The sequence below is a fragment of the Mycolicibacterium sp. XJ870 genome (assembly GCF_053483975.1).
On the sequence record NZ_JBEFTI010000001.1, the window covers coordinates 567921 to 624378 of the forward strand.

General features: G+C 66.1%; 57 protein-coding genes and 1 pseudogene (2 of these 58 only partly in view). 41 read left to right on the plus strand and 17 right to left on the minus strand.

What is annotated here, in order from left to right; translation table 11 throughout:
* The 15 genes from ABQF30_RS02815 to ABQF30_RS02885 all read left to right on the plus strand — a co-directional run.
* A protein-coding gene (locus ABQF30_RS02815; RefSeq protein ID WP_448460893.1) for a propanediol/glycerol family dehydratase large subunit crosses the window boundary here: on the plus strand, positions 1-204 show its end. The gene continues 1509 nt to the left of window position 1, outside the view; 204 of the gene's 1713 nt are visible here — the last part of the coding sequence; the start codon falls outside the window, past its left edge; the stop codon is at positions 202-204.
* Between the two features lies 1 nt (position 205).
* Positions 206-787 (plus strand): propanediol/glycerol family dehydratase medium subunit, encoded by a 582-nt coding sequence (locus ABQF30_RS02820; RefSeq protein WP_448460895.1) that lies wholly within the window; start codon positions 206-208, stop codon positions 785-787.
* The gene (locus ABQF30_RS02825; protein ID WP_448460896.1) at positions 787-2646 is read left to right on the plus strand and encodes a diol dehydratase reactivase subunit alpha; all 1860 of its coding nucleotides are present in this window, start codon (positions 787-789) and stop codon (positions 2644-2646) included. The genes ABQF30_RS02820 and ABQF30_RS02825 overlap by 1 nt, the downstream gene beginning before the upstream one ends.
* The gene (locus ABQF30_RS02830; protein WP_448460898.1) at positions 2612-3004 is read left to right on the plus strand and encodes a glycerol dehydratase reactivase beta/small subunit family protein; all 393 of its coding nucleotides are present in this window, start codon (positions 2612-2614) and stop codon (positions 3002-3004) included. Before ABQF30_RS02825 ends, ABQF30_RS02830 begins: the two co-directional genes overlap by 35 nt.
* A 159-nt stretch (positions 3005-3163) precedes the next feature.
* The gene (gene eat / locus ABQF30_RS02835) at positions 3164-4576 is read left to right on the plus strand and encodes an ethanolamine permease (RefSeq protein WP_448460900.1); all 1413 of its coding nucleotides are present in this window, start codon (positions 3164-3166) and stop codon (positions 4574-4576) included.
* Entirely contained in the window at positions 4573-5988 is a 1416-nt protein-coding gene (locus ABQF30_RS02840; protein WP_448460902.1) for an ethanolamine ammonia-lyase subunit EutB, read from the plus strand. The genes eat and ABQF30_RS02840 overlap by 4 nt, the downstream gene beginning before the upstream one ends.
* Positions 5985-6758: an ethanolamine ammonia-lyase subunit EutC gene (gene eutC / locus ABQF30_RS02845; RefSeq protein WP_448460903.1), complete on the plus strand. Its 774-nt coding sequence runs from the start codon at positions 5985-5987 to the stop codon at positions 6756-6758. Before ABQF30_RS02840 ends, eutC begins: the two co-directional genes overlap by 4 nt.
* 229 nt (positions 6759-6987) lie before the next feature.
* Positions 6988-7431: a 50S ribosomal protein L13 gene (rplM, locus tag ABQF30_RS02850; protein WP_448460904.1), complete on the plus strand. Its 444-nt coding sequence runs from the start codon at positions 6988-6990 to the stop codon at positions 7429-7431.
* On the plus strand, positions 7428-7940 hold the full coding sequence (rpsI, locus tag ABQF30_RS02855) for a 30S ribosomal protein S9 (RefSeq protein ID WP_448460906.1): 513 nt from the start codon (positions 7428-7430) through the stop codon (positions 7938-7940). The genes rplM and rpsI overlap by 4 nt, the downstream gene beginning before the upstream one ends.
* Before the next feature lie 345 nt (positions 7941-8285).
* Positions 8286-8714 (plus strand): hypothetical protein, encoded by a 429-nt coding sequence (locus ABQF30_RS02860; RefSeq protein ID WP_448460907.1) that lies wholly within the window; start codon positions 8286-8288, stop codon positions 8712-8714.
* Between the two features lie 144 nt (positions 8715-8858).
* A complete protein-coding gene (gene glmM, locus ABQF30_RS02865; protein ID WP_448460908.1) occupies positions 8859-10196 on the plus strand; it encodes a phosphoglucosamine mutase in 1338 nt (445 codons plus the stop codon).
* A gap of 42 nt (positions 10197-10238) precedes the next feature.
* Positions 10239-10535, plus strand: a complete 297-nt coding sequence (locus ABQF30_RS02870; RefSeq protein ID WP_448460910.1) for a type VII secretion target — start codon at positions 10239-10241, stop codon at positions 10533-10535.
* Between the two features lie 3 nt (positions 10536-10538).
* Positions 10539-11948 (plus strand): hypothetical protein, encoded by a 1410-nt coding sequence (locus ABQF30_RS02875; RefSeq protein ID WP_448460911.1) that lies wholly within the window; start codon positions 10539-10541, stop codon positions 11946-11948.
* Between the two features lie 44 nt (positions 11949-11992).
* On the plus strand, positions 11993-12223 hold the full coding sequence (locus ABQF30_RS02880) for a FitA-like ribbon-helix-helix domain-containing protein (protein ID WP_448463388.1): 231 nt from the start codon (positions 11993-11995) through the stop codon (positions 12221-12223).
* On the plus strand, positions 12159-12608 hold the full coding sequence (locus ABQF30_RS02885; RefSeq protein WP_448460913.1) for a type II toxin-antitoxin system VapC family toxin: 450 nt from the start codon (positions 12159-12161) through the stop codon (positions 12606-12608). Before ABQF30_RS02880 ends, ABQF30_RS02885 begins: the two co-directional genes overlap by 65 nt.
* Positions 12609-12638: 30 nt before the next feature.
* On the opposite strand, the gene ABQF30_RS02890 is transcribed toward ABQF30_RS02885, so the two are convergent.
* On the minus strand, positions 12639-13517 hold the full coding sequence (locus ABQF30_RS02890; protein ID WP_448460915.1) for a LysR family transcriptional regulator: 879 nt from the start codon (positions 13515-13517) through the stop codon (positions 12639-12641).
* A gap of 70 nt (positions 13518-13587) precedes the next feature.
* Between ABQF30_RS02890 and ABQF30_RS02895 the strand changes: the two genes are divergently transcribed.
* Both ABQF30_RS02895 and ABQF30_RS02900 read left to right on the plus strand, forming a co-directional pair.
* Positions 13588-14304, plus strand: a complete 717-nt coding sequence (locus ABQF30_RS02895; protein ID WP_448460916.1) for an SDR family oxidoreductase — start codon at positions 13588-13590, stop codon at positions 14302-14304.
* A gap of 133 nt (positions 14305-14437) precedes the next feature.
* Complete coding sequence (locus tag ABQF30_RS02900) at positions 14438-15109, plus strand: DUF3298 domain-containing protein (RefSeq protein ID WP_448460918.1); 672 nt, start codon at positions 14438-14440, stop codon at positions 15107-15109.
* Positions 15110-15121: 12 nt separating this feature from the next.
* On the opposite strand, the gene ABQF30_RS02905 is transcribed toward ABQF30_RS02900, so the two are convergent.
* From ABQF30_RS02905 to ABQF30_RS02960, 12 genes are read right to left on the minus strand one after another with little or no spacing between them, the layout of a single operon-like run.
* Positions 15122-16564 (minus strand): carotenoid oxygenase family protein, encoded by a 1443-nt coding sequence (locus ABQF30_RS02905; protein WP_448460920.1) that lies wholly within the window; start codon positions 16562-16564, stop codon positions 15122-15124.
* A 14-nt stretch (positions 16565-16578) separates the two neighbouring features.
* Positions 16579-17235 (minus strand): hypothetical protein, encoded by a 657-nt coding sequence (locus tag ABQF30_RS02910; RefSeq protein WP_448460922.1) that lies wholly within the window; start codon positions 17233-17235, stop codon positions 16579-16581.
* The gene (locus ABQF30_RS02915) at positions 17232-17873 is read right to left on the minus strand and encodes an Rv1363c family protein (RefSeq protein ID WP_448460924.1); all 642 of its coding nucleotides are present in this window, start codon (positions 17871-17873) and stop codon (positions 17232-17234) included. The genes ABQF30_RS02910 and ABQF30_RS02915 overlap by 4 nt, the downstream gene beginning before the upstream one ends.
* Positions 17874-17887: 14 nt before the next feature.
* Positions 17888-19177, minus strand: coding sequence for an MlaD family protein (locus ABQF30_RS02920; protein ID WP_448460926.1), 1290 nt, complete (start codon positions 19175-19177; stop codon positions 17888-17890).
* Complete coding sequence (locus tag ABQF30_RS02925) at positions 19174-20286, minus strand: MCE family protein (RefSeq protein ID WP_448460928.1); 1113 nt, start codon at positions 20284-20286, stop codon at positions 19174-19176. Before ABQF30_RS02925 ends, ABQF30_RS02920 begins: the two co-directional genes overlap by 4 nt.
* Positions 20283-21386 (minus strand): MCE family protein, encoded by a 1104-nt coding sequence (locus ABQF30_RS02930; RefSeq protein WP_448460930.1) that lies wholly within the window; start codon positions 21384-21386, stop codon positions 20283-20285. Before ABQF30_RS02930 ends, ABQF30_RS02925 begins: the two co-directional genes overlap by 4 nt.
* Positions 21383-22438 carry an MCE family protein gene (locus ABQF30_RS02935; RefSeq protein WP_448460932.1) on the minus strand — a complete coding sequence of 352 codons (1056 nt, stop codon included), beginning with the start codon at positions 22436-22438 and terminating at the stop codon, positions 21383-21385. Before ABQF30_RS02935 ends, ABQF30_RS02930 begins: the two co-directional genes overlap by 4 nt.
* Positions 22438-23490, minus strand: a complete 1053-nt coding sequence (locus tag ABQF30_RS02940) for an MlaD family protein (protein ID WP_448460933.1) — start codon at positions 23488-23490, stop codon at positions 22438-22440. The genes ABQF30_RS02935 and ABQF30_RS02940 overlap by 1 nt, the downstream gene beginning before the upstream one ends.
* Entirely contained in the window at positions 23487-24761 is a 1275-nt protein-coding gene (locus tag ABQF30_RS02945) for an MlaD family protein (RefSeq protein ID WP_448460935.1), read from the minus strand. Before ABQF30_RS02945 ends, ABQF30_RS02940 begins: the two co-directional genes overlap by 4 nt.
* Positions 24761-25615 (minus strand): ABC transporter permease, encoded by an 855-nt coding sequence (locus ABQF30_RS02950; RefSeq protein ID WP_448460936.1) that lies wholly within the window; start codon positions 25613-25615, stop codon positions 24761-24763. Before ABQF30_RS02950 ends, ABQF30_RS02945 begins: the two co-directional genes overlap by 1 nt.
* 2 nt (positions 25616-25617) lie before the next feature.
* Positions 25618-26478, minus strand: coding sequence for an MlaE family ABC transporter permease (locus ABQF30_RS02955; RefSeq protein ID WP_448460938.1), 861 nt, complete (start codon positions 26476-26478; stop codon positions 25618-25620).
* Positions 26475-27755 carry a cytochrome P450 gene (locus ABQF30_RS02960; RefSeq protein WP_448460940.1) on the minus strand — a complete coding sequence of 427 codons (1281 nt, stop codon included), beginning with the start codon at positions 27753-27755 and terminating at the stop codon, positions 26475-26477. Before ABQF30_RS02960 ends, ABQF30_RS02955 begins: the two co-directional genes overlap by 4 nt.
* A 106-nt stretch (positions 27756-27861) precedes the next feature.
* On the opposite strand from ABQF30_RS02960, the gene ABQF30_RS02965 reads away from it, so the two are divergent.
* From ABQF30_RS02965 to ABQF30_RS03040, 16 genes and pseudogenes are all read left to right on the plus strand, one after another.
* Positions 27862-28635: an SDR family NAD(P)-dependent oxidoreductase gene (locus ABQF30_RS02965; protein ID WP_448460941.1), complete on the plus strand. Its 774-nt coding sequence runs from the start codon at positions 27862-27864 to the stop codon at positions 28633-28635.
* A gap of 18 nt (positions 28636-28653) precedes the next feature.
* The gene (locus tag ABQF30_RS02970; RefSeq protein ID WP_448460943.1) at positions 28654-30087 is read left to right on the plus strand and encodes an aromatic ring-hydroxylating oxygenase subunit alpha; all 1434 of its coding nucleotides are present in this window, start codon (positions 28654-28656) and stop codon (positions 30085-30087) included.
* Positions 30088-30130: 43 nt separating this feature from the next.
* A complete protein-coding gene (locus ABQF30_RS02975; RefSeq protein ID WP_448460945.1) occupies positions 30131-30790 on the plus strand; it encodes a TetR/AcrR family transcriptional regulator in 660 nt (219 codons plus the stop codon).
* A 76-nt stretch (positions 30791-30866) separates the two neighbouring features.
* Positions 30867-32312 (plus strand): carotenoid oxygenase family protein, encoded by a 1446-nt coding sequence (locus ABQF30_RS02980; protein ID WP_448460947.1) that lies wholly within the window; start codon positions 30867-30869, stop codon positions 32310-32312.
* Entirely contained in the window at positions 32309-33838 is a 1530-nt protein-coding gene (locus ABQF30_RS02985) for an aldehyde dehydrogenase family protein (RefSeq protein WP_448460948.1), read from the plus strand. The genes ABQF30_RS02980 and ABQF30_RS02985 overlap by 4 nt, the downstream gene beginning before the upstream one ends.
* 59 nt (positions 33839-33897) lie before the next feature.
* Positions 33898-34902 carry a thiamine pyrophosphate-dependent dehydrogenase E1 component subunit alpha gene (locus tag ABQF30_RS02990; protein ID WP_448460950.1) on the plus strand — a complete coding sequence of 335 codons (1005 nt, stop codon included), beginning with the start codon at positions 33898-33900 and terminating at the stop codon, positions 34900-34902.
* On the plus strand, positions 34899-35936 hold the full coding sequence (locus ABQF30_RS02995; protein WP_448460951.1) for an alpha-ketoacid dehydrogenase subunit beta: 1038 nt from the start codon (positions 34899-34901) through the stop codon (positions 35934-35936). The genes ABQF30_RS02990 and ABQF30_RS02995 overlap by 4 nt, the downstream gene beginning before the upstream one ends.
* Before the next feature lie 4 nt (positions 35937-35940).
* On the plus strand, positions 35941-37482 hold the full coding sequence (locus ABQF30_RS03000) for an AMP-binding protein (protein ID WP_448460953.1): 1542 nt from the start codon (positions 35941-35943) through the stop codon (positions 37480-37482).
* Positions 37479-38543, plus strand: a complete 1065-nt coding sequence (locus ABQF30_RS03005) for an acyl-CoA dehydrogenase family protein (protein ID WP_448460955.1) — start codon at positions 37479-37481, stop codon at positions 38541-38543. The genes ABQF30_RS03000 and ABQF30_RS03005 overlap by 4 nt, the downstream gene beginning before the upstream one ends.
* Positions 38536-39504, plus strand: coding sequence for an acyl-CoA dehydrogenase family protein (locus tag ABQF30_RS03010; protein WP_448460957.1), 969 nt, complete (start codon positions 38536-38538; stop codon positions 39502-39504). The genes ABQF30_RS03005 and ABQF30_RS03010 overlap by 8 nt, the downstream gene beginning before the upstream one ends.
* A gap of 10 nt (positions 39505-39514) precedes the next feature.
* Positions 39515-39850, plus strand: a complete 336-nt coding sequence (locus tag ABQF30_RS03015) for a 2Fe-2S iron-sulfur cluster-binding protein (protein ID WP_448460958.1) — start codon at positions 39515-39517, stop codon at positions 39848-39850.
* A pseudogene (locus ABQF30_RS03020) lies at positions 39837-39965 on the plus strand (DNA-binding protein); the annotation flags it as partial. The gene ABQF30_RS03015 and the pseudogene ABQF30_RS03020, both read left to right, overlap by 14 nt.
* A gap of 21 nt (positions 39966-39986) precedes the next feature.
* Positions 39987-40262, plus strand: coding sequence for a Zn-ribbon domain-containing OB-fold protein (locus ABQF30_RS03025; RefSeq protein ID WP_448463390.1), 276 nt, complete (start codon positions 39987-39989; stop codon positions 40260-40262).
* Positions 40263-40266: 4 nt separating this feature from the next.
* Positions 40267-41409 (plus strand): thiolase family protein, encoded by a 1143-nt coding sequence (locus ABQF30_RS03030; RefSeq protein ID WP_448460960.1) that lies wholly within the window; start codon positions 40267-40269, stop codon positions 41407-41409.
* Complete coding sequence (locus tag ABQF30_RS03035) at positions 41406-41597, plus strand: ferredoxin (protein ID WP_448460962.1); 192 nt, start codon at positions 41406-41408, stop codon at positions 41595-41597. The genes ABQF30_RS03030 and ABQF30_RS03035 overlap by 4 nt, the downstream gene beginning before the upstream one ends.
* A gap of 15 nt (positions 41598-41612) precedes the next feature.
* Positions 41613-41843, plus strand: coding sequence for a lipoyl domain-containing protein (locus ABQF30_RS03040; RefSeq protein WP_448460963.1), 231 nt, complete (start codon positions 41613-41615; stop codon positions 41841-41843).
* A gap of 10 nt (positions 41844-41853) precedes the next feature.
* On the opposite strand, the gene ABQF30_RS03045 is transcribed toward ABQF30_RS03040, so the two are convergent.
* Both ABQF30_RS03045 and ABQF30_RS03050 read right to left on the minus strand, forming a co-directional pair.
* On the minus strand, positions 41854-42894 hold the full coding sequence (locus ABQF30_RS03045; protein WP_448460965.1) for an LLM class F420-dependent oxidoreductase: 1041 nt from the start codon (positions 42892-42894) through the stop codon (positions 41854-41856).
* Positions 42895-42930: 36 nt separating this feature from the next.
* Entirely contained in the window at positions 42931-43782 is an 852-nt protein-coding gene (locus ABQF30_RS03050) for a dienelactone hydrolase family protein (protein ID WP_448463392.1), read from the minus strand.
* Positions 43783-43849: 67 nt separating this feature from the next.
* On the opposite strand from ABQF30_RS03050, the gene glmS reads away from it, so the two are divergent.
* Both glmS and ABQF30_RS03060 read left to right on the plus strand, forming a co-directional pair.
* On the plus strand, positions 43850-45715 hold the full coding sequence (gene glmS, locus ABQF30_RS03055; protein ID WP_448460967.1) for a glutamine--fructose-6-phosphate transaminase (isomerizing): 1866 nt from the start codon (positions 43850-43852) through the stop codon (positions 45713-45715).
* A gap of 82 nt (positions 45716-45797) precedes the next feature.
* Positions 45798-46718, plus strand: a complete 921-nt coding sequence (locus tag ABQF30_RS03060; protein ID WP_448460969.1) for an alpha/beta fold hydrolase — start codon at positions 45798-45800, stop codon at positions 46716-46718.
* On the opposite strand, the gene ABQF30_RS03065 is transcribed toward ABQF30_RS03060, so the two are convergent.
* Entirely contained in the window at positions 46685-47620 is a 936-nt protein-coding gene (locus ABQF30_RS03065; protein WP_448460970.1) for a DMT family transporter, read from the minus strand. The two genes, ABQF30_RS03060 and ABQF30_RS03065, sit on opposite strands and share 34 nt — an antisense overlap.
* Positions 47621-47689: 69 nt before the next feature.
* On the opposite strand from ABQF30_RS03065, the gene pdxR reads away from it, so the two are divergent.
* From pdxR to ABQF30_RS03080, 3 genes are all read left to right on the plus strand, one after another.
* A complete protein-coding gene (gene pdxR / locus ABQF30_RS03070) occupies positions 47690-49096 on the plus strand; it encodes a MocR-like pyridoxine biosynthesis transcription factor PdxR (RefSeq protein WP_448460971.1) in 1407 nt (468 codons plus the stop codon).
* 73 nt (positions 49097-49169) lie between these two features.
* Positions 49170-50582, plus strand: a complete 1413-nt coding sequence (locus ABQF30_RS03075) for an NAD(P)H-hydrate dehydratase (RefSeq protein ID WP_448460973.1) — start codon at positions 49170-49172, stop codon at positions 50580-50582.
* Between the two features lie 13 nt (positions 50583-50595).
* On the plus strand, positions 50596-51978 hold the full coding sequence (locus ABQF30_RS03080) for a glutamate decarboxylase (RefSeq protein ID WP_448460975.1): 1383 nt from the start codon (positions 50596-50598) through the stop codon (positions 51976-51978).
* A gap of 12 nt (positions 51979-51990) precedes the next feature.
* Here the strand turns inward: ABQF30_RS03080 and ABQF30_RS03085 are convergent, their stop codons facing one another.
* A complete protein-coding gene (locus ABQF30_RS03085) occupies positions 51991-53355 on the minus strand; it encodes a DUF1254 domain-containing protein (protein ID WP_448460977.1) in 1365 nt (454 codons plus the stop codon).
* Positions 53356-53584: 229 nt separating this feature from the next.
* Here ABQF30_RS03085 and ABQF30_RS03090 point away from each other — a divergent pair, with 229 nt between their 5' ends.
* The 3 genes in view from ABQF30_RS03090 to ABQF30_RS03100 are tightly spaced (at most 7 nt apart) and all read left to right on the plus strand, a layout consistent with a single transcriptional unit that may run on beyond the window.
* The gene (locus ABQF30_RS03090; RefSeq protein ID WP_448463394.1) at positions 53585-54643 is read left to right on the plus strand and encodes an AraC family transcriptional regulator; all 1059 of its coding nucleotides are present in this window, start codon (positions 53585-53587) and stop codon (positions 54641-54643) included.
* Between the two features lie 7 nt (positions 54644-54650).
* Complete coding sequence (alr, locus tag ABQF30_RS03095; protein ID WP_448463396.1) at positions 54651-55820, plus strand: alanine racemase; 1170 nt, start codon at positions 54651-54653, stop codon at positions 55818-55820.
* On the plus strand, positions 55817-56458 hold the 5' portion of the coding sequence (locus tag ABQF30_RS03100; protein ID WP_448460979.1) for an alpha/beta fold hydrolase. The gene runs 447 nt beyond the window's last position; the window shows 642 of its 1089 coding nt (coding positions 1-642); it begins with the start codon at positions 55817-55819; the stop codon falls past the right edge of the window. The genes alr and ABQF30_RS03100 overlap by 4 nt, the downstream gene beginning before the upstream one ends.

Here is a 56458-nt window from a genome sequence, read left to right on the forward strand (position 1 = left end):
GTGCTGCGGCAACGAGTTTCGGGCGATCTGCTGCACACGTCGGCCATCATGACCCGTGATCTCAAGCCGTTGTCGGCCGTCAATGACCGCAACGACTACGCGGGCCCCGGCACCGGTTACCGACCATCCGGCGCACGCTGGGAGGAAATGAAACGGCTGCGCCACGTCACGAGTGCCGAGAACCCGGAACAGGAGGTGGAGTGAAATGTCTGACAGAACAATCACTTTCACCGGTGAACAGCCTGCCGAGCCGGGGAAGCGCTCCGACGAGGTGGTACTGGCGATCTCGCCGGCATTCGCGGACTTCTTCAGCCAGACGATCATCGGTCTGTCGCATGCCGACGTGATTCGCGAGATCCTGGCCGGTATCGAGGAGCAGGAGGTCACGGCCCGCTGTGTCCGCGTCCGGCACAGCAGTGACCTGGCAGTGGTGGCGCACACGGCGGCCAAGCTGTCCGGGTCGGGCATCGGCATCGGCATCTTGTCCCGGGGTACGTCGATGATCCATCAGCGTGACCTGCCGAGGCTGTCCAGCCTGGAGCTGTTCCCGCAGAGCCCGTTGATGACGCTGGAGACCTACCGCAGCATCGGGTCGAACGCCGCGCAGTACGCGAAAGGCGAGTCGCCAGAACCGGTTCCGACGCTCAACGACCAGATGGCCCGGCCGCGCTGGCAGGCCAAGGCGGCGCTGCTGCACCTCAAGGAGACCGAGCAGATCCGCAAGCAGGCCCGGCCCGTCGAGGTGGTGCCGCAGTTCGCGGAGGTCTCCGGGGCCTTGGGCACCTGATGACCCGGACCGTTGTCGGTGTCGACATCGGTAACTCGACGACGGAGGCCAGTGCCGCAACGATCCGATCCGACGGATCGGTGCGGTTTCTCGGCTCTGCCCTGACATCCACAACCGGCATCAAGGGCACGCCGCGCAATGTCGACGGCGTGGCGGCGGTAGTGGCGCGGGCACTCGACGTGGCCGGTCTTGAACTGGCCGACCTCGATGTGGTCCTGCTCAACGAGGCCACCCCGGTGATCAGTGGGCTGGCGATGGAAACCATCACCGAAACCATCATCACCGAGTCGACCATGATCGGGCATGATCCGCGCACGCCCGGTGGTCGCGGGCTCGGTGTCGGTATCACTGTCGCGTTCGACGCCCTGCCGGAAACCCATTCTGGTTCAGAGACAATCGTCGTCGTCCCGAAAGGCGTCGACTTCGAGGTCACTGCCCGTGCCATCAATGCCGCCACCCAACGCGGCGTCCCCGTGACGGCGGCGATCCTGGGTAACGACGACGCTGTCCTGGTGGTCAACCGGCTCGACACGGTGATCCCGGTGATCGACGAGGTGTCGCGGATCGAGGCGGTGCCGCTGGGCATGCTCGCGGCGGTGGAGGTCGCAGGCCCCGGCCAGTCGGTCCGCACACTGTCGAATGCCTATGGCCTGGCGACGATATTCGATCTCGATGCGGCCGCCACACGAGTGGTGTCACCGGTGGCGCGGGCGCTGACCGGAAACCGCTCGGCGGTCGTGGTCCGGACACCCGCGGGTGACGTCGCCGATCGCGCCATCCCGGCGGGAGCCCTTGAGCTGACCGGTGAGCGCAGACGAGCGACGGTCGACGTGTCCCGCGGCGCTGTCGAGATCATGGCCGCCGTCGAGCGGGTCAGCCCGCTGGTCGATGTTGCCGGTGAAGCGGGCACCAACACCGGCGGCATGATCGCCAACGTGCGGCAGAGCATGGCCGACCTGTCCAAACATGCACTCTCCGACGTACACATCCAGGATCTGCTTGCGGTGGACACCTTTGTGCCGCAGGAGGTTCGGGGCGGTGTCGCCGGTGAGGTGGCGCTGGAGAACGCCGTGGCCCTGGCGGCGATGGTGCGCACTAAAGAGAGCGGTATGCGCGCCGTCGCCGATGAGGTGCGACACCGGCTACAGGCCGCCGGTGCGAACGCGGTCGAGGTCGTCGTCGGCGGGGTCGAAGCCGAGATGGCAGTGCTCGGCGCGCTCACCACGCCGGGTACCGACAGGCCGCTCGTGGTGCTCGATCTCGGTGGCGGGTCCACCGATGCGGCACTGATCGAGGTCGACGGCGACATCGACGCAGTGCATCTGGCCGGCGCGGGCGATCTGGTCACCAAGCTCATCGACGCTGAACTGGGGCTGGGGAATCTCGAATTGGCCGAGGACATCAAGCGCTGCCCGCTCGGCAAGGCGGAGAGCTTCTTTCACGTCAGGCTGGAGGACGGGACCGCACAATTCTTCGACAAGCCGTTGCCCGCAACGGCATTCGCCAGGGTGGTGACCCTGGCCGAGCACGGCATGCACCCGATACCCACCCGGCATTCGATCGACCGGATCAGGGTGGTTCGACGCGCCGCCAAGGAACGGGTCTTCGTGGTCAATGCCTTGCGGGCGTTACGCGCCGTCGCGCCCGGCGGTGACCTGCGCCAGATCGGATTCGTGGTGCTGCTCGGTGGCTGCGCACTCGACTTCGAGATCCCCGAACTGATCGCCGACGCCGTCGCTCCATACGGCATCGTTTGCGGCACAGGAAACGTCCGGGGAACCGAGGGCCCGCGCAATGCAGTGGCTTCCGGCCTGGTGGCATCGCATGCACAGTTGGTTGGGGCGGGCATTGGTACGTGAGGGTGGCCAGCCCGCGCGGCCGGTGATCGTGGTGCTGAGTGTGGCTGGTGGTGAAGTCGAACGCGAGGTGCTGGCAGGCATCGAGGAGGAGGGCGTTCCGTACTCGGTGCAGCCGGGAGATCCCGACGGCGCCGCAGCCCATCTGGCGCGTCAGGCGGCGCTGCGGTCACCACTGCGGGTGGGAGTGGGTATCGACGCTCGCGGCGATGTCTGCGTACACCACGATCAGCTGGCAGATCCGCTGCCGGAGTTGGATTCTCGTACCGCAGATGCCCACACCGCGCGGACCCTCGGCCACAACGCGGCCCGGATCGTCATCGGCCTTCCACTGAAGCCGGACACCCGCTTCAACCAATAACCGCCATTGGGGTGGACACAGCAGGCGTCGGGGGCGATACTCATCTATCAAAGGTCGAGTTTCAGACCTTTAGGCTCGCTTTGGGGATTGAGGGCCGCACGTATCGGCTCGACACAGCAGTTATCGGACGCAAAAGCTTTGCGAAACAAGGGAGTTGACATGGCGGGTGTGGAAGAACACCTGGAGAGCGCAGATTATCTGCAGAAGCGACAGCTCAAATCGGGCACAGCGGGCTGGATCCTGCTGGCCGGTCTGGGTGTCAGCTATGTGATATCTGGCGACTACTCCGGGTGGAACTTCGGACTGGCAGAGGGTGGTTTCGGCGGCCTCGCCATCGCCGCGGTCATCATCGCCGGCATGTACCTGGCGCTGGTGCTGGGGATGGCCGAACTGTCCTCGGCGCTACCGGCGGCAGGCGGCGGGTACACGTTCGCCCGTCGCGCGCTCGGCCCGTGGGGCGGGTTCGCCACCGGCACCGCAATCCTCATCGAGTACGCGATCGCGCCGGCGGCCATCGCGACGTTCATCGGGGCCTACGTCGAGTCGCTGGGGTTGTTCGGCATCACCAGCGGTTGGTGGGTCTACCTCGCCGCATACGCACTTTTCATCGGTATTCACCTGGCCGGCGTCGGTGAGGCCCTCAAGGTCATGTTCGTCATCACCGCAATCGCGATGATCGGCCTTCTGGTGTTCGCCGTCGCGGCGATCGGCCACTTCGATGTCGCGAACCTGACCAACATGGCGGTGAACGAGGGCGCTGCTGGAGCGTCTTCAGTCCTACCCAACGGCTATCTCGGCATCTGGGCGGCGTTCCCGTTCGCCATCTGGTTCTTCCTGGCGATCGAGGGCGTCCCGCTGGCTGCGGAGGAGACCGCCAACCCCGAGCGCAACGTGCCGCGCGGCATCATCGCCGGCATGGCCGTCCTTTTGGTCACGTGTGTGACGGTGCTGGTCCTGACCACCGGTGCCGGCGGCGCGGCGGAGATGTCGGATTCCGGCAATCCCCTGGTCGAGGCGCTCGGCGACGGCACCGCCGCCACGGTGGTGAACTACATCGGCCTGGCCGGTCTGATCGCGAGCTTCTTCTCGATCATCTACGCGTACTCACGGCAGCTGTTCGCGCTGTCTCGTGCGGGGTACCTGCCGAAGGTGCTGTCGGTGACCAACTCCCGCAAAGCACCGACGCTGGCGCTGATCATCCCGGGCATCGTCGGATTCGTGTTGTCGCTGACCGGTCAGGGCGCACTGCTGCTGAACATGGCGGTATTCGGAGCCGCGGTGAGTTACGTGCTGATGATGGTCAGCCACATCGTGCTGCGGCGTCGGGAACCCGACATGCCGCGGCCGTACCGCACGCCCGGCGGCGCACTCACGACCGGGTTCGCGCTCGTCGTCGCGGTACTCGCGGTCATCGCCACCTTCCTCGTCGACCGTGTCGCAGCGGGTTGGTGCCTGGCCGTGTTCGCCGCGTTCATGCTCTACTTCGCGGTCTACAGCCGCCATCGCCTGGTGGCCAACTCGCCCGACGAAGAGTTCGCCATGCTCGCAGAGGCGGAGAGTGAACTGAAGTGAAGTACCGGCAGCAGGTTTCGGGGGTGACCTACACCTTCGACGGACTCGTCGAGGTCATGGCCAAGGCCACCCCGCTGCGCTCGGGCGATCAACTCGCCGGGTGCGCGGCCGAGCACGACGGCGAGCGCGCAGCGGCCGCCTGGGTGCTCGCGGACCTGCCGCTGGATACCTTCCTCAACGAGGAAGTGGTGCCCTACGACAGTGACGAGGTCACCCGGCTGATCTTCGACAGCCATGACCGCCAAGCCTTTTCGCCGTTGTCACATCTGACGGTCGGCGGTTTGCGGGATTGGCTGTTGGAGACGGCAGCGCACGACCACAGTGCCGAGCAGTTCGCTGCCGTCGCACCCGGACTGACCCCGGAGATGGTGGCGGCGGTCAGCAAGATCATGCGGAATCAGGATCTGATCGCGGTCTCGGCGGCCGCACAGGTGACCGCGGCGCTGCGCACCACCGTCGGCACTCCCGGCACGTTGGCAACCCGGCTGCAGCCCAACCATCCGACCGACGATCCCCGCGGGGTCGCCGCCGCGGTTCTCGACGGGTTGCTGCTGGGATGCGGCGACGCCGTCATCGGGATCAACCCGGCGACCGATTCGCCGCAGGCCACCGCCGACCTGCTGCACCTGCTCGACTCAATCCGTGCCCGCTACGACATCCCGGCACAGTCCTGCGTGCTGTCGCACATCACGACCACGATCGGGCTGATCGAGGCTGGCGCACCGGTCGATCTGGTGTTCCAGTCGATCGCGGGCACCGAGGGCGCCAACTCCGCGTTCGGGGTGACCATCGACTTGCTGCGGGAGGGCAACGCCGCGGCACGGTCGCTGAATCGCGGCACGGTGGGCAACAACGTGATGTATCTGGAAACAGGGCAGGGTTCGGCGTTGAGCTCGGGCGCCCACCTCGGGGTCGGCGGCAAGCCCGTCGATCAGCAGACCTTGGAGACCAGGGCCTACGCGGTGGCGCGTGATCTGCAGCCACTGCTGGTCAACACTGTCGTCGGCTTCATCGGTCCCGAGTACCTCTACGACGGCAAGCAGATCATCCGGGCGGGCTTGGAAGATCACTTCTGCGGCAAGATGCTCGGCCTGCCGATGGGTGTGGATGTCTGCTACACCAACCACGCCGAGGCCGACCAGAACGACATGGACACGCTGCTGACGCTGTTGGCCGCGGCCGGGGTGGCGTTCGTCATCACCGTGCCGGGCGCCGACGACGTGATGCTCGGCTATCAGAGCCTGTCCTTCCACGACGTGCTCGTGACACGTCGCACCATGGGGCTGCGTCCCGCGCCCGAGTTCGAAGCCTGGCTGCGCACGGTCGGGATGGTCGACGAATCCGGCAAGCTGACCCCGTTCGACCTGGAGCGCTCGGCGCTGCGGTCGCTGGCCTCGGTGCAGGCGCGATGAGCACGAACAGTGTTGCGGTTCAGGAGTTCTGGGACGAACTGCGCAAGACCACCCAGGCCAGGATCGGGCTCGGCCGGGCCGGCAATGCGCTGCCGACCAGGCGGGTCCTGGAGTTGGCTGCCGCCCACGCCGCCGCCCGGGACGCGGTGCATGTTCCGCTCGACACCGATCACCTTGTCGCAGCTGTCCGCGAAGTCGGCATCGGCGAGCCCACGGTGGTGACCAGCCGTGCCACCTCACGCGACGAATACCTACGCCGGCCAGACCTTGGCCGGACGCCGACGGCGGGCATGAACGTGCCCGAGTCCAGAGCCGACATCGGCTTCGTGCTGGCCGACGGGCTGTCGCCGACGGCGCTGAGCCATCACGGTGCCGGGCTGCTCACCGAACTGGTTGCCCGACTCAAGGACCGCCACACCCTCGCGCCGCCGGTGATCGCCACTCAGGCCAGGGTGGCGCTGGGCGACCACATAGCAGCTCAGCAGCGCTGTCGAACTGTGCTGGTGATCATCGGCGAACGTCCCGGCCTGAGCGTGGCCGACAGCCTCGGGATCTATCTGACCCATCTCCCGCGTCCCGGCCGTACCGATGCGGACCGCAACTGCATCTCCAACATCCACCCTCCTGACGGCCTCGGGTATTCCGAGGCTGCGCGGGTGGCGGCGGCTCTGGTCGACGGCGCGGTGGCGCTGGGCCGCTCCGGCGTCGACCTCAAAGACACGTCGCGCAGCACCGAACTCGGGCCACTCAGCGGCCGTGAACTCGCGTGATCCTGCCCGACTGTGAAGAAGATTGCGAGATTTCTGTAGGAACTCGCAATCTTGTTCACAATCGGCCCGAAACCGCGTTTTGACCTGCGGGGACAGGGGCCGGTAAGCTGCCCCGTTGGTGTGTGCTGCCCTCATGGGCAAGCGGGTCCCGGGTCAACGTCGGTCGCCGGGAATCTTCTGTGCACATGCCTGACCGGCACCCAACCCGAGAAGAGAAGGTAAGCACACGATGCCTACTTACACGCCGAAGGCGGGTGACACCACGCGTTCGTGGTACGTCATCGACGCCCAAGACGTGGTGCTCGGCCGGCTCGCCGTCGAAGCAGCAAAGCTGTTGCGCGGCAAGCACAAGCCGACATTCACGCCCAATGTCGATGGTGGCGATTTCGTCATCGTCATCAACGCCGAGAAGATCGCCGTCAGCGGCGACAAGCTTACCAACAAGTTCGCTTACCGCCACTCGGGTTACCCCGGTGGTCTGCGTAGGCGCAGCATCGGCGAGCTGCTGCAGAAGCACCCGACCCGCGTCGTCGAGAACGCGATCATCGGCATGCTGCCGCACACCAAGCTCAGCCGGCAGGTCCAGAAGAAGCTGAAGGTCTACGCGGGTCCGGATCATCCGCACGCCGCGCAGCAGCCGATTCCGTTCGAGATCAAGCAGGTGGCGCAATGACTCAATCAACCGAGACTGAAGCGACTGAGACTGAAGTGACTGAGACCGAGGCGCCGGAGGCGACCGAGGTTGTGACCGAAGCCGTCAGCGAGGCCGCCGAGTCGCGCGAGCCGGTCATCATCGACCGTCCCATCCAGACCGTCGGCCGCCGCAAGGAGGCCGTGGTGCGGGTGCGTCTGGTGCCCGGCACCGGGCAGTTCAACCTGGACGGCCGCAGCCTGGAGAACTACTTCCCCAACAAGGTGCACCAGCAGCTGATCAAGGCTCCGCTGGTGACCGTCGATCGGGTGGAGCATTTCGACATCTTCGCCCACCTCGATGGTGGTGGCCCGTCCGGTCAGGCAGGCGCGCTGCGTCTGGCGATCGCGCGTGCACTGATCATCGTGCAGCCCGAGGATCGTCCGGCACTGAAGAAGGCCGGGTTCCTGACCCGTGACCCGCGTGCCATCGAGCGCAAGAAGTACGGCCTCAAGAAGGCCCGCAAGGCGCCTCAGTACAGCAAGCGCTGATCTGTTGCCTTACGCCGCCGGACGTGGAATCCCACGTCCGGCGGTTTTCTTATTGGGTACACATACTCCTGATTGTCAGTAAACGTTCGCGGCGCCGCGGGGTCGGTGCTTTACGGGCATTACCGCGCCGATCGGCCTGCGCAGCTAATTTGACGGCGACGGCAGAGCAGTCTTAATCGCGGTCAATTATTAATTTTTGGTTTGACTTCGGGCGAAAACGTGAAAACCCTGGGTTCGAGGCGGGGGCGTACTCCGGTGCGCCGAGGCAGGCCGAATCTGCCGCTGGTACGAGTCAGTCAGCTCGTTGGGGGACCGGACCGCCTCCTGACTGAATAGGAGTAGTTGATGAAGAGCACCTTGAAGCGAGTGACAGTCGGCACCGCCCTCGGAGGGGCGCTGTTCCTGTCCGCCGGCATGGGCGTCGCCAACGCTCAGCCGAGGGACGGTCAGGTCGACGTCGTAATCGGCACCGTGGGCGTTCTCGAGGACGTACCTATCGGAGCCGCCACCCAGATCGCCGGCGGGGTCTGCGATCGGGAGGTTGGCCAGGTCACCCCGATCGCCGAGACTGTTGACGCCAACGGCGCTCAAACCAACGTGTGCAACAACAACCTGGGTGCGGTCGACTTCCGGCAGAACGAGGGCGCTCCGGCCGCCGGCACGGCCGAACAGCCAGAGGGCACCAGCGAGGGCGCTGAGGGCTCCGGTGCGGCCGAAGAGACGCCTGCTGCTCCGACCACACCGGCCGAAGAAGGCAGTGGCGCAGGCAGCTGACGTGCGCTGCTAGGCCATCCTTGAGTCACCGCCCGCGGAGCGATCCGCGGGCGGTGATCTCGTTTATGTACCGATTCGGCGGCGGGATGGCCGCTGACCTCGTCGGTTGTGTCTCGGCCGCCAAATTATGAGAAGTTTAAGGGCATGGGTCGACTGTTCGGCACCGATGGGGTGCGCGGCGTCGCCAATCGCGATCTGACCGCTGAGCTGGCGCTGGCGCTCGGTGCAGCGGCTGCGCGGCGACTCGGTGTCTCCACTGGTCACGGCCGGCGGCTCGCCGTGGTGGGTCGCGACCCACGGGCCAGCGGCGAGATGTTGGAGGCCGCAGTGATCGCGGGGCTGACCAGCGAGGGTGTCGACGCCCTGCGGGTCGGGGTCCTGCCCACTCCGGCAGTTGCGTACCTGACCAGCGCTTACGACGCGAGTTTCGGCGTGATGATCTCCGCCTCGCACAACCCGATGCCCGATAACGGCATCAAGATCTTCGGACCCGGCGGGCACAAGCTCGACGACGCGACCGAGGACCGCATCGAAGAACTTGTTCAGGCGGGTCCTGCACTGCGGCCTACGGGTGCGGGCATCGGCCGGGTGCTGGACGCCGAGGATGCGCTCGACCGCTACCTGCGACACGTCAGTAAGGCCGTCACCGCACGGCTCGACGGGCTCACGGTCGTCGTCGACTGCGCGCACGGCGCCGCGTGGGCGGCTGCTCCGCGGGCCTACCGGGCCGCGGGCGCCAACGTCATCGCCATCAACGCCGAGCCCAACGGTCTCAACATCAACGACGGTTGCGGATCCACGCACATGGATGTTCTGCAGGCCGCGGTGGTCGCGCACGGCGCCGACCTCGGATTGGCGCACGACGGCGACGCCGACCGCTGCCTGGCCGTCGACGCGGCAGGCCAGGTGATCGACGGCGACGCGATCATGGTGGTGCTGGCCCTGGCCATGCAGGACGCCGGCGAACTGGCCTCCAACACGTTGGTCGCCACGGTGATGAGCAATCTGGGCCTGCATCTGGCGATGCGGACCGCGGGCATCGAGGTCCGTACCACCAGCGTCGGCGACCGGTACGTGCTCGAGGAGTTGCGGGCGGGCGAGTTCTCGCTGGGCGGCGAGCAGTCCGGTCACGTGGTGATGCCCGGTTTCGGTACCACCGGTGACGGCATAGTCACGGGCCTGCGGCTGATGTCGCGGATGGCCCAGACGCATTCCACGCTGGCCGCGCTGGCCGCGCCGATGCAGACACTGCCTCAGGTGCTGATCAACGTCGAGGTCGCCGACAAGGCAACGGTGGCCCAGGCTCCGTCGGTGCGGTCCGCGGTCGCGCAGGCCGAAGCCGAACTGGGTGACACCGGGCGAATCTTGTTGCGGCCTTCGGGGACTGAGCAGGTGGTTCGGGTGATGGTCGAGGCCGCCGATGAAGACACCGCGCGGCAGTTGGCTGTGCGGGTGGCCGAATCGGTGAGCCTTCAGCGGTAATTCTCATGGAACCGGACCGGTCTGGTCTGCGTCTAACCGGGCATGGGAGAAGTTGACGCCGCCCGTGTCGACGTCGGTGCGCTACTGGGCGTGGCGCGGCAGTACGACACCGTCGCCGACATGATCGAGGCCAGTGTGCGGGTGCCGTTGAGGTTCGACGGGGCTTCGGCCGGACAGGCGCACCCCTTTCACGGCGATGCGGTGCGCGCCGCGCTTGACGACCGCACTGCTGCGTTGCGGCAATGGGCCCGGGCCGCCGGTGAGATCGCCGCGGTGCTGCGTGCCTCAGCCGATCGGTACGTGGTCGCGGACGCGGGCGCGGCAGGGCGGATGGACTGACTGATGACCCAAATCACGGACGCTGCAACACGTCTGGATGACGGACAGCCCGCAGTCGAAGTGTTCACGGAATACGTGCGCGCCTGCGAGATGCTCGGGTACCAGCATCATGATCTGACCCGTCACCTCGGCCAGGTGCGGGACTGGTACGACAGCGAGGACGGTCTGGATCTGCGGGCATTGGACGCCGACTGTGCCACGCTGGCCGCGGCCGCCGCGTCCGCGGAGGAAGCGTTGCGGGTACAGGACACTCAATTGGTTGCGCTCGCCGGCGCCTGGCAGGGCCGCGGAGCGCACGCCGCGCGTGAGTTCTTGCTACGCCATGGTGGGGCGGCTGAACACACGGTTGCCGCGCTGCACACGGCCGCGACCACATTGGCCGAACTGCGCGACAACCTGTGGCGGGCGATCGACGGCAAGGTCACTGCAACCATGCAGATCGAGGGTCGCGCCGCGGCACAGCGCGAGGCCTGGCTGGCCGCTGCCAGGACTCTGCGTATGGGCCTGGGGGATCGCTCTGTCGCCAGTGAGCTGATCGACCAGCAGGTGAAACCGTTCGTGCACAACGATATCGGTGGGGACTGGCTGGGTGCGATGCGGACGGCGACGGCTGCGGTGGCCGATGCCTACGGCGCAGCTGTATCGGCTCTGCGCGCCGGTCCGGTGACGGTGTTCGACATTCCGGGGGATCTTGGCCCGACGTGGTCGTCCCCGTCGCCGACGGATGACGTCGCACCGACCGAGCGGGCGTTCGCCACCACCGCACCAGCCGGGTTCGCCCCGTCGAGCCCGGCCACCGCGCCGGCATGGCAGGCGCCGATCGGTGCGCCGGGCATGCCGATGCCGTCGCCTGCTCAAATGCCGCCTGCCGCACCAATCGATCCCGCGCCCGCGATGACCCAGCCCGCGATGGCCCAGCCCGGCGGATTGGGCCAGTCGCTCGGTGGAGGAGTGCCTGGCCTCGGGTCGGGATTACCTGACATGGGTTCCGGGGTGTCCGGTATCGGCGCTGGTCTGGCTGACTCCGGCCAGCAGCTCGCCGACCTGTTCAGCGGGTTGATCGGTTCTGCCGCAGAGGGTTTGCCGGGGGAGGATTCGCTCACCGACGAGGCGTTGGATCTCGCCGAGGATGCCGAAGAGAAGGATCCGAAGCCTGAGGACGACGACGGCGAAGACGTCGAGGCTGACGAGGGTGAGCATGAGAATCTCGAGGAGGAAGAGCCCGTCGAGGAACCGCCCGCTGAGCCCGCTGATGAGCCGGAAGCCGTTGAACCCGAACCAGTTCCACCAGAACCAGCGCCGGTTGTCCCGCCACCGCCCTTGGCGGATCCGCCCGCCGAGTCGCTCGCTGCACCTGCCGGTGAAACACCGTGCGAGATCGCGGCCGATGAACTACCACAGGTGGGGCAGTGACCGCGACCCTTGCATTCTGGCGCTACTGGCGCCAAAATGGCGCCATGCCCAGTGTGCAGATCAAAGACGTTCCCGAGGACACTCACCGTGTCCTACGGGAGCGAGCCGCACGTGCACATCAGTCCCTGCAGGAGTACTTGCGCAGCCGACTGATCGCCGAGGCGAATCAACCGACTCTCGAGGACGTTCTCGATCGAGTAGCCGCACGCGGTGGCGGTCGGGTGTCATTCAGCACAGCTGTCGCTCAAGTTCGGGCGGACCGTGATCGTCGTTGACGCGAGCGTTCTGGCGGTAGCACTCGGCGATGACGGTGTGGACGGCCAGCGCGCTCGGCAGCGCTTGGCGGGCGAAACACTTGCCGCTCCTGAACTCGTCGACCTCGAGGTCGTGTCTGTGTGGCGTCGCCAGGTCACTGCGAAGCAGATGCCCGCTCGACGAGCCTCTGATGCGGTGACGGATCTGGAAGATCTTCCGTTGCGCAGGTTTTCGCACCGGCCGCTGTTGCGTCGAATCTGGGAATTGAGGCGCGTCATCACCCCGTACGATGCCGCGTACGTCGCGCTGGCCGAGGCATTAGGGGTAGTCCTCAGCACTGCTGATGGACGGCTATCAAGGGCATCGGGCATCAACTGTGAGATCGAGACAATCGGGAATGTGTGACGCGTCCGCGGCCGGTTGTATCCGTGGGCCCTAGATCGTGTCGTCACGGCAGGCAAGCGCCGCCGCGACGAACTGGTCGCGCACCGGGTTGTCCACAGCCGCATTCCAGATCAGCGTGACTTGGCTGGGCGGCAGATCCTCGATCGCTACCGTAAGCACATCGGGCCTCCGGTAGAACGCGGTCGTAGACCGTGGCAGGACGACGAATCCTTGACGGGCGGCGACATGTTCGAGCTTGTCCTCGACGCTGCGGACCGTGGTGCGCGGCGGCGCCCACCGCTGATCGGGCGCAGCCCGCACCTGACACTGCGGGATCGTCGCCGGGTCCTGTAACAGAAGTCGGTCGGCCAGGTCTGCCAGGCGTACCGACGCGCGCGCCGCCAACGGGTCGTCGGCAGGCAATACTGCGTGGAACGGTTCTTCCAGGAGGTGCGCGGTCCCCAGACCGCGGTGGTCTATCGGTTCGCGGGCGTAGACCACGTCGACCTCGCCGCTACGTACCACGTCGGCCTGCTCGTTCCAGCCGACCTGGCGGGCGACTGCCTGCCGGCCTGGCTCTGCGCCCTCGAAAGCCGCGGCGGCGGCCGTGGCACGCACGCCCGCCATCACCCCGACGGTCACCGTCACCGCCGATCTAGAGGTGCGGGAGATGCGCTGCTGCAAGGCTCTTGCCTCGTCGAGCAGAACCTTGGCGTCCTGCAGTAGAACGGTTCCCGCACTCGTCAACTGGGTTCCGCGGGAGCCGCGGGTGAACAACTGGACTCCGAGTTCGTCCTCGAACACCCGAATCTGGCGGGACAGCACCGGTTGAGCGATGTGGAGCCGCCGGGCTGCTCGCCCGAAATTCAGCTCCTCGGCGACTGCGACGAAGTAGCGCAGCTTGCGTAGGTCGAGGTCGGCGGTGGCCATACCCCAAGGGTATCGCCTGGCGACGAAAAGGGTCTTGGACGAGCTGCGGATCCGAACCGACAGTGGAGACATGAACCTGAAGAACGCACAAGTCCTCGTCATCGGCGGTACCTCCGGAATCGGGCTGGGTGTCGCATCCGCGGTCGCCGAACGCGGCGGGATCCCAATTGTGATGTCTCGCAAGCAGTCCAGCGTGGACAGTGCATTGGCCGAATTGCCCGACACCGCCCGCGGCGCGACCATCGATCTCACCGATGAGGCCGGGCTGGCCAATCTGGCCGACGAGACCGGGCCGATCGAGCACCTGGTGTTCAGTGCCGGTGAGGCGCTGGAGATGGTGGGCTTCGCCGATCTCACCGCAGCGTCGATCAGCGGATTCCTCGGCACGCGCCTGGCCGGCCAACTGCAGGCGATCCGTGTGTTCGCGCCGCATATCAGCCCTGGCGGATCGGTCACCCTCACGAGCGGCACAGCTGCGGAGAAGCCCGGATTGGGTGTGTTGCCCACCGCGGTGTGCGGTGCGGTCAACGCGATGACGCGGGCATTGGCCATCGAGCTTGCCCCGCTGCGGGTCAACGCCGTCGCACCCGGCCCGATCGTGACACCGCTGTGGTCGACGCTCAGCGACGCTGAACACCAGGCCATCATCGAGCGTTACGTGCAACACCTTCCGGTGGGACGGATCGGCGAGACGGCCGACACCGCATTGGCCTACGTCTATCTCATGGAGCAGGAGTTCGGCACCGGCGTGGTGCTCACCGTGGATGGCGGTACCACGTTGAACTGAAATTGGCAGAATTCGTTTGTCGATTTCAAACTCTGAAGCCTCTGAATCGGTATTCTTCAAGTCGATGTACAGATCATGTGTGCGTATATCGACAATTGTCACCACGCTTCTTCTGTGTGCGGTACAGAATTGCGTGGCCGGCATACCCACCGTTGTCGCTGAACCGGTCGCAACCGGGTCGGGGTTCGCGGCGGCGCCCGACGTCATCTCCGGCCGAAGTCCGGATGGGTTGGGCGACTGGACTGTTCGCTATCAGCGGGTAATCGGTGGGGATCCGGCGATCGCCGGCAGGATCAACGAGGTCATCGACGCCGAGGCGCGCGGCCAGGTCGCCACCTATGAGCCGAGCGCGACGAAGACGCAACCGTGGACTTTCGAATCCGACGGCGTCGTGGCATTCCGTCCGATCACGGTATCGGCATTGTTCACCGGTGAATATCGCACCGATATGCCGAATATGCCATTTCACGCCGTCGCGACGCGGGTGTTCGACACCCGGAGCGGAATTCTGATCAGCTGGGACAATTTGTTCACCGATAAACAGCAGGGGTTGGCCCGCTTGTCGGAGCAGACCAAGGCGATCCTGCCGACCGTGTACGCCCCGCCGCGCAGTCCGGGGGTGTGGCAGTTCGGCAGTGAGATCGCCCCGATCGAGGACAACTTCCGGTACTGGATCCCAACCGCTGAGGGTATCGAACTGCATTTCACCGACTGGCAATTCGCCCGTGGCCTCCCGGTGATCACGGTGCCCTGGGGTGCGGTCGAAGATCTGATCGCACCGCAGTTCCGCCCGATCACCGGGTAGCCTGCGCGGTCATCACGCAGGCACGGCGACCCGCGGCGTGTAGGAGCCGTGAAAGGTCAGGGGCAGATGGTGGCGCAGCTTCCCCTGATACACCGGGCCGGCGGCAATGTCTTTGGCGTCCAGCACCATCAGGCTTGCGACGTTGTTCACCCCGTCCAGTGCGGGCACCAGCAGCCAGCCGTCGTCCTCGTCGGTGCCATCGGGCCGAGTCGCGAAGATCGCCTCGTGCGGCAGGTGCCCGTCGGGTAGCTGGTACATCGTCTCCTTGCCGGTGGTGTTGTCGACTTTGGCCACGGCGTTCGGATAGACGTTGCCGCCCGAGGAGGCGGACAGGTAGGTGTAGCGATTCTGCGACGCCATCGTCTTGACGTTCAAAGTCGGGAATTCGCCGTACAAGTCGGTGATCGGCTCGGTGCTCACCTGCCCTGACGGTGTCACGCGCAGCCGGGTCAGGTTGCCGCCGTAAGGCATCGTCGACGTCTGCACCAGGGTTTGCACCGAGGACAGTTGACCGTTGAGCTGTTCCCACGAGGCGTGGTAATTCACCAGTTCGACAACCGTGTCCGGGCCGTCCTCGTAGGCATTGGCCAGATGCAAGTGCAGCGACGGGTCGGTATGGAGCACCCGCGGTTTGCCGCCGTCGCGAGGCACGAGGCCGATCATCGTGCCCTGGGAGGCGTCGTAGTCGATGGCCTCGATGAAATTGCGCAGTCCCAACCCCGCGCCAAGGAACTTCGACAGCGGAAACACCAACGGAGGTACCACGAAAACCATGTTGTGCGCGGTCAATCCGACATCATGGTTGAACATCGGGCCGGGCAAGGGCAGGTGTCCCAGCCGGTGCAGCTTTCCCGATCGGTCGACGCGATAGCAGATCAACTTGGGGACCGGGAACATCGCCATGCCGAAGTTGAACATATCCCCGGTGCCGAAATCCCACTTGGGATGAGCAGAGAACGCTCCCAGCCACTTCAGGCCGCCGTCGAAATCGTGCATACCGATGGTGCCCAACGTGTCCGGATCGATCTGGGTGGGGCGGCCGCCCTCCCACAACGCGAGCAGTTTGCCGGCGTGCATCACGACACCGGTGTTGGCGACATTGGCAGGAAATCGCAACGCATTGGCGAGGATTCCGCCGGGGCGCATCGTGCCGAGCGCGCGGAACGGCGCACCGTTGGACACCAACGACTTCTGGTAGTGCTCGGTCTGGATGTAGCGGTTGCGGTAGTGCACCTTGCCGTCGGCGAAGACGAACATCGACAACATTCCGTCCCCGTCGAACAAGTGGCCGAGCTGCTGACCGCCGGCATCGAGCTTGCCGGGTCCGTTGCGGTAGAGGGTGCCGCGCAAACCCTCGGGAAGCGCGCCGTCGAAATCATCGATGGTGTAGTCGTATTCCTCGTACAGCGGCGTGTAGGTGGAGAAGTCGCTTCCGGGGAGGCTTGAGCTGGTCATTGTGTCGGGTCCTTTCAGGCTCCGGGGCGCACGCGCAGCGTGCAGGACAGACCGGGTAGATGCGGGTCGAACTCCATCGGCATGGCAGAGTGCGCGTCGAACACCTTCTCGCAGGCCGCTTTACAACCCATCAGACACGAGTGCTGCTGAGCGGTGTTCGTACCGGCGGTAGTGTGCATCGCACATTCCGAGATCTCGTAGACCAGGGTGCCGTCGGCTTCGATGCCGGTGCGCTCGATCGGCCCGACCAGAAATGTCGCGACGGACACGCCGGCGTCCATCACCGACGGATACATCCCACGAGGCACCAGGTTGACCGTGGCGAACGCCGGCAGGATGAACCGCAGCCACCGGCGCAACCGGTGGGCGACCGCGTCCGAGACCAGTTCTTCGACCGCAGGCTCCGGCACCACTCGCACGAGTTCGCCGATGGTCCATTCGAGTTCGCGGACAAATTGGCCGTAGCGTCGCTCCCACGCCCGACGCGGCGGTTCGAGCAGCCGGCCGGGTGTGCGGTCAGAAACCACGCCGGCCCACCCGGCCTCGACCGCGGACCGATCGTCGGCCACCAGTCGCAGTATCGGCAGCAAAATCGTCTCCGGGATGTCGCCCACCTTCGCCAGCATCGACCGCATGATGAGGTCGTCGCGTAGGGCGCTCAGGACGCTCATGGGATGTCCACCTTGGCGGCCTTCCACTGGCCGTCGGCCTTCTGCATCGTCATGACGATGCGGCTACGGTCGACGCGAGGATCGGGAACCTCGGTGTTGGTGACGGTCTGGTCCACGAACAACAGCACCACCACCTCGTCTGTGCTGACGGATTTGATCGCCGAGTCCACGACCAGACCGTGTCCGGTTGCCTTGTGGTCGATCAGCAGTTGCCGCAGCTGCGTACTGGATTCGGCGTAGACGTCGCGGAACTCGCCGGTGGAGCCATCCAACACGGCCTTGAAGTTGGCATCGAGATTGTTGGTATCGACCGAGGTGAGGGTCACGGCATAGGAGTTGGCGGTGCGCAGGGCCTCGTCGCCGGCGGCTTGCAGCTGCTTGGCCTGATAGCTCTGCCAGCCCAGATACCCGCTGAGTGCACTCAGGCCCGCGATCAGCACCACCACGGCGCCGACGGCCACTCGGCGTGGCCACTTACGTTGGCGCGGAGAAGGTTCGGTCGTCTCCACGACCGGCTCGTGTGGTTCGTCGGACGGTTTCGATGCCGACGATTCGTCGTCGGCCTGCTCTGCCACCCTAGGGTCGACATCGTCGAAGTCGGTGTCGTCGAGTTCCTTGAGGAAGTGGATGTTCAACACGTGCACTCCTGGGATCAGTAGGGATTGGGCGGTCGGGTGGGCTCGGACTGTGGCGGCATGACGGGGCCGCCGTACGGCAACGGAATCGTGTGATCGGTGATCGGGGTCGGATCGGTACGGCGCTGCGGATCGAGATCGGCGGGGGGAAGCGCGGTGTCGTCACCAGCGGGCCTGGGAGCGTTACGCGCCCCGCGGACCATGACACCGGGGTCGTCGTTCTGGCAGTACGTGTACATGAACGGTTCGGGGTGGTTCGGGATGAACGGCACATCGCGCTGGTGCGGATAGTCACACAGGTAGCGGGGGTAGATGCTGGCGATCGCCCAGATGCCGCCCTCGTGCATCAGTGAGGCCACCCCGTCGAGCATCGGTTTGCGTTCGTCGTTGAACAACCGGTCCAGCGCAGGCACCCGCACGTAGGACAGCTGGGCCACGGTGGTGAGATTGCCCAGCAGTTGCACCATGGTCGGGGAGTTGTCGGCGATCAGGGTGTCCATGGTCTGCAGCACCGCCGGAGTGCTGTCCAACAGGTGACGCACCCCGCCGTCGCGCTCAGCGATCCCGGTCATCGTCGCGCCCAGGTTGTCGGCCATGGCATGCATGCCATCGGAGGAATCGTCGATGATCTGGAACACCGAACGACTGCCCCTGATCAGTGACGTGGTCTCGGGCAGTACGCCATCGAGGGTGGATACCAACAGCTGGGTGCCGTCGAGCAGGCCGCGCAGCTTGTCGGGGCCTTCCTCGCTGACTCCGAGCTCATCCATCACCGCTCGCAGCTGCTCCGGGTTCGCCTGTGCCAGCACACCGTCGATGTCGGAGAGCAAGCGCCACATAGGAATCGGGATGACCGTCTGATCCTGTCCGATCAAGGTGCCGTCGGTCACCAGCGCGCCGTCGGATGTCGTGGGTTCGAAGTTGAGATACTGTTCGCCGGCGGGGGACAGTCCTGATACGTGAACAGTGGTGCCCTGCAGCGGAATCCGGGTGTCGGCGTCGATGCGGGCGGTGGCGATGACGCCGTCGCCGCTGATGTCGACCGACTGCACCCTGCCGATCGGTACTCCGCGCAGCGTCACATCCTGGTTGGCGAGCAGACCACCCGATTCGGGCAGTTGTACCCGCACGGTCAGCTTGTCCTCGAACGGGGCGATCCGCAGTGCGCCGAACACCAGGTACGCCACGCCGATCACCACCAGTGAGAGCTGTCCGATGGCCGACAGCCACAACCGGTGCGCCACTGCGGCGCGGACGGTGCCCACCACCGCCGCGGACACCGGTTCCAGTAGCGCGCGGCGCCTCATCGGGGAGGTCCCCACACCTGGCCGCGGTTGGGCCCCCAGACGCGGTCGCCGAGTTGGGTGAGGACGAACCGCAGCGAACCCACCATGTTGTCCCAATCCGCCCGTTTGGGGCCGGTGAACGCGGGGTCGCCGAGGTGATTGAGATCGGGAATGTGACCCAGGGCCACCTGCTGCAGGTCGACGTCGGAATGAGCGACGTTGGCGTTGAGCAGTTTCAGCGCCGGAGGAAGGATACGAAGGAAGTTGTCCATGGTGACGCGCGGATCCACCGATGCATCGTTGAAGGACCGGGAGATGGTGTTGAGATCGCGCACCACGCTTCGGGTGTCGGTGCCCTGGATCGATGGAAAACGCTGCAGCTGGCTGGTGATGGCGCCGACCTGGTTGACCAGGTCGACGATGGCTGCGGTGTTGTCGGCGATCGCGGTCAACGCCGGTGCCGACGAGTTCAGCAGATCGTTGATCGAATCGCGGCGGGTGTTGAGCGTGTCGGCCAGTTGCGCGGTCTGCTCCATGACCGTGCGGATCTCGTCGGAGCGTGCCGCCATCGTCGAGACCAGGGCGCGGGATTCGCGGATCAGGGTGGTCAGGCCCTCGCCGTCCTGGCCGACCGCCGAACCCATCCCGTTGAGCACCCGGGTCAGGTTCCGGATGACGCCACCGTTGACCAGCATCGTGGTCGAGGCCAGCACGTCCTCGACGGTGGCCGCCGCCACCGTGGCCGGGAGTGGAATGGTGTCGCCGTCGCGCAGTGCGGGGCCGGCCTCGGTGCGCGGCGGTACCAGTGAGACGAAGATGTCGCCGAGCGGGGTTGCCGAGCGTAGCTCGGCCGTGGTGCCCGCGGGCAGCTTGATCCCGTCGACGATGCGCATCTGCACCACGGCGGTGTAATCCTTGGCGGCCATCGAAACCACCTCGCCGACATCGGCTCCGCCGACGCGTACCTTGGCGCGGTCGGGCAGATTGAGCGCATTGGAGAACTCCGCGTTCAGGTGATAGCTCGCGCCGCTGATCCCCGGAGCGGGCAGTGGGAGATCCTCGACACCGGATGAGCATCCGGAGATGACGACTGCGGTCACCGCGGGTATCGCGCAGTGCAGCAACCTCATTCGCCCAACCTCGTCAGCCCCTCGAGCATCGAGGTCACCCCGAAATCGGGTCCCAGGTCGCGGATCGACCCGGTGCGGCAGCCGAGTTGGCGCAGCCCCAGGATGTTGCAGACCTCCTTGGTCATCGAGCTGTCGAAGAACACCGAATCGAAATGCGCGGTGACGCGCAGCATCCCGTTGTCCGAGTCGATCGCGTTGGAGACGTTGTCGATGGCCAGCGGCGCCACGTCGAACACCTCGGCTAGCTCGCGGCGGTAGTCCACCAGGGCCTTGCTGAACGCCTCACTGCTGCGCAGCGTCGCGCCGATGTTGTCACCGTTGGTGCTGATCAGGGAGTTGAGTTGATCGAGCACCTCGTTGAGTTGGCGGCCGGTGTCGCCGCGCCCCACCCCTTCGCCGGCCAGCACATCGCTGAGTTGCCGGATGTAGGAACCGAATTCACGAACCTGGTCCTGGTTCTGGGCCGCGGAGTCGACCAGCTTGCTCAGGTTGGTCACGATCGTGTCGATGTTGCGCTTGGTGGCGGCCCCGCCGTCTTCACCGGTGCGCAGCGCTTCCGAGAGCTGCCCGAGGCTGGTCTTGATCTGTTCACCGCTGGTGGAGGTGATCGCCGAGGTGGCGCTCAGGATGTCGGCCAGGGGCCCCGCTCCGGTGCCATCGCCGCCCATCGCGACGCCGAGCTTGTCGACCATCTTAAGTACCCGGTCGAACTCGATCGGTGTGCGGGTCGAATCACGGTTCAGCACAGCCCCGTCGGGCAAAGTGGGACCGGCGGTGTACGGGGGTGTCAGCTCCACGTGGCGGTCGGTCAGGATCGACGTACCGACGGTGACGGCGGTGACCTCCGCCGGAATCTGCACCCCCGGGTCGATCTCCAATGCGACCTGGACGTACTCACCGCGGGGCGTTATCGAGCTGACGCGCCCCACCGGCATACCCAGAATCGCCACCGTGTTGCCGGCGTAAAGACCGACCGCATTGTCGAACTGGGCGATGATCTGCTGACCCGACTCGGCGGTGGGTCGCACCAGATACGCGCCGCCGACGACTGCGGACACCACGACCGCAACCACTGCTGTCAGGATTGTGCGTCGGTTCACTGGCAGTCCTTGAAGTACTGGTAGCGCTCCGGCAACTTCCACTGCTCGGCGCGGCCACTGATCGCGCACATCCAAGAATCGACCATCAAACCCCCCGGGAGCATGAAGTCCAGAAACGGACCTGTACCTGTTGCGTTGGCGATATTGCGCATGGAGATCGGCATGACCTGAAAAAGGTTGCGCAGCAAGGCGTCGTGATCGCCCATCATCGAGATGACCTGCCGGAGCTCGGCCAACAACTCGTCGAGCTGGGCGCGGTTGCCGACGGAGACGTCTCGCGCGGTGGTGACCAGTGTGGTGGTCGCCGCGAGCAGGCGCTGCACACCGGCGCGGCGCGCGACGATCTCGCCCATGAGCTCGCGGCCCTGCACCACCAGAGCGGAAAGGTCGTCCTGTTGGCCCCCGAGGATCTCGGCGACCGAAGCGGTACTGCGCAGCAGTTCGGCAATCTGATCGCGGCGCTGGGCCACCACCGTGGCCAGGTCATGCACATTGGCCAGGGCGTCGGGCAGGATCGTCGGGACGTCGTGCAGTTGGTGGGCGACGGTCTGCATCGACTCCGCGAACTGCCGGGCGTCGACATCTTCGAAGGTGGTGGTGGAATCCTGCAGGAGCTTCTGCAGGTCGTAGGGAACACTGGTGCGGGCAAGGGGGATTCGGTGATCTGCCAGGGGTCCGCCGTCGGACGGCTTGAGCTCGACGTAGCGTGAGCCGAGGACGGTGGTCAGTTTGATCGCCGCGGTGGTCTGCTGCCCCAGGGGTACGCCGTTGCGGATCTTCATGGTCACCAGGACGCGGTCACCGGCCAGCGCGGTCCGGCTGACGGTACCCACCGGGATGCCCGCCACGGTCACCTGATCGCCTGGGCGCAGGCTGGCCGCCTGTTTGAATTCGGCTGTGTAGGTGGTGTGTCCGAGGTGCAGCGAGCTCAGCATGGTCGTCACGAGGATCAACACGACAAGCGTGGCCAGCGCGATGGTGCCCAGCCAGGCCATGTTGAGATCCTCCAGCACACGTTTGCGGCGGCCGCGGTGCTCTCTCATCGCCTTCATCACCTGCACATCGGGGAGTACTTGCGCTGACCACCCGGGGTGGCCGCATTGACAATGGTCGGCACGATCGGCTTGAGGAAGTTGAAGATCGTGAAGTTGAAATCGCAGGCCTGAGCGCTCATCGCGGTGCTGTCACCGGTGATCCTCGATACGCCTTTGAGCACCGCGGGCAGATTCGAACCGATCGTCGCCCAGCCGTCGCGATTGCGGATCATCGTCGCCAGGAATCCCGGTTCCCGGTTGAGCATGTCCTGCAGTTCGGGTTGCACCGCCGGGGTGATCGCCGAGAGGCGGCTGACGACGAGGGCGACCGATCCGGTGGAAGCGATCAGCTCGTCGCGGTGTGAGTTCAGGCCCGCGACCACCGCGCGCACCTGGGTCAGGGTGGTCTGCAGCTGCGTGCCCTGACTCGCAAGGTTGGCCGTGACGGCGTTGAGGCCTTCGATCACCCGGCCGAGGATCTGGTCGGGGCCTGCCATCGATCGGGCCAGCTGGGACGTCTCGCTGATCAGCACGGCCACCGAATCGGCATCGCCTTGCAATGCGCGGATCAGTGCGTTGGACAGATTTCCCCGGTTGCTCGGGTCCAGCAGGGTGAACAGTGGCTCGAAACCGTTGAGCAGGTTGGTGATGTCGAATGACGGCTCGGTGTGCGCCAGCGGGATCTGCGCCCCGTCCGGCAGTCGTTCGGGCCTGCCGAACTCGGCCAGGGACAGGCCGAGATAGCGCTGGCCGATGATGTTCTGATACACCACCGATGCCTTGGTGTTTCCATAGATGGGCTGGTCGCGTGCGATCCGGAAGCGCACCTTGGCCACCGTGTCGTCGAGCGTGCCTTCGAGCTCGACCGCATCGACGCGGCCCACCCGCACTCCGGCCATCCGCACATCCGACCCGACGCGCAGGCCGGTCACATCGGTGAACACCGCGGTGTAGGTGTTGGTCGGGCCGGATACATCGCGGCGCAGCGTCACCAGGATCGTCCACGTCAGCATGAAGCACACGATCACGAAGACGACCAACCAGACGAGGCGACGACGATGTGCTGTCACGGCGTCCCCACGGGTGCTTCGGCAGGCAGCGGGTCGAAAGTGATTGCAGGCGGCGCGGGTTCGACAGGACCGAGCAGGATCTCCTCGGCCGGGTTGGCCGGGTTGGCCGGCAGTGCCGTCCCCGGCGGGGCGACGTATGCGCGAGGGTCAGGCAGCCCCCTGGTGTCGACGACGGGCGTCGTCAGTGGAGCGGTGTCGCAACTGGGCCCGCGGAGTCCGCCGTACACCGGACAGTCGGCCCTGGTGTAGAGCCGCAGCGGGGCAAGGGCGACCACGAGTTTGAAGGTGAAGCCCAGCTTGGTGCCGGTGCGGGTCCACAACTCGGCGAAGAACTTGTCGATGACATTGTTGAGCCCCAACATGATTGCCGGGAACTTGGCGGACCTGTCGGCAAGGACCCCGATGACGGGAGTCAGATTGCCGGTGACCGCGGCGAGAGTCTCGGCGTGGTTGTCCATCGCGGTGCGGACCGTCCCGACGGTGTGCTGCGCGCCGGTCAGCAGATTGGTCAGGGCCGCTTGTTTCTCGGCGACCGTGCGCATCGGAACCACCGCGTTGTGCAGTGCGTCCACCAGTTCCGGTGCGGTGCTGTTCAATGCTGAGATCGCCGAGTTCCACGTCTGCATCGTGGGCGGGCCGTACTCGTCGGTGCTCAGCGCGTTCATCTCGGTGACGATGCGGTTCAACCCCTGCCCGGCGGAGGTGAGGGCGGGCCCCTTCCCGGCCGTGGCCTCGGCGATGGTGTGCACTAGGCCGAGAGTGCGGTCGGTGTCCGGCCGGCCCACCGCCGAGACCAGCTCCCGCAGCTTGGCCAGGGTGGTCTGGAACAGCTGGGTGGGCAGCGTGCGGTCCTCGCCGATGACGGCGCCTGCGCGCAGGGGTGGCCCGTCACCGTTGTCGACCAGCTGCACCGAGGACACCGCGAAGGCATTGCTCGGCACGATCCGTGCGGTCACCGTGTCGGGGATGTTGCGGGCATGCTCCGGGCGTAGATCGATCTGGACGATGTTGGGTGATTCATCCAGTGCAGGAACGACATTGCGGACCACTCCGACGAGGACACCGCGGAACTTCACATCGGATTTGGCGGGCAGTCCGTCCCCGACCGACGTCATCTCCGCGACGACCTGAAGCCGCCGGTCCAGGGTGCCGTTGGACTTCGCCATCAGCAACGTGACGGCCAGGGCGCACAACAACACGAACACGATTCCGGTGCCCACCAGCGTTGTGGTGGATGGGCCGCGCCCGTCGAGTTCGAACTGGTTGGGCATCAGCCGCCGAGCCTCCCCGACGAGTCGACCCCCCAAAACGCCATGGTGAGAAGCATGTTGACGATCACCATGATCGTGATGCTGGCCCGCATCGCCCGGCCCGCGGCCACCCCGACGCCGCGAGGCCCGCCGGTGGCGTAGAAGCCGTAGTAGCACTGCAGCGTTGACATGATCGCGACGAAGGCCGAAACCTTGATCACTGCGTAGATCATGTCCCGGCCGCTCAACGTCAGCGCGAAGTAGTGCAGGTACGTCCCGGATGCCTGGCCGCTGGACAGGAAGACGATGAACTCGCACACCAGGAAGTTCAGTGCCAGGCAGACGACGAACAGCGGGATCACCGCGATCGCCGACGCTAGGACCCGGGTGGTGACCAGGTACGGGATCGGCCTGATGGCAACGGATTCCAGAGCGTCGATCTCCTCGGCGATCCGCATCGCACCCAGTTGGGCGGTGAATCGGCAGCCGGCCTGGATGGCGAAGGCCAGGGCCGCCATCATCGGAGCGAGCTCGCGCACGGTGGCCAATGAGGTGATCAGCCCGGTGGCCGGGCCGAGGCCGAGCAGGTTCAAGGCGTTGTAGCCCTCGATGGCGACCACCGCGCCGCCTGCAGCGCCCACCACGAGGACGACGCCTGCTGTCCCGCCGCCCACGACAATCGACCCGTTGCCCCATGTGACGTCGGACAGCAGTCGCAGGAAATCACGCGGATAGCGGCGCAGCACCAGGGGGATCCCGGCGATGGTCCGGAAGAAGAAGGCCACCATGTGCCCGACCCGCGCCACGTGATAGCCGAGTGCGTTGCCAAGGTCGACGGCCGGGCGAACGCCGAGCGGATAGTAGGGGGCCGCCATCGCTAGAATCCGGCTTTCGGGAACAGGATCAGATACATCTGGCTCATCAGCACGTTCACCAACATCAGCAGCAGAATCGACTGCACCACCGAGGCATTCACCGAGTTGGCCACTCCGGCCGGGCCACCGCTGGTGTCCAGGCCCTTGTAGCAGGCGATGATCGCGACGATGACGCCGAACACCACGGCCTTGAGCAGGGTGAGCACCAGATCGTCGACGGTGGCGAACGACGAGAACGTCGCCGTGTAGCTACCAGGGGTGCCGCCCTGCAGCATGACCGTGAACGAATACCCGGCGAGGAAGCCGATGAAGCAGGTGAAGCCGGTGAGCGCGACGGCGATGAGCACGCTGGCCACCAGCCGCGGCACCACCAGTCGGCGGATCGCGGAAACTCCCATCACTTCCATGGCGTCAATCTCGTCGCGGATCGTCCGCGAGCCGAGGTCGGCACTGGTGGCCGAGCCGACGGCGGCCGCCATCAGGATCGCCGCGACCAATGGCGCGCCCTGCCGGATGACGGCTAGGCCATTGGCTGCACCAGCCAGCGACGTTGCCCCCAACTGTCCTGCGAGCAGGCTGAATTGGATGGCCAGCGTGATGCTGAACGGCACCGCGACGAACAGCGTCGGTACCACGGCGGTGCGGGCCATGAACGTCGCCTGCTCGACGAATTCGGTGAACGGGAACCGGCCCCGCACCACGTCGGCGAACAAGCACTGGAAGGTGCGGACCGTCAACACACATTGGCCACCAACCGTGCGTAACGCCCGGATCGGATGCCCGTCGACGTAGCCCTTGGACCATTGGGCGATCTCGTCGGTGGCAGGCGTGGGCGGTGAGTGCCGATGTGCGGTGTCGGTCATACGTCGGTGGCCGATTCGAAGATCACGGACAATCGCTTGAATCCGCGGAGCATGAAGCTCGGTTCGTAGGCGAAGTCGTTGTCGTCGGCGAAGCGGACCGAGGTGAATCGGCGGGCGAGTTCCTCCAATGCGACGCGGGCCTGTAGCCGTGCCAACGGCGCGCCGAGGCAGGCGTGGATACCGGTGCCGAAAGCCAGGTGCGTTCGGGCATTGTCACGCTCGGGGTTGAACTCCTCGGGATCGTCGAACTGGGCCTCGTCCCGGTTGGCCGACCCGAATCCGAGCACCACGAGCTGCCCGGCCGGGATGGTGTAGCCGCCGAGGTTGGCCTCGGCCTTGGTGATGCGGAACATGCTCTGCACCGGGGTGAGGAACCGTAGTGCCTCCTCGACGACCGCGCCTGCGCGCTCAGAGGGGTGCTCCCGCAACCAGTTCCACCACTTCGGGGTCTGGGTGAGCCGATGCAGGGTTCCGGTCATCAGCTTCGTCGACGTCTCATTGCCTGCGATGAGGATCTGCTGGATGATGCTCAGCGCAGCTCCCGTGCTCAATGGCGCGTCGGCATCGTCGGCATCGGCTGCCTGGACCAGTCCGGTGATGAGATCGTCGCATGGGTTGGCCCGTCGGTCGTCGAGCTGCGCGGCGAAATAGCGTTGGTACTCGAGCAGACTGCGAGCCTGTTCAAGGGCGCCTGCCGCGTCGATCTCGGCACCGATGGTCAGTGCGAATTGATCCGACCAGCGCTTGAAGTCGTCGATTCGGTCGTCGGGCACGTTGAGGGCGTGGGCGATGATCCGCAGCGGCAGGGGAGCGGCGAATGCCGAGACGAACTCCACCGGTTGCCCTTCGGGCAGTTTGGCGGTGACATCGCCGGCGATCGCGCGGATGGCGGCCTCCCGCTGCGCGATGAAGCGGGGCGTGAAGGCCTTGGCCACCATTCGCCGGTAGTAGTGATGCTCGGGCGGGTCGGCGGTCAGCAGCGTCGGCACCGGCTGCCAGCCCTGAGCCGCAATGGCGGCGACCTCGTCGGCCACCGATTCCGGCGGCGGCAGCTGCGGCAACCCGAAGGCCGAGGAGAACACTTCGTGATCGGTCAGCGCTTGGGCAACGAGTTCGCGTGCGGTGACGAACCACATGCCCCGGCTGGCCACGAAGTGCACCGGAGCTTCGCTGCGCAAGGTGCGGTGCCATGGATAGGGGCATTGCAGAATTTGCGGTTCGAGCGGATCGAAGTCGTCGACCGCGTATCTGCCTGGGCGGGAAGCGTTCTCACTCAATGCGGTCTCCGTACGGTATCGACTTGACTAATTGGTGAGCTAATATAATAGTGATCCACATCATAGGCAAGGACGACTTGTAAACGTCCGGATGGGAGGTCGGGGAGTGCCGACTGCCGTGGTAACCGGTGCCGGAAACGGCATCGGACGTGCGATTTCACAACAGCTGGCGAAGGCTGGACTCGACGTAGTCGTGGTCGACATCGACGGCGATACGGCCAAGTCGACGGCCGAAATGGTCGGCGGTCGGCCGGTGGCCTGCGACGTGTCCGACGAGGAGTCGGTCGCATCGCTGGGCCGGTCGGTGTCCTCGGTCGACATCCTGGTCAACAACGCAGGCATCTGGCGTTCGCAGACCCTCGACGCCAGTTCGGTCCGCGACGTGGACGATGTTCTGACCACCAATGTGATCGGGACCTGGCTGGTCACCCGGGCACTGATACCGAAGTTCGGGCCGCACGGGGGAGCGGTCATCAACCTGACATCGGTGCTTGCCGAGGTGGGTGGCGCAGGCCGTGGGATTTATCCGGCGTCGAAGGCCGCCATTGTGGCGTTGACCAAGCAAATGGCGAGCGAGTATGCACCGCGGCGCATCCGGGTCAACGCGGTCGGGCCCGGACTGGTGTTGACCGAAGGAACAGCGGGGGAATTCGCCGATCCCGGTTTGCAGGACGCGATCGGTCGGTCAATGCCGCTGGGACGGCTGGGCACACCTGAGGACATCGCGGCCACCGTCGGGTTCCTGGCCTCGGACGCCGCCGGGTACATCACCGGGCAGGTGCTCTATGTCGACGGCGGTTGGGGGATCAACGGCTCGGCGTTCATCGGCACCGCGGTTGCCGGCTATTTCGGGCAACTCGCCACAGCCGACCAAACCTGACATGTGCGAGAGGAAACCATGACTGAAACCCCCGTCCGGCGCGATCCCGTTCCCGCGGACGCGAGGAGCAAGAACGACCCGGGCGCCGCCCGCTCGTCAGGTCCGTCCGTGCAGAGCCTGCTGGCCCAGGACACCGGCGCGGTTCCCGCGCCGTTGCTCGAAGAGTCCTACGAGTACCTCGGTTCGGCCGATATCGGCAAGGACCGATATCTGACCCAGGAGTTTCACCTGCGCGAGGTGAACGGGCTGTGGAAAAAGGTGTGGCAGTTCGCCTGCCGCGAGGAGGACATCCCCGAACCCGGCGATTACCTCGTGTACGACGTCGCCGACATCTCGCTGATCGTGGTTCGCACCGCTGCGGGCGCGGTCAAGGCCTATCACAACGCGTGCCTGCACCGCGGGACCCGATTGTGCGACGACACCGGGCATGCCAATCAATTGCGTTGTCCGTTCCACGGTTTCACCTGGAACCTGGAGGGCGCATTGGCCGACATACCGTGCCGGTGGGACTTTCCTCATATCGACGACGACGAGTTCGCGCTGCCGGAAGCGCAGACCGGAGTGTGGGCGGGGTTCGTCTTCGTCAACCCGGACCCGCAGGCCGCGCCGCTCGCCGACTTCATCGGCGACCTGGACAGACATTTCGCGCCGTTTCGCCTGCAGGACCGATTCAAGGCGATCCATGTCGCCAAGGTGATCGACTGCAACTGGAAGGTCGGGATGGAGGCCTTTCTCGAGTCGTACCACGTGATAGCGACACATCCGCAGCTACTGGAGTACCTCGGTGACTCCAACACCCAGTACGACATCTATCCGCGCGTTGACGGTCTGCCGGGTTTCAACCGGATGATCACGCCGCAGGCCACGTGCAGCCCACATCTCGAACCGCTGGAGCCCCAGGACGTGCTCGATGCGATGTTCCGGGATTTCTACCCGGACGGGGTCGGCGAGTTCGAGGTGCCCGACGGGCAGTCGGCCCGACCCATCGTCGCGGCGGCGATGCGGGCCAACCTCGCCGCGGCCACCGGGGCGGATCTTTCGGCCACCAGCGACTCCGAGATCCTCGACGCGATCCAGTATTTCGTGTTCCCCAACATGGTTCCGTGGGCCGGCGTCGGCGCCCCGCTCACCTACCGGTTCCGGCCTTACGGGAACGACCCGGGCCGGTGCATATTCGACATCATGATGTTGACCCCGTTGCCGGCCGGGGTGCCGAAGCCGAAGTCGCCGCCGGTGCACTGGCTCGGGCCCGACGAGGATTACAGCGCCGCGCCCGAGCTGGGGGGATTGTGTGCGGTGTTCAATCAGGATCTGTCGAACCTGCCGCGCATCCAGCGTGGCCTGAAGTCGATGACCAAACCCGGTGTGACACTCGCCAATTACCAGGAAATCAGGATCCGGCAGTTTCAGCTGGACCTCGACGCGTACCTCGACGCCGGCGTTGACAACTGACGTGGTCCTCCCGGTTGAGGGCTCGCTGGGCGAAAATGGGCAGATGAGTGAGACCAAGGCCGTTCGGTCAGGCCCGGGACGTCCGGCGGGCATCGACAGCGTCGATACCCGGCAGCGCGTGATCGATGCCGCTTGCCAATGTTTTGCGCAGTTCGGTTACGGGCCGGCTACCAACAGCCAGATCGCCGAGATCGCCGGTGTCACCGCCGGGGCGGTGTACTACCACTTCGGTACCAAGAACAAGCTCTTCGAAGCAGTGTGCAACGACGTCTACGGGAAGATCCTGACGCGGTCGGCGAAGGTGATGGTCGGGCCACATTCGGTGCACGGCCTGCTGCGTGCGGTGCTTGACGAGTCGATGCGCATCAACCATGAATCGCCTGAGCTGGCGGGTTTTGTGGCGACCGCGCCGATCGACGCGCGTCGTCATCCGGAGCTCACGGAAGCCTTTGCCAAGCAAGGGGTTCGCATGACGGATGCGCTCGCACAAGCCGTCACCGACGGACAGAAGGGTGGACTGATACCGGGCGATCTTGATGCCGTACAGGTGGCCCGGGTTATCGGTGCCATCGTCGACGGGTTCGCACATGCGGCAGCGGCGGCCGATCCCGGCGAGATGGACAGCCTGAATCGGCTGTTCGAGAACCTCCTGCTCGACGCAGGTAAACCGACGCCGAAACGTCCGGCCAAGAAGCGCGGCTGACCCGGTGTACGTCGCGCCCGGAACGGCGTGTGGACCGAAAAATTAATTATCCGACCAACTACCGAATGTGATCACCATGGCGACTACGCGCTATCGCGAGAGCCCGTTCCTCACCGGGCACCATCAGCCCAACCGGATGGAGGTCGACGCGCCGGATCTGTTCGTCGAAGGCGAACTGCCCGGTGACCTCGCCGGTGTGTTCTACCGCAACGGAGCCGAACCCCTGTATCCGCCCACAGTGGAGGACTATCACTGGTTCGACGGCGACGGGATGGTGTACGCGTTCTTCATCGAGGGCGGCCGGGTATCACTGCGCAACCGGTGGGTCCGCACCGACAAGTTGCTGCTTGAAATGAAAGCCGGCCGAAGGCTGTTCGGGGTCCACGGCAACCCGGCCACCACCGATCCGCTGGCCCGCGACACCCGCTACAACACCGCGAATACGAACGTCATCCTGCACGGCGGCAAGCTTCTGGCATTGATGGAGGGCGCTCCGCCGGTCGAGCTCGATCCGCGCACGCTGGCCACCATCGGTGAGGAACACTACGGCGGGGTGATCACCACGACGTTCTCGGCGCATCCCACCGTTGACCACCACACCGGTGAGCTGATCAACATCGGGGTGATCGACAGCGGTGATCAGCCCGAGATCCGTTATGACGTCATCAGCTTCGACGGCAAACCGATCAAGACGGAGGTCATCCCGGTACCGCACCGATCCATGATGCACACCTTCTTCGTCACCGAGAACCATGTGGTCTTCCCGGTAACGCCGCTCGACGTCAATGTCCGGCGGGCGATGTCCGGCGGGCCGATGGTCGCGTGGGATCCGGACCGGCCGACCAAGTTGGGCGTCATGCCGCGCGACGGGTCCGCGGCCGACGTCCGGTGGTTCGAGGCCGAGCCGCGCCACATGATGCACCAGGCCAACGTCTGGGAGGACGGCGGTCGGCTGATCGCCGATGTGGCTGCAGCCGAAGGCACGGCGCTGTTCGGTGACCTCGATGGCAGGCGTCGATCGCACCGGGAAACCCGGCAGAGCCTGCGGCGGTGGGTGATCGATCCGACCCGGCAGACCGACGTCGTCACCGAATCGGTCATCAGCGACCATGACATCCAATTTCCGCGCCCCGACGACCGGCTCATGACGCGCGCCAGTCGATACGCATTCGCCAACAGCAACCTGTACTCCGTCGACGGCCGCGCTGACGGCATGGATTCGGTGCTGCGGGTCGACACCGCCACGGGTGCCGAGGATCTGTACCACTTCGGCGCGGGTGCTGCGGCCGGCGAGCTCATCTTCGCGCCTCGGGTGGGTGGCGCAGACGAACTCGACGGTTATGCGATCACGCTGGTGCATCAACCAGGCGCAGCCGAGACCGAACTGGCGGTGTTCGACGCCCGGGCCCTGTCCGGGGGGCCGGTGGCCCGAGTCAAGATCCCGTTCCGCATACCCAGCGGATTTCATTGCAACTACTACAGCGTGGACAACCCGCTGTACGGCCAGGCGATGGCACGGTGAGCACCGTCGAACGCGGGATCATCGAGGTTCGCAACCCGGCCGATGGCACCGCGGTGGGCACAGTTTGCGACCATTCTCCTGACTCCGTCGCAGCCACGGTCGCTGAACTCCGTGTCGCGCAATGCGAATGGGACAGCGCCGGAGTGCGCGAACGTGTGCGGTGGTTGCGAGGCTGGCAGGACTGGTTGATCGACAACTCTTCGCGGTTGACCGACATCGTGCAGTCCGAGACCGGCAAGAGTCGCTACGACGCCGAGATCGAGGTGCCCGCCGCGGTCAACCTCGCCAACTACTGGGCACGCCACGCCGCTCGGTTTCTCGTCGACGAAAGGCCCCGGCCACACAGCCCCATCGGCCTGACGAAACGCCTGGTGACCAGCTTCCGGCCTTATCCGGTGGTCGGGGTGATCACGCCATGGAACCTGCCGCTGCTCAACCCGTGTTTCGACGTCTTCGCGGCCCTGATGGCCGGGGCCGCGGTTGTGGTCAAACCGTCGGAGGTGACACCACTGAGCGCCGTGGAACTGGGTAGGGGATGGGCTGAGATCGGGGCACCCCCGGTCTTCACCGTGCTTACCGGCGCCGGTGAAACCGGCAGGGCGGTGGTCGATGCCGTCGACTACGTACAGTTCACCGGATCCACGCACACGGGACGGGCGATCGCCACCGCGTGCGGCGAATCGCTGACCCCCTACAGCCTGGAGTTGGGCGGCAAGGACCCGGCAATCGTATTGGCCGACGCCGATATCGGGCGTGCTGCTGCCGGTATCGCCTATGGGGCACTGTTCAATTCAGGACAGGCGTGCATTTCCGTGGAGCGGGTCTATGTAGAGGATCCGGTATACGACGAGTTCGTCAGCGCCCTCGTGGAGCAGGTGAAGACGCTGCGGCAGGGTAGGGACGAGCGTGAGTTCAGCGTCGACATCGGCGCCATGGCCACGACCGCTCAACGGGATATCGTGCAGCGCCACGTCGATGATGCCATTGCCGGCGGAGCCCGAATCCTACTCGGTGGCAAGCCAACCGGTGTGGGAACCTTCTTCGAACCGACCATCCTGGTCGATGTCGACCACTCGATGGCCTGTATGACCGAGGAAACTTTCGGGCCGACCATTCCCGTCGTCAGGGTGGCCGATCAGGACGAAGCGGTGCGGTTGGCCAATGATTCGGTCTACGGGCTGTCGGCCACGGTGTGGACCGGTGACCTGCGGCGCGGTGAGCGGGTTGCGCGCCGCCTCGAGGTCGGCGCGGTCAACCTCAACGATGTGATGGCCAATGTGGTCAACTTCGCGATTCCGATGGGCGGATGGAAGGCATCGGGGATCGGCGCCCGATGGGGAGGGGCGCCCGGAATCCGCAAGTACTGCCGTCAGCAGGCGATCACCGTGCCGCGTGGGCCGGCGTTGCCTCGGGAACCGTTGTGGTACCCGGCGTCCCGGGTTCGCTCGCGGATTCTGTCGAATGTCATGCGGGCGGTGGACGGCCGCGGGCTGCGCAAGCTCGGACTTCGTCGGCCGAACCGTTGACACCGAACGTGACCGATGTTACAAATTAATTATCCGACTAGCTAATAGATGGGAGCCCCATGCCCAGCTCCACAGCTGATGCGAGTTCCGACGCCTCGGACCTGAATTCTGAACTGACGCAGATCTTCACGACCGCCACCCGGATCAAGGCGTGTGACGAGAAGTTCCGTTCGCTCATCCTCACCGGACAGGTGAGCGCCCAGTACTACTCACCACGGGGTCAGGAGATCGTGCCGGCATCGATCGGCGTGGTTCTCAAGCCCACCGACTATGTCGTCACCACCTACCGCGGGCTGCATGACCACCTGGCCAAAGGTGTACCCATGCCGGAGCTTTGGGCAGAGTTCATGGGCAAGGCCACCGGCACCTGCAAAGGCAAGGGTGGGCCGATGCACATCACCCATCCGGCCTCCGGGTTGATGGTCACCACCGGGATCGTCGGGGGTGGTCTGCCGATCGCCGTCGGCCTCGCCCTCGCCGCGCAACTGCAGGGCTCCGACCGTGTCACGGTGGTCAACTTCGGCGACGGCGCCAGTAACATCGGCGCCTTCCATGAGGCCTGCAACCTGGCCGGGCTGTGGCGTCTTCCCGTGGTGTTCTGTTGCCAGAACAACAGATACGCCGAGCACACCTCGTTCGAGGGCGGCACCAGTGTGGCGCGGGTGGCCGACCGTGCCGCTGCCTACAACATGCCGGGTGTGCGGGTTGACGGCAACGACCCGGTCGCGATGTACACGGCTGCCAAGGACGCGGTCGACCGGGCGCGCGACGGCGGCGGGCCGACCCTGCTCGAGGCCATGACGTTCCGGTACTTCGGCCACCAGATGTCCGACCAGAACGAGTACATGCAACCGGGTGAACTCGACCGGGAACGGGCATCCGATCCGGTTCTGCGGTTGCGCGCTCAATTGGTCGCCGACGGCGTGCTGAGCGCAGAACAGGTCGATGCGATCGAAGCCGATGCACAGGCCGAGGTGGACGCGGCCTGCCAATTCGCGCTCGACAGTCCTGTGCCGGAGGTCTCCGAGGCACTCACCGACGTCTACGAGGAGGCTCTGGTATGACCGACCGGACCGAAACCACCGACACCCTGCCGATGCTCGGCTTCCAGGCCATCGGAAGTGCCCTCGACGATGCCCTTGGCCGCGATCCGTCGGTGTTGTTGCTCGGCGAAGACATCGCAGATCCCAGCGGCGGCGTCTTCAAGGTGACCGCCGGGTTGTCCACCAAATACGGGGCGCATCGCGTGCGCGCCACACCGATCAGTGAGCAGGCCATCATGGGAGCCGCGATCGGCGCCGCCATCGCGGGCATGCGACCGGTCGCCGAGATCATGCTCATGGACTTCTTGGCCGTCTGTATGGATCAGCTCTCCAATCACGCCGCGAAACTTCGTTACATGTCCGGCGGTCAGACCACCGTCCCGCTTACCGTCCGTTGCGCCGCCGGCGCCGGAATGCAATTCGGGGCACAGCATTCGGAGATGCTTGAGGCCTGGCTCACGCACATACCGGGACTCAAGGTCGTGGTGCCCAGCAATCCCGCCGACGCCAAAGGCCTGCTGACCGCTGCTATCTTCGACCCCGATCCGTGCGTCGTGGTCGAACAGAGCCTGTTGTATTTCGGTGCACCGCAACCCGTCCCCACAGGACACCACGTGGTGCCGCTCGGCAGAGCGGCCACGCTGCGGCCGGGCAGCGACATCACCCTGATCAGCTACGGCCGCCAGGTGCACGAGGCCATGACCGCCGCGCAACAACTCGAAGCCGACTCGATCGACGCCGAGGTGATCGACCTGCGCTCGCTGGTGCCACTCGACGAGGAGGCGGTGCTGGAATCGGTGGCCCGCACCCGCCACGCAGTGGTGATTCATGAGGCCGTGCGCCGCAACGGGTTCGGCGCCGAAGTGGCCAGTCTGATCACCGAGAACCTGTTCGACGATCTGGGTGCGCCTGTGCAGCGAGTGACGGGTGCGAACACGCCGATTCCGTTCGCCAAGGTGTTGGAGGACGCCTTCGTGCCCAACGCCGCCGCGATCGTCAACGCTGCCAAGAGGGCGTTGTCGCGATCACGGGTGTCGGCCCCCGCGAGCGGATAGATCGTTGGTACAGGGCATCGCGCAGTATGCGCAGCGGGATCGGGCGGGGATCGCCGTCACCGATGGCGCCACGGAATGGAGCTGGGCTCAGCTGAACACGCTGCTCAACCGGACCGTCAATTGGCTGTTGTCCCTCGATATTCCGCCGGGACAGCGGGTTGCGGTGATGGCCGACAACAGCGTCCACACCGCTCTTGCGCATCTGGCGATCACCTACGCCGGATTGTCCGCGGTCCCCCTCAATTACCACCTAGGCGCAAGCGAAGTCGGCTACATTTTGCGCGACGCGCAGGTGCACACCGTGTTGTGCAGTGTCGGTACTTCGCGGACAATCGTGGCCGCCGACACCGGGTCACGGGTGGTGGCGTGGGGCGGGCCCGAGATCGCCGGGGTCGCCGGGGTCGGTGACTTCGACGCCACGGTGGCCGCAGCGCCCGATGCCGAGCCGGCCGTGAGCATCGTTCCGGCTAAACCGCTGTATTACACGTCAGGCACCACCGGGCATCCCAAGGGTGTCCAACTGCCTGAACAGATGTTTCCCGGTGGCGATTCGATGATCGACCATGTCGAGCGGGTGAAGGCTGCCCGGATCTCGCCGGCCGGTAGTCATCTGGTGGTCGCCCCGATGCACCACACCGGTCCGCTGGCCGGTGTCCGCGGTCTGCTCGCGGGCGCATCGGTGGTGATCATGCCGCGCTTCGACGCCGAATCCGTGCTGGCCGAGATCGACCGGCACCGCATCGAGGCGACGATGATGGTGCCAACCCATTTCTCCCGGTTGCTGGCGTTGCCGGCAGAGGTCCGGGAGCGCTACGACGTCAGCAGCATGCGCAGCATCGTCCACACGGGCGCCGCGTGCCCGGTGCCGGTCAAGCGGGCGATGATCGACTGGTTCGGGCCGGTTCTCGTCGAGGCCTACGGTTCGACGGAGGCCGGCACGGTGACGTTGATCGATTCCACCGAGTGGCTCGCCCATCCCGGGTCGGTCGGCCGGGCCATGCCGGGGTGTGACCTCAGCATCCGGTCCGAGGACGGAACCGTCTTGGGCACAGGGGAAACCGGGTTGGTTTGTGTACGGTCGACGACGGGCGAAGGCCCGAGGTATCACGGCGACCCGGAGAAGACCCGCCGCAGCTACGTCGCCGATGGTGTCTTCGCGATCGGCGAGATCGGCTATCTCGATGGTGAGGGCTACCTGTACCTGACCGACCGGGCATCGGACATGGTGGTCAGCGGTGGCGTCAACATCTACCCGGCAGAGTCGGAGGCGGTGCTCAGATCGCACCCCGCCGTCGAGGATGTGGCCGTGATCGGAATTCCGCACGCCGATCTCGGCGAGCAACTGTATGCCCTGGTGCGCGCCGACGGACCCGTCGAAAGCGCCGAACTTGTCGACTGGTGCCGGGATCGGCTCGCGCACTACAAATGTCCGAATCATGTCGAACTCGTCGACTACGAGTTGCGGACGGCGATGGGCAAGCTCAACAAACGTGCGCTGCGCGAGACGTTCCTCTCCCGGGCAGCAGTGGCGGGAGGTGCGCCGTGACGACGGCAGAGATCACGGGCGTGTCGATGTTTGAGGTCACTGACGAACACGAGGCGCTGCGGGACATGCTGAGGCAGTTCTTCGTCGACGCCGAAGGGTCTCTCGGTTGGCAGCGCCTCCTCACCGATCTCGGCGCAGATGCCATCGTGTTCGGCGGCGAGAGCGACACCGGCGCCACGGCAATCGATCTGGCGATACTGGCCGAAGAGGCCGGCGCCGCGCTGTTCGGCGGGCCGCTCATTCCCGCGGTCGCGGTCGGCGCCCTCGCAGCGGCTACCGGGGCCGGCGATCTGGTCACCCCCTTACGCACCGGCAGTCACACTGCGGGCGCTGTACTGGGAGCCGGTGGCGGATTGACGGTGAACCGCACTGGATCGTCGGCGCGCATCGATGGTGTGGCAGAACCGGTCTGGGGGTCACCGGATCCGGCGGTGGTGATCGTCGACGCCGAGCTCGACGGGGCGGGGCTGGTGGCGCTGCTGGACCGCGAGGCATTCCACCACATCCCGTTGAGTGGGCTGGATCTGTCCCGCTCGCCGGGCCGCATCACGTGTACGGACGCCGTGGCGGGTGTGCTGGTCGAGGATGCCGAAGTGCGGTCGACGATCGCACGGCGAGTGGACCTGACAATATCGGCCGAACTTCTCGGAGTGGCCCAGCATGTGCTGGAGGGCACGGTCGCATACGTCGATCAGCGGGTCCAGTTCGGGCGGACCGTCGGCTCGTTCCAGGCGGTCAAGCACAGGCTCGCCGACCTCTTGGGGATGGTCGAATTGGCCCGTTCGGCGGTCTATGCAGCGGCGTGGCAGTTGACGTACACGCCTGATAACAGCGACACCGATATCGACCTCGCGGTCGCGGCGGTGTTGGTCCGGGAGGCTGCGTCGGCGGTGACGAAAGCCGCGGTGCAGCTTCACGGCGGTATCGCGATCACGTGGGAGCACTGGGCACACCGGTATCTGCGCCGCGCGCATGCCGTCAGCGCACTCACCGGATCCCCGACCGAGCACCGCCGGCGGTTGGCCACGCTGATCGATGCGCGGGAGTGCCACTGTGACTGAGGATCTGCGTGGCGAAGTCGAGGAGTGCAGCGCCGGGCTACCCGACCAGCACTTCGTGCCGGTGACGCTCATCGGCCCGGCGATCATGGCGTGGGGGACCGAACCACAGCAACGGCGGTACCTGCCCGGCATCGCGTCCGGGGCCGACATGTGGTGCCAGCTGTTCAGCGAACCCGGGGCGGGCTCGGACCTGGCCAGTCTGGCCACCCGCGCCGTACCCGGCGATGAAGGCTGGATTGTGAACGGGCAGAAGGTGTGGAGTTCGTTCGCCAGCGTCTCCCGCTATGGGATGTTGTTGGCTCGTACAGATCCCGACGTGCCGAAGAACGAGGGGATCACGTGCTTTCTGGTCGATATGACCGCACCCGGGGTCACTGTGCGGCCGCTGCGACAGTTGACCGGCGGCGAGCACTTCTGCGAGGTGTTCCTGGAGAATCTTGTCCTGGCTCCCGATGCGCAGCTTGGTCCGCTCAATGAGGGTTGGCGGGTGGCCGTGTCGACGCTGAACGCCGAACGTTCGGGTCTTTCGGCGACTTCCGGTGCCAGCGGGGTCGAGTTGGCACCGGCGTTGGCGCTGGCGCGGCGCACCGGCGCATGGGCAGATGAGTCCGTCCGCGACCGACTGGCCGACCTGATCGCAACCGAGCGTGCGTTGCGCCTGACGAACATGCGGTTCCAGGCGCGACCAGATGCGAAGGGGTCGATCACCAAGCTGATCCAGTCCGAGTTGTCGCAGCGGATCAGCGAGATGCAGTTCGAGCTGGCGGGCACCGATGCGGCGTACTGGGATACGGGTGAGGAGCCGGTTGCGGCACACACGTTGCTCGACAGTCGTCGGTTGACCGTTGCGGGTGGCACCTCGGAGATTCAGCGCAACATCATCGGTGAGCGGGTGCTGGGACTGGACCGGGAACCCGACCCCGACCGTGGACGGCCTTGGCGCGAATTGCGGCGGGGATGACGTGCCGACAGTGACGGTCAAACCATCGGGCATCGAATTCGATGCCGTCGACGGTCAGACGCTCATGGCGGCAGGCCAGGCCGCCGGATACCGCTGGCCGACGATCTGCGGGGGACAGGGTGAATGTCTGGTCTGTCATGTCGAGGTCCTCGACCATCCGGGGAATCTGACTGAACCGGATCAGGCTGAGGCAGAAGCGATACGCAACCTCAGCGGCGATCACGGCGGCCGGGGACAACATGTGCGGCTGGCCTGTCAGGCCGGTGTGCGCGGCGACATCGTCGTGCTGAAAAGGGGTGTGCGCGCCCGGCGCGCAGGTGAGGAGAGTGCCGATGCCGGCCGTTGAAGCCATAGATACGAACATCATTGAGCTCGCCGAGGGCACCATTCGACTGATCGGCGGTCGCTGTGCAGGCTGCCACGAAGTCGATTTCCCCCAACCGCGATTGTGCCGGAACTGCGGGGGTTCAGAGATTGTCGCAGTGAAGTTGTCCCAACACGGTGTGCTGTGGAGCTGGACGGTCCAGCGGTTTCCACCACCCAGCCCGCCGTACATCGCCCGCGGCAACGACTTCGACCCGTTCGGGCTCGGCTATGTCGAGTTGGCCGATGAGGTCATCGTCGAATCGATTCTGACCGAATCCGACGCGGCCAAACTGCGGATCGGCATGCCGATGGAGCTCACCCGGATGGAGGTCCCCACCGCAACAGGCGGGCAGGCAATGACTTTCGCATTCGCTCCAGTGGAACAGGATTGACGAGATGACTGCTGCCATCATCGGAGTGGGCTGCCGCCCGTTCGGGCGCTATCTGGACACCTCGGTACGCCAGGAGGCGGTGCGGGCTGTGCGGGACGCGCTCGCCGATGCATCCGTGTCCTGGCCCGACATCGAGTACGCAGTCGGCGGCAGCATGTCCGCAGGATCCGCCGATTCGCTGGTCGCCGATCTCGGGTTGACCGGTGTGCCGTTCGTCAACGTGCTCAACGGGTGTGCCACGGGTAGCAGTTCTCTGCTGTCGGCGGTGCACACGATCGAGTCGGGCGCAGCGGATTTCGCGTTGGTGCTCGGCTTCGACTCCCATCCCCGCGGCGCCTTCACCATCGATCCCGAGCAATTGGGACTCGGCCGCTGGTACGGCGAAACCGGACTGGCGATGACATCGCAGTTCTTCGCGCTCAAGATTCAGCGTTACCTGCACGCGCATTCGCTGCCTGAGCGGTTACTGGCCAAGGTGGCGTCCAAAGCGTTCCGGAACGGCTCGCTCAACCCGAACGCGTGGCGCCGCAAGCCACTCACCGAGGGCGATGTCGAGGCGTCCATGATGCTCAGCGATCCGTTGCGGCAGTACATGCTATGTTCGCCAGGCGACGGCGCGGCCGCCCTGGTGTTGTGTAATGCCAAGCTGGCCAAGCAGTTCAGTTCACACCCGGTGTATGTGGCGGCCTGTGCGGTACGGACCCGCCGGCCGGGGTCCTTCGAGGTTCTCAGCCCGTCGCTGTCGGTCCATCGTGGGGTGAGTCCCACGGTCGACGCTGCGCAGACAGCATTCGACAAGGCCGGCATCGGGCCGCAGGACGTCGATATCGCCCAGCTTCAGGACACCGACGCCGGCGCGGAGATCATCCATCTCGCCGAAACCGGGCTGTGCGAGCACGGTGCTCAGACCGAGTTGATCGACACCGGCCAGACCGAGCTGAGTGGACGTCTACCGGTCAACACCGATGGTGGATGTCTGGCCAACGGCGAACCCATCGGGGCATCGGGGCTACGTCAGATCTACGAGAACGTGCAGCAGTTGCGCGGTGTTGCCGGTCGACGGCAGGTGGGCGGCGCGCCGAAAGTGGCGTTCTCCCATGTGTATGGCGCACCCGGCCTCAGCGGCTGCACTCTGCTGACCCGATGAGAGTGACAGTGAACCTCGACCTGTGTGTCGGCAACGGCGTGTGTGAGGCGGTGGCACCCGACGTCTTCGTCGTCGGCGCCGACGGGGCGGCCGAACTCCTCGTCGACGAGATCGCGTCCGACCAGCGACAACTGGTGACCGAAGCCGTGCAGTCGTGCCCCGCTCGCGCGCTGGGCCTGACCATTTGACGAAAGGTGCTCACGATGGAGATCAAGATGCCCAAACTCGACGTCACCATGACCGCGGGAACATTCATGGGTTGGCTGGTGGCCGACGGCGCCGTGGTGACCGAGGGGGAGGACCTCTACACCGTGGGCACCGACAAGGTCGAGACCGACATCCCCGCGCCCTGTGCCGGCACATTGCGCTACGGCGAAATCACCGTGGAGGAGACCTATCAGGTGGGGACCACCCTCGGAACGCTCGAACCGTGATTGAACACGTCTAACGCGTCAGCGACACCAATTCCTCGCAGAACCGCACTGATTCGCCATCATCGGTCGCGAGTGGGTGCACGAGCAGCGTGGTCACTCCGGCCTCGGCATAGGCGGCCAGCCGCTCTTTGACGAACCCCGTTGGCCCCACCAGGGATACGTTGCGGACCAATTCATCGGGTACCGCCGCGATGGCCTCGGCCTTCTTGCCGGCCAGGAACAGATCCTGGATCTGGTCGGCAACCTCTCCGAATCCGTAGCGGGTGGCCAGGTTGTGGTAGAAGTTCTTGCCGCGCGCACCCATGCCGCCGATGTACAGCGCCAGTTGGGGTTTCGCCCAGGCCAGCCGCTCTTCGACGTCGTCGCCGATGGCAAGGCTGGCGCTGACCATCACGTCCAGCGGCCCGAGGGCCGGATCACGTTTGGCGAAACCGGCGCGCAGCGCGTCGCCCCACACGTCGTCGGCCTTCTCGGGGTAGTAGAACACCGGCTGCCAGCCCTCGGCGATCTCGGCGGTCAACTCGACGTTCTTCGGACCCAGTGCCGCAATGGTGATCGGAATGCGTTCGCGCACCGGGTGATTGATCAGATGCAGCGATTTGCCCAGCCCGGTGCCGCGCTCGGCGGGCAGCGGGAGCTGGTAGTACTTGCCGTCGTAGTCGACGTTCTCGCGTCGCCACACCTGCCTGCAGATCTCGACGACCTCGCGGGTACGGCCCAGTGGGGCGTCGAACGGAACCCCGTGGAAGCCCTCCATCACCTGCGGGCCGGAGGTGCCGATGCCCAGCCGGAAACGCCCGTCGGACACGTAGTCGATACCCGCGGCCGTCATCGCGAGCAGCGACGGGGTCCGGGTGTAGATCGGCACCACGCCGGTGCCGAGTTCGATGGTCGAGGTCTTGGCGGCCAGATAGCCGAGCTGGCTGATCGCATCGTAGGAGTACGCCTCGGCGACCAGGGCGATGTCGACGCCCACTTTCTCCAGTTCGACCACCTGGTTGGCGGCCTCTTTGAAGCCGCCGACGTAACTCAGAAAGATGCCTGTCCGCATCCTCGGTTTATACACCCAACCGGTTGGTTGACCCAATCAGGGCTTGAGCAACGCGACGACTTTGTCTTCCAGCGCGACGGGGTCGGCGTTCGGATCCGGAGTCTCGGTGCGGGGGAGCTGCGCCTCGGGGTCGGCGAAATCGCGATAGGTCTTGTCGCCGGTCAATGTGTGCAACAGGTAGCCCGTCAACAGCGCACGCACGGTCTTCTGGGTGCCGCGGTCGGCGCCGGGCAGGCCGACCACACGGGCCAGTCGACGTCCTTCGATCAGGCCGCCGGCCTTGACCTTGTCGACGGTGCGCAGCGTCGCGCCGTCCCACGCCCGCGCGAGCTCCACGGCATTGGAGCGCAGTGTCATCGGATCGCCCGGATCGGTCAGCACAAGGCCCGGGATCCGCAAAGCCGTGGCGGGCTGCTCGGCCGGTGGCTTGGTGACCGTCGGGAACAGCGCGACCAGCGCTTTCGGGCCGTGTGGCGCGGCTGCCATGCCTGCCGCGGCGAATACCGCCGCCGACGCGCCGAATCCGTGACCGACGAGGCCGCGTTTGGCCGGGTGGACGCTGATCTTCCCCGGCCCCAACCGCACACCGCTGACGATGTCGAGGGTCGCACCCAGGTCGAACGCGAAGTTGAGCACCGACGGCGCAAGGCCGGTCTCGGTGTTCGGCGCTGCCGCCACGATGCCCCAGGACGCCAGATGTTCCAGCGTTCCGTTGTATTTCTCGGCCTTTGTCATCCACTCGTGGCCGAACGCCACCCCGGCGAGGTTCAGCCCGGATTCCGGGGTGTACACAACACCCGGGACGCCCGCGAAAGCCAAGTCACCACGCAACACGCGGTGTGGTCCGCGGCGGGTCAACGCAGCGAAAAGCTTCTTGGTGCCGGCCACCAGATGACCGTAGCTCACACCTCGCAGAATCAGGTGCCGGGCAGGTGGTGCACTACCCTGGGTCCCTATGTGTGGAATCGTCGGCTACGTCGGGGCGCGCCCGGCGCGCGGCATCGTCGTCGACGCGCTGCGCCGGATGGAGTACCGCGGTTACGACTCCTCGGGCATCGCGTTGGTGGACGGCCACGGCGGGCTGGCGGTACGGCGCCGCGCTGGTCGGTTGGCCAACCTCGAGGTCGCGCTCGCCGAGACCGACGACAGCGCTCTGACCGGCACCACGGGCCTCGGCCACACCCGGTGGGCGACGCACGGGCGGCCCACCGACCGCAACGCGCACCCGCATCGCGACGCCGTAGGCAAGATCGCTGTCGTTCACAACGGGATCATCGAGAACTTCGCCGCACTGCGCACCGGTCTGGAAGCGGTCGGGGTGGAGTTCTCCAGCGACACCGATACCGAGGTCGCCGTTCACTTGGTGTCCTGGCAGTACCACCACGGCCCCACGGCGGGCGATTTCGTCGGGTCCGTCATGGCGGTGCTTCCGCGCCTCGAGGGCCACTTCACCTTGGTGTTCGCCAACGCCGACGATCCGGGCACGATCGTGGCCGCGCGCCGGTCCACGCCGCTGGTGCTCGGGGTGGGCGAGGGCGAGATGTTCCTGGGCTCCGATGTGGCTGCCTTCATCGAACACACCCGCAACGCCGTCGAACTCGGTCAGGACCAGGCCGTGGTGCTGACCGCCGACGGCTACCGGATCACCGACTTCGCCGGCAACACCGACGTCGATTACCGCGAATTCCATATCGACTGGGACCTGAGCGCCGCCGAAAAGGGCGGCTACGACTACTTCATGCTCAAGGAGATCGCCGAGCAGCCCGCCGCCGTGGCCGACACCCTGCTCGGTCACTTCGCCGACGGCCGCATCGTGCTCGACGAGCAGCGGTTGAGCGATCAGGAACTGCGCGAGATCGACAAGGTTTTCATCGTCGCGTGCGGAACCGCCTACCACTCCGGCCTGCTCGCCAAGTACGCCATCGAGCACTGGACCCGGCTGCCCGTCGAGGTGGAGCTGGCCAGTGAATTCCGGTACCGCGACCCGGTGCTGGACCGCAGCACGCTGGTGATCGCGATATCGCAGTCCGGCGAAACCGCCGACACGCTGGAAGCGGTGCGGCACGCCAAGACTCAGAAGGCCAAGGTGTTGGCGATCTGCAACACCAACGGCAGCCAGATCCCGCGCGAGGCCGACGCGGTGCTCTACACCCGGGCGGGGCCGGAGATCGGTGTCGCGGCCACCAAGACGTTCCTTGCGCAGATCGCCGCCAACTATCTGGTGGGCCTGGCGCTCGCGCAGGCGCGCGGCACCAAGTACCCCGACGAGGTCGAACGCGAGTACCACGAGCTGGAGGCCATGCCCGATCAGGTCGCCCGGGTGCTGGCCGGGATCGAGCCGGTGTTCCAGCTGGCGCAGCGGTTCGCGAAGTCGCCCACGATCCTGTTTCTGGGTCGGCACGTCGGCTACCCGGTGGCGCTCGAAGGTGCGCTGAAGCTCAAGGAACTGGCGTACATGCACGCCGAGGGGTTTGCTGCCGGCGAGCTCAAGCATGGGCCGATCGCGCTGATCGACGAGGGCCTGCCGGTGATCGTGGTGATGCCCTCACCGAAGAACGCCCAGATGCTGCACGCGAAGCTGCTCTCCAACATCCGCGAGATCCAGGCGCGGGGCGCGATCACCGTGGTGATCGCCGAGGAGGGTGACGACACCGTGCGGCCCTACGCCGATCATTTGATCGAAATACCCTCGGTGTCAACGCTTTTCCAACCGCTGCTGTCGACGATTCCGCTACAGGTGTTCGCGGCCGGGGTGGCCCGGGCCCGCGGCTACGATGTCGACAAGCCGCGAAACCTGGCCAAGTCCGTCACCGTCGAGTAGTGAATGTTTCGTCCAACGTGAACAAGATGGCGAGTTCTCCGGGAAATTTCGGCATCTTGTTCACAGTCGGGCCCGCCTTCTGATGGATCTCGCCGTACCGGACGTCAACATCGCAGGCCGATGGAGTCGTGGCGATCTGGGCGCGTTCGTCAGTGTCGGGGCGTTCGAGCACTTCCTGACCACCTACCGGGCCGGCATGGCCACGCTGCCGTCATTCGAACTCTTCGACATACCAACGGCCTTCGGTACGGTGCGGGCCTATCGGTTCGCCGGACCGGGCGACCGCGCACCGGTGGTGCTGCTGCCCGGCCGCAACGCGTCGACGCCGATGTACCGGACGAACCTCGCCCCGCTGCTCGCGCGCGGCACGGTCTACAGCGTGGACCTGCTCGGTGAGGCGGGGCTGTCGGTGCAGCACAACGCCATCGGTGGTGCGGAAGATCAAGCGCAGTGGCTCGACGAAGCGCTTGCCGGCCTCGAGCTGGAACGTGCCCACCTGCTCGGAGTGTCCATCGGCGGATGGACGGCGGTGAACTGTGCGGTGCACCTTCCGAAGCGGGTCGCATCGCTGACCTTGCTGGACCCGGTATTCACCTTCGCGCGTATCCCGGTAAAGACGATGGTGGCCTCGATCGCCATGCTGGCGCCTGGCGTGCCCGAGAAGTGGCGCCGCCGGGTGATCTCCTGGATATCCGGTGGCGCAGACGTCGACGCCGCCGAGCCCGAAGCGGCGTTGATCGATGCGGGTGCAAAGGATTTCGTGTTGCGCACACCGATGCCGAGGTTGTTCACCGACGAGCAGTTACGGTCGCTGGACGTGCCGGTGCTCGCGCTCATGGCCGGTCGCAGCGTCATGCACGACGCGGTGGCCGCCGCCGCGCGGGCCCGCGATCTGCTGCCGCGCGGTCAGGTCGAGGTGTGGCCCGACGCGTCACATGCCATCAATGGCGAGTACGCGAACGAGATCGCTCAGCGCGCGGGAGATTTCTGGCGCCGAACGTGAGCTTGTGTGCGAGATGAGGGCGAAATCCCGCGCATGTCTTCACGTTCGGCGGCCATGCCCATCGCCAACCCACCCGCGATCAATGCCATCCCCGCCCACACCGGCGCGGCGGGCAGACCTCCGGTGAGAGGTATGCCGATCACCGCGGCCGCCACAGGTGCCACGCCCGTCAACAGCCCGGCCCGCCCGGCACCCAACCAGTGCACGCAGGTGTACCAGAGGATGAAGGCGATCGCGGTGACCCCGACTGCCAGATAGCCGATCGCGAACACCTCACCGAGGTCGAAATCGCTTGCCGCGCGCCATCCTTCGGTGGTCAGGCCGAGAACTCCGAATATCGCTGCGGCCAGCCAGGTGGTGTGGACGGAGACACCGGCAGGCCCGTGCGACGCCAGCACCGGGACGGCGAGCAGGGTGAAGCCCGCCTCGCAGGCAAAGACAACGAATGCCCACAGCAGCCCTGTCGCGTCTGCGCGGCCAAGCCCCTCGACGACGACGGCGCCCACACTCACCACCACGGCCGCGGCCAGTACCCGGGTCCGCGGCCGGTAGCCCTCCAGCAGCGGCCCGACCGTCGCCAGGGCCACCGGCACGCAGGCGACCGCAACCGCCAGCACGGCGGGCTCGGCATGCTGGGACCCGTGCACCAACGCGACGTTGAACAGCACCAGACCACTGCAGGTGACGCCCAGCAGCCACAGCCATTCGCGGCCGCGTGGACGGCGTAGCGGACGGCGGGTGAGTCGTACCCAGCCGAGCAACAACGCGCACGCGACGGCGTAGCGCAGCGCCTGTGCGGTGTGCAGCGGTGCGTCGGCAAGTACTCCCGAGACCGCGACGCTGCCGCCGACGAACGTCATGCCGAGTGCGCCGGACAGGCCGGCGCGGACAGAGCTGGACATGACCCCATGTTGAGCGCAATATGGTTCGTCAAACAGCACCAAGTTTGGACGTTTGTAATGGACCAAATCATGGCGGGCGCGGATTTTCTCCAGCTCGACCCGGCGGCCGCGCCCGTGCGGGGCCTGACGGGTTGGCTCGTCGATGCGTTGCGCAGCGCGGTCGATGACGGGCGGCTCACAACTGGTGTCCGGTTGCCTGCCACCCGGGTTCTCGCTGACGAGCTCGGGGTGTCGCGCGGCGTGGTTGTCGAGGCATATCGCAGGCTCGCCGACGAAGGCCTGGTCAGCGGACAATCCGGCGGAGGCACTCGCGTTCTCGCACAGCCCGTGCCGCGCCCGCGATCCGCCCCCGCGACACCCGGCCTCGGTCAGCCACGGCTGCCGCGTCCGCGACTGCCGGTCGGCGAGGGCGTCGATCTCTCGCCCGGGGTGCCCGATCTTTCGGCGTTCCCGCGCAGCGCCTGGTTGCGCGCCGAGCGTGCGGTGTTCTCCGACACCGCACCCGAAGACCTCGGCTACGGCGACCCGCGTGGACATCCTCGGCTGCGTGCCGCGCTCGCCCCGTGGTTGGGCCGCACCAGGGGACTGCGGGTCGATCCGGAGGAGATACTCGTGGTCGCCGGTGTCGCGCAAGCCGTCGCACTCCTGGCGCAGCAGCTGCGTGGCGATGGACTCGATGCCATCGCGGTTGAGGATCCCGGTTCACGCGGCGCGGTCGAAGAACTCGAGTACTGGGGACTGCGGGCGGTGCCCGTGCCGGTCGACGACGCCGGTATCCATGTGGGGGAGTTGGCCGAAAGCGGCGCTCCGGCAGTGTTTCTCACCCCGGCGCACCAGTTCCCGACGGGCGTGGTGCTCGGCCCACGACGGCGGCGCGAGCTGCTCGAGTGGGACGGCGAACTGGTGATCGAGGACGACTACGACGCCGAGTACCGCTACGACCGTGCGCCGGTCCCGGCGCTGCACCCGTCGGCGCCGGATCGCATCGCGTACGCGGGCAGCACCTCGAAGAGCCTGGCTCCGGCGCTGCGGCTGGGCTGGCTGATTCCGCCACGGCGACGCTATCCGGACCTGGTGGCGGCCAAACACGCCAGCGACCTGGGCAGCCCGACCGTGCCGCAACTGGTGCTGGCGCGGCTGCTGGAGTCCGGCGAGTACGACCGGCACATTCGACTGGTCCGCATCCGGCACCGGGCCCGGCGCGATGCACTGCTAGAAGCTCTGCCCGCAGCACGGGTGACGGGCGTCGCGGCCGGCCTGCACCTGCTGCTTACCCTGCCTGAGGGCGTCGACGATGTCGCGCTGGCCGATGACCTTCGCGAGGCCGGGGTGTTGGTGCACCCGTTGTCCTGGCATCGGCGGCTGCCCGGCCCGCCGGGGCTCGTGCTCGGCTATGCCTCCCATACGCCCGACCGGTTGCGAGAGGCCGGCGCGACCATCGCACGGATGGTCGCGTTGCCCGGCACGAATCTCTGACTGTGATGCAGCAAGCCACGTAACCTGTTGACGCGCGGGCAAGTCGAAATCACGTCGAGTGGAACGGGGGCCGATGAGGTACTACTACTCCGCCGATGCGATCCGCGACGCCGAAGCACCGCTGCTTGCAGCGTTGCCGGACGGCGGGCTCATGCGCCGCGCGGCATACGGTTTGGCCACCGTGATCGCGCGGGAGCTTCAGGTCAGTACCGGTGGTGTGGCCGGACGGCGCGTGTGCGCGGTGGTCGGCTCAGGCGACAACGGCGGCGACGCGCTGTGGGCAGCCACCTTTCTGCGTCGCCGCGGTGCTGCGGCCGACGCGGTGCTGCTCAACCCGGACCGCACCCATACCAAAGCCCTGGCGGCATTCCGCAGATCCGGCGGTCGGGTGGTGGAAACCATCCCCACGACAACCGATTTCGTGATCGACGGGGTGGTCGGCATCTCGGGGTCCGGACCGCTGCGCCCCAACGCCGAGGCCGTCTTCGCCACCAACTCCGCACCCGTGATCGCCGTTGACATCCCCAGCGGTATCGACGTGCACACCGGCGCCGCCGATGGTCCGCACGTACACGCTGCGCTGACCGTCACCTTCGGCGGCCTCAAACCCGTTCATGCGCTGGGTGAATGCGGTCGTGTCGAACTCGTCGACATCGGCCTGGACCTTGCGCCCGCCGATCTCGCCGGTTTCGAGGCCGCCGACGTCAAAGTCCGTTGGCCGGTTCCCGGCCCGCATGACGACAAGTACACCCAGGGCGTCACCGGCGTACTGTCCGGTTCGGCGACGTATCCAGGTGCGGCGGTGCTCAGCACCGGCGCGGCGGTGGCGGCCACCTCCGGGATGGTGCGCTATGCGGGAAGTGCTGCACAGCAGGTTCTTTCGCATTGGCCAGAGGTGGTCGCCGCAGCCACCCCGCAAGATGCGGGCCGGGTGCAGGCCTGGGTGGTCGGGCTCGGAATGGGCACTGACCGGGCTGCCGAAGACGCGCTGCGGTTCGCGCTCCAAACCGATCTGCCGGTGATCGCCGACGCGGACGCCCTGACGATGCTGGCCGCCAACCCAACCTTGGTGAGCAGTCGCAGCGCGCCCACCGTGTTGACCCCACACGCCGGGGAATACCAGCGCCTCGCGGGCGAACCCGTCGGCCATGATCGCGTCGCCGCGGCCCGAAGCCTCGCCGAGCGGCTGGGCGTCACCGTGCTGCTCAAGGGAAATGTCACCGTCATCGCCGAGTCGAGGGGCCCAACGTATCTCAGCCCGGCCGGGCAGTCATGGGCCGCCACCGCAGGTTCGGGCGACGTCCTGTCCGGGATCATCGGCGCGCTGCTCGCGGCCGGACTGCCGCCGGGGGAAGCCGCCGCAGCTGCGGCATTCGCCCATGCCCGTGCCGCCAACCTGTCCGCCGCCGACCCGGGGCCCGTCCCGGCGCCGACATCGGCGTCGCGCATCCTCGCCCACGTACGGGCTGCCGTCGCGTCCCTGTAACGAAAGGTCCCCCATGTCGCACAAGCACACTCGTGCTCCCCATATCGCTCCGGCCTACACCGGCAGATTGGCGATGGCCCCGGTGCCGTCGCTGCGCCTGCCCGACGAGGCGATGGAACCCGGTGCGGCATACCGGTTCATCCACGACGAACTGATGCTCGACGGCAGCTCGCGGCTGAACCTCGCGACCTTCGTGACCACATGGATGGACCCCGAGGCCGAAAAGCTGATGGCAGAGACGTTCGACAAGAACATGATCGACAAGGACGAGTACCCGGCCACCGCCGCGATCGAAGCCCGGTGCGTGTCGATGGTCGCCGACCTGTTCCACGCCGAGGATTTACGGGATGACGATCCGTCCAGTGCGGTCGGGGTGTCCACGGTCGGCTCCAGCGAGGCCGTGATGCTGGCCGGGCTCGCCATGAAATGGCGGTGGCGCCAACGGCTCGGTGGGGACGGCTGGAAGGGACGCACCCCCAACCTGGTGATGGGCTCCAACGTCCAGGTGGTGTGGGAGAAATTCTGCCGGTACTTCGACGTCGAGCCGCGATACCTGCCGATGGCCGACGGCCGCTATGTCATCACGCCCGAGCAGGTGCTCGAGGCGATCGACGAGGACACCATCGGCGTTGTCGCGATTCTCGGCACCACCTACACCGGCGAGCTGGAGCCCATCGCCGAGATCTGTGCGGCGCTGGACAAACTCGCCCAAGGTGGCCCGGACGTTCCGGTGCACGTCGACGCGGCCAGCGGCGGTTTCGTCGTTCCGTTCATCCACCCGGACCTTGTGTGGGACTTCCGGTTGCCGCGGGTCGTGTCCATCAACGTCAGCGGTCACAAATACGGCCTGACGTACCCGGGCATCGGGTTCGTGGTGTGGCGCAACAAGGACCACCTGTCGGAGGACCTGGTGTTCCGGGTCAACTACCTCGGCGGCGATATGCCGACGTTCACCCTGAACTTCTCCCGGCCCGGCAATCAGGTTGTGGGCCAGTACTACAACTTCCTGCGGCTGGGCCGCGCCGGCTACACGCAGGTGATGCAGTGCCTGTCACAAACCGCGCGGTGGCTGGGCGACGAACTGCGCGACAGCGAGCACTTCGAGCTGATCTCCGACGGTTCGGCGATCCCGGTGGTCAGTTTCCGGCTCAAGGGCGATCCCGGCTACACCGAGTTCGACGTGTCGCAGGCGCTACGCGCCTACGGCTGGCAGGTGCCCGCCTACACCATGCCCGACGACGCCAGCGATGTCGTCGTACTGCGGGTGGTGGTGCGAGAAGGCTTCTCGGCCGACCTGGCCAGGGCGCTCAAGGACGACTTCGTCACGGTGCTCAAGCACCTCGACGAGCTCAAGCCGGGCGGCCACTTCGATGAGCTGCAGCCGTTCGCGCACTGACGCACTGATGTCCTAACTCTTCTGTGGTTTCGGCGTCTGCCAGGTGCCGTCCAACGCGGCTTCCTCGGGCCAGTAGAGCCGTTCGAGGAGGCGGAAGGACCCTTCCGGCGCCGGCAACCAATTGGATTCCTTGTCCGGGCCAGGCGATGTGTTCTGGACGTAGATGGTGTAGCCGCCGTCCGGGTCTTGTTTGAGATCGGGCAGCATCGGTGAGTTGATGAGGTACCGGTTGATCGGGTTGGCGACCAGCAGGCTTTCCGGCATCCGGTACATGGTCAGCGACCAGAACGCATGCACCGGCGGCAGTTGTCCCGGCGCGAACCGGTACGTGTAGCTGTTGGCGCCGTCCAGTGGTGCCCCGGCGGCATCGTTGGTGAAGATCGGATACATCGCTTCGGCTTTGGTGTTGCCGTAGATCCCGTTGACCGCGCCGGACATCCGGTAGAGGTAGTTGTCGCCAAGCATCTCCCGGCTGCCGAAGACATCCGCGGCGCTGACGCTGCCGTCGTCGATCTTGGTTTGCAGCCCATCGAAGTCTTTCCAGGCGTCGGTGATCGCGCCCTGGAACGCGTCGCGCTGCTCGGGGCTGAGCTTGTCGGCATAGAAATCGCCGTCCGAGCCGATCCCGATGGACGCCAACGTGGCTCGCAGTTCTTTCTCCGAATCCAGCACCGGCACGTAGCGCAGGACGAAATCGAGGATCTCGAAGAACTTCAGCGAACTCTTCTGCTCGTCGGCACTCAGCGGCGTGATGAACTCGACCGGGGGCGCGGCGGCCGGTGGCTGCTGGCCCAGGAACGCCGACAGTGGCTGAACGGCATAGCCGGCCTGGATTTTCTTGACATTGTCGAGGTCATCGGGACTGAACAGCTGGGTGCGATACGCGGCGAACGCGAAGTCGGTGTCGGCCTGGACGACTTCGGCGATGCCGGCGGGTTTCTCGCCCTGCCAGCTGGGCCCGGCGAGCAGATATTTGCCCCCGCCGTTGCCGGTGGTGCGGCTGCCGACGTAGGCGAAGTTGTAGGTATACGCGTCGATGAATTGAACGGAGAAGTACCGGCCCGCCTCGATGGGCGGGATGGTGAGTACCAGCGGCTCGGTCCGCAAGTCGGCGCCGACGAAGGAATAGGGCGTATCGGAGTTGGGTGTCTGGATGGCGGTGTCGGCGGGTGTGGCCACGCGGGCGAGATTGTGGATCTGGTTCCATGCGCCCTTGTAGTTCGGATCCTGCTGATCGACGAAGTAGGAGTGCTGTATCCGGTAGTTGTCGACCATCGGATATCCATAGATATAGGCCTGTTTCGCAATATCGCGGATCTGATCCACACTCACGTCGTCACGTTCAGCCGGTTCGTCATTGCCACTGCATGCGGTCATTGCCGCCGATAGTGCCACCACGGCAACCACGCCCGACCAACGGAGCCAAGAACTGTTGAGCCTCAAGGACATTCCCTTCACCTGACCGCTCGGGCGCGCCGCACGGCACACCCGATCACTGCAGGCCCGCCCATGTCACCGTCGACGGTGAACCGGCCCCGGACAATCTTTGCTGAGCACCATGCCCGCCGTCTTGACATTTCTGGACAGTTTCTTGACAGTAGTGGACATGCTGCTGGTCCGGGGCTCGTCGCTGACTGGTTTCTCGCCGCTGGTGACCGTCCATGGCGGCGACCCCGACGTTCTGCTGCGACTGGCCAACGTCGACCCCGCCGACGTGGGGCAGCGCGATCGGTTTGTCCCGCTGCGCAACGCCATCGCTGCCGTGGAGGATGCGGCCGCGGTGCTCAACGTGACCGATTTCGGCCGTCGGCTGGCGATGCGCCAAAGCATCGACATCCTTGGCCCGGTCGGTGTGGCGGCCCGCACCGCGGCCACCGTCGCCGACGCATTTGCCATCATCGATACCTACATGGGTGCCTACAGTTCCGGTATCACCACCCGGATCATCGGCCATCCCGATCCCGCGCTGGGCCGTTTCGAATTCGATTTTCTACTCAACCCGCGACCGCCACAGGCCCAAGCCATCGAATTGGCACTCGGGATCACCCTGCGCGTGTTTCGTCTGTTCCTGGGCACCACCTACCGGCCCGTGAGCGTCCACCTGCCCCACCCCGGGCTGGGGACCAAAACCGAGTACCGCCGCTATTTCGGCTGCCCCGCACACTTCAACGAACCGATCGCCGGATTCACCGTGCGTGCCGCCGACCTGCAACAGCCCCTGAACCATGACCCCCTGGCCCACCAGCTCGCCGTGAACTACCTGTCCACCACGACCGGTCAGCACACGCGTGGGCTGGCTGACACGCTACGCAGCGTCATCCGTCAACTGCTGCCCACCGGAAACCTCACCGCCGACCTGGCCGCCCGCCAGTTCGGGCTGCATCCCAAGACGCTGAGCCGTAGGTTGGCCGCCGAGCACACCACCTTCGCCGAACTCGTCGAGCAGACTCGTCGCGATGTCGCGGAACGGCTGCTGCTCGACACTGATCTGAGCCTGAATCAGCTCTGCCGCCAACTCGGTTACGCAGAACAAAGCGTGCTGACCCGATCCTGCAGACGCTGGTTCGGCACCACCCCCACGGCCTACCGCAAAGCCCGCAACCCGGCTGTGCGGCAGAGCGCTACCTGGCCGATGACGCCGCTCTGGGACAATGGTCGGCGGTGATATGACAATGCAGACGACCGAACTCACGACACCGCTGACGCCACACGCATCGGCGCAGGCAGTGGTGGATCTTGGCGCCATCGAGCACAACGTTCGGGTACTGCGCGAGCATGCCGGCGACGCCCAGGTGATGGCGGTGGTCAAGGCCGATGGTTACGGCCACGGCGCTGTTCCGGTCGCCCGCGCCGCACTCGCGGCAGGTGCGGCCGAGATGGGCGTCGCGACCATCGCCGAGGCCCTGGCTCTGCGTGCGGGTGGGATCACCGCACCGGTGTTGGCCTGGCTGCACCCGCCGGGCACGGACTTCGCGCCGGCCCTCGCGGCTGACATCGAGATCGCATTGTCGTCGCAGCGCCAATTGGACGATCTGCTGGCCGCAGTGCGCAGCACCGGCCGCAGCGCCACCGTGACCGTGAAGGTCGACACCGGGCTGAGCCGCAACGGCGTCGGCGCCGTCCACTATCCCGCGATGCTCGCGGCCCTGGGCCGCGCCAAGGCCGACGGTGCGATCCGGCTGCGCGGCATCATGAGCCACTTGGTGCACGGCGACGATCCGGACAACCCGTTCAACGATCTGCAGGGGCAGCGGCTCATCGAGATGCGCGATCACGCCAGCGATCAAGGTGTGCCTTTCGAGATTGCGCACCTGTGCAACTCGCCTGCGGCGATGACCCGGCCGGACCTGACCTACGACATGGTGCGACCGGGCATCGCGGTATACGGCCTCAGCCCGATCCCGGAACGCGGCGACATGGGGCTGATTCCCGCGATGACACTGAAATGCCCTGTGTCACTGATACGTTCGGTGCGCGCAGGGGACGGCGTGTCCTACGGCCACCTGTGGGTCGCCGAGCGTGACACCACGCTGGCGCTGCTGCCGATCGGCTACGCCGACGGCGTCTTCCGCTCGCTGAGCGGGCGGATCGACGTGCTGATCAACGGCAGGCGCCGCCGTGCGGTCGGACGGATCTGCATGGACCAATTCGTCGTCGACCTCGGGCCGGACGCCTCCGATGTCACCGAGGGTGACGACGCCATCCTGTTCGGGCCGGGCATCCACGGGGAGCCGACCGCCCAGGACTGGGCGGAACTGCTCGACACCATCCATTACGAGATCGTCACCAGCCCGCGGGGCAGGATCAGCCGCAGCTATGTGCCGGCAGGCGAGCGCCGTTGAGCGGCAACGCACGCTGGCTCGCGGGCGTGGCCGGACTCAGCGCTGTCGGCACCGTGGCCGGGGTTACGCTGGCTCGGTCCCTGGCCCGTCGCGTGACCGCCGAGGATCCTTACGCGGGTGAGGATTTCGAACTTCTCGACGCCGACCGCAGTTCGGTGATCACTACGCCGGACGGGGTGCCGCTGGCAGTGCGGGAGGTCGGGCCGGTCAATGCCCCGCTCACCGTGGTGTTCGCCCACGGCTTCTGTCTGCGGATGGCGGCCTTTCACTTTCAGCGGGCTCGGCTTGCCGAACAGTGGGGCGATCAGGTCCGCATGGTGTTCTACGACCAGCGCGGCCACGGTCAGGCCGGCGCAGCCCCGCCGGACACCTACACCGTCGAGCAGTTGGGCCGAGATCTGGAAACAGTGCTGGCCGTGACGGTTCCGCGCGGCCCGGTGGTGTTGGTGGGCCATTCGATGGGCGGGATGACGGTGTTGTCCCACGCCCGGCAGTACCCCCAGCGCTACCCGTCACGCGTTGTCGGCGCGGCGCTGATCTCGTCGGCCGCTGAAGGTGTCAATCGGTCCCCGCTCGGGGAGATCCTGCGGAACCCGGCGCTGGAGGCCGTCCGATTCGCCGCCCGGTACGCGCCGAAA

Excerpts from the sequence above, each read along its gene's own strand:
- ABQF30_RS02820 (WP_448460895.1), top strand. The coding sequence starts at position 206 with ATGTCTGACAGAACAATCACTTTCACCGGTGAACAGCCTGCCGAGCCG.
- ABQF30_RS02825 (WP_448460896.1), top strand. The coding sequence starts at position 787 with ATGACCCGGACCGTTGTCGGTGTCGACATCGGTAACTCGACGACGGAG.
- ABQF30_RS02830 (WP_448460898.1), top strand. The coding sequence starts at position 2,612 with ATGCACAGTTGGTTGGGGCGGGCATTGGTACGTGAGGGTGGCCAGCCC.
- eat (WP_448460900.1), top strand. The coding sequence starts at position 3,164 with ATGGCGGGTGTGGAAGAACACCTGGAGAGCGCAGATTATCTGCAGAAG.
- eutC (WP_448460903.1), top strand. The coding sequence starts at position 5,985 with ATGAGCACGAACAGTGTTGCGGTTCAGGAGTTCTGGGACGAACTGCGC.
- rplM (WP_448460904.1), top strand. The coding sequence starts at position 6,988 with ATGCCTACTTACACGCCGAAGGCGGGTGACACCACGCGTTCGTGGTAC.
- rpsI (WP_448460906.1), top strand. The coding sequence starts at position 7,428 with ATGACTCAATCAACCGAGACTGAAGCGACTGAGACTGAAGTGACTGAG.
- ABQF30_RS02860 (WP_448460907.1), top strand. The coding sequence starts at position 8,286 with ATGAAGAGCACCTTGAAGCGAGTGACAGTCGGCACCGCCCTCGGAGGG.
- glmM (WP_448460908.1), top strand. The coding sequence starts at position 8,859 with ATGGGTCGACTGTTCGGCACCGATGGGGTGCGCGGCGTCGCCAATCGC.
- ABQF30_RS02870 (WP_448460910.1), top strand. The coding sequence starts at position 10,239 with ATGGGAGAAGTTGACGCCGCCCGTGTCGACGTCGGTGCGCTACTGGGC.
- ABQF30_RS02875 (WP_448460911.1), top strand. The coding sequence starts at position 10,539 with ATGACCCAAATCACGGACGCTGCAACACGTCTGGATGACGGACAGCCC.
- ABQF30_RS02880 (WP_448463388.1), top strand. The coding sequence starts at position 11,993 with ATGCCCAGTGTGCAGATCAAAGACGTTCCCGAGGACACTCACCGTGTC.
- ABQF30_RS02890 (WP_448460915.1), bottom strand. The coding sequence starts at position 13,517 with ATGGCCACCGCCGACCTCGACCTACGCAAGCTGCGCTACTTCGTCGCA.
- ABQF30_RS02895 (WP_448460916.1), top strand. The coding sequence starts at position 13,588 with ATGAACCTGAAGAACGCACAAGTCCTCGTCATCGGCGGTACCTCCGGA.
- ABQF30_RS02905 (WP_448460920.1), bottom strand. The coding sequence starts at position 16,564 with ATGACCAGCTCAAGCCTCCCCGGAAGCGACTTCTCCACCTACACGCCG.
- ABQF30_RS02910 (WP_448460922.1), bottom strand. The coding sequence starts at position 17,235 with ATGAGCGTCCTGAGCGCCCTACGCGACGACCTCATCATGCGGTCGATG.
- ABQF30_RS02920 (WP_448460926.1), bottom strand. The coding sequence starts at position 19,177 with ATGAGGCGCCGCGCGCTACTGGAACCGGTGTCCGCGGCGGTGGTGGGC.
- ABQF30_RS02925 (WP_448460928.1), bottom strand. The coding sequence starts at position 20,286 with ATGAGGTTGCTGCACTGCGCGATACCCGCGGTGACCGCAGTCGTCATC.
- ABQF30_RS02935 (WP_448460932.1), bottom strand. The coding sequence starts at position 22,438 with ATGAAGGCGATGAGAGAGCACCGCGGCCGCCGCAAACGTGTGCTGGAG.
- ABQF30_RS02945 (WP_448460935.1), bottom strand. The coding sequence starts at position 24,761 with ATGCCCAACCAGTTCGAACTCGACGGGCGCGGCCCATCCACCACAACG.
- ABQF30_RS02950 (WP_448460936.1), bottom strand. The coding sequence starts at position 25,615 with ATGGCGGCCCCCTACTATCCGCTCGGCGTTCGCCCGGCCGTCGACCTT.
- ABQF30_RS02955 (WP_448460938.1), bottom strand. The coding sequence starts at position 26,478 with ATGACCGACACCGCACATCGGCACTCACCGCCCACGCCTGCCACCGAC.
- ABQF30_RS02970 (WP_448460943.1), top strand. The coding sequence starts at position 28,654 with ATGACTGAAACCCCCGTCCGGCGCGATCCCGTTCCCGCGGACGCGAGG.
- ABQF30_RS02975 (WP_448460945.1), top strand. The coding sequence starts at position 30,131 with ATGAGTGAGACCAAGGCCGTTCGGTCAGGCCCGGGACGTCCGGCGGGC.
- ABQF30_RS02980 (WP_448460947.1), top strand. The coding sequence starts at position 30,867 with ATGGCGACTACGCGCTATCGCGAGAGCCCGTTCCTCACCGGGCACCAT.
- ABQF30_RS02990 (WP_448460950.1), top strand. The coding sequence starts at position 33,898 with ATGCCCAGCTCCACAGCTGATGCGAGTTCCGACGCCTCGGACCTGAAT.
- ABQF30_RS02995 (WP_448460951.1), top strand. The coding sequence starts at position 34,899 with ATGACCGACCGGACCGAAACCACCGACACCCTGCCGATGCTCGGCTTC.
- ABQF30_RS03030 (WP_448460960.1), top strand. The coding sequence starts at position 40,267 with ATGACTGCTGCCATCATCGGAGTGGGCTGCCGCCCGTTCGGGCGCTAT.
- ABQF30_RS03035 (WP_448460962.1), top strand. The coding sequence starts at position 41,406 with ATGAGAGTGACAGTGAACCTCGACCTGTGTGTCGGCAACGGCGTGTGT.
- ABQF30_RS03040 (WP_448460963.1), top strand. The coding sequence starts at position 41,613 with ATGGAGATCAAGATGCCCAAACTCGACGTCACCATGACCGCGGGAACA.
- ABQF30_RS03045 (WP_448460965.1), bottom strand. The coding sequence starts at position 42,894 with ATGCGGACAGGCATCTTTCTGAGTTACGTCGGCGGCTTCAAAGAGGCC.
- glmS (WP_448460967.1), top strand. The coding sequence starts at position 43,850 with ATGTGTGGAATCGTCGGCTACGTCGGGGCGCGCCCGGCGCGCGGCATC.
- ABQF30_RS03060 (WP_448460969.1), top strand. The coding sequence starts at position 45,798 with ATGGATCTCGCCGTACCGGACGTCAACATCGCAGGCCGATGGAGTCGT.
- ABQF30_RS03065 (WP_448460970.1), bottom strand. The coding sequence starts at position 47,620 with ATGTCCAGCTCTGTCCGCGCCGGCCTGTCCGGCGCACTCGGCATGACG.
- pdxR (WP_448460971.1), top strand. The coding sequence starts at position 47,690 with ATGGCGGGCGCGGATTTTCTCCAGCTCGACCCGGCGGCCGCGCCCGTG.
- ABQF30_RS03075 (WP_448460973.1), top strand. The coding sequence starts at position 49,170 with ATGAGGTACTACTACTCCGCCGATGCGATCCGCGACGCCGAAGCACCG.
- ABQF30_RS03080 (WP_448460975.1), top strand. The coding sequence starts at position 50,596 with ATGTCGCACAAGCACACTCGTGCTCCCCATATCGCTCCGGCCTACACC.
- ABQF30_RS03085 (WP_448460977.1), bottom strand. The coding sequence starts at position 53,355 with ATGACCGCATGCAGTGGCAATGACGAACCGGCTGAACGTGACGACGTG.
- ABQF30_RS03090 (WP_448463394.1), top strand. The coding sequence starts at position 53,585 with ATGCTGCTGGTCCGGGGCTCGTCGCTGACTGGTTTCTCGCCGCTGGTG.
- alr (WP_448463396.1), top strand. The coding sequence starts at position 54,651 with ATGCAGACGACCGAACTCACGACACCGCTGACGCCACACGCATCGGCG.